Raw genomic sequence first — 56,355 nt, forward strand, 5'->3', positions numbered from 1 at the left:
ATTGTCACGTAAATGCTTAGTTTGGCAGTCTAGTAACCATCAAATTCCCAGCGTTTCAACCCACGCCAGTGCAGAAATATGGCATTCGTTTACTTTTTCTGCGTCAAATTGCAGTAGTTCGGCTAGCTGTAAAATGCGCTCGCTATTGGCGTCTTCGCAGGCTTCGGTTAGTTGTAGGAATGGGCCGTAGATGCCTTCGCGCGTCAGTAGTGCTTCATTTACCGCTTCAGGCAGTTGGATTTTTTCTAGCACTTTGTCCATTGGCATTTTTAAAATGGCGTCTAAAAGTGAGAATACGCCGACAATAAACAGGTTGTCGCGGTCGTGTTTTTCAAAATAGGTTTCGCCGAGTAGTTCGGTGAGTCTGCCACGCGTGATTGAGGTTTTCATCAGTGCGGGCGGGGTGGAGTTTTCGCCTGCGGTTACCATAAGCAGTGTCAACCAGCGATACAGTTGTTTTCTGCCGAGTATGGTGAGCGCGTGATTGATGGATTGAATTTCGAATGACAGCCCAAATCCCACCGAGTTAATGTAGCGTAAGAGCTTAAACGATAAAGCCGTGTCTTTTTTAAATCCAGCTTCAATCACGTCAATTTCAGCATCTTGGCTTACAGTGTTGAGTATATTCAATACGCTATCGAATGAGGCGTTAATGACTTTTGCGGTAAATGTTTCTGGGCGGGCAAAATGAAAGCCTTGAAAAATTCGAAAACCGATGTGTTTGCAGTCGTCAAATTGCTGATCGGTTTCTACTTTTTCTGCAATCATCTTGACGGATGGGGTGTGCAATTGATAGAAGGCTTTTTGTAGTTCTGCGGTGGTTAGGCTTTGAATGTCGATTTTAATGTAATCTGCACAATCTAATAAAGGCGAGGGTTCTGTGCTTAATTGCGGGTTATCCAATGCGATTTTGTAGCCTTGCTCACGCAAGCTTTGGCAGCGTGCAACAATCTCTGCCGTTGGATTTATCGTTCTAAGCACCTCAAGCACGGTGCGCTGTGGTGGCATGAGTTCAATGAACTCACTTTTAAGCATGGCTTCGTTGACATTTATAAAGGCTAATTTTTCGCCCAGTAGCCATTGAATATCTACTCCGCCAATGGTGTTCATCAATACGCTGGAATAGGCTTTGAATTCGTCTTCAAACACGGCACTTTGCGCATCGGCACTGTGCCTGAAAAATAGCTCGTAGCCGATGATTTGCTGTTTTTCATCCATAATTGGCTGACGCCCGATATATGCTTGATCTTCCATATTCTCAACTCTCAAATTGTGCTTTTAGATAGTTCAAATAAATTAACAAAAAGTTACTTATTCCTTGGCAAATTTTACTGTGTGCACTGTAAATTCACTTTGATGAATAAAGCGTATTTATAGGCTTTATTCGGGCTTTTCACTTTGAGTGAAATATCTATTTGATGCTATGCTGGCTGACTTTTAATTGGCATGATTTAGCAAAATGGCGAATTCTGAAATAATTAAAACGCAGTTGCACCCGCGGAACAAAAACCGCGGCCGTTATGATTTTGAGCTGCTTATTCAAGCCAACCCTGCGCTTGCGCCATTTGTGCAATTGAATGCTTATCAAACGGCTTCGATTGATTTCGCGAACCCACAGGCGGTAAAGGCGCTTAATCAGGCCTTGTTAAAGCAGTTTTACGCGATTTCTGAGTGGGACATTCCTGCGCAGTATCTTTGCCCGCCGATTCCAGGTCGGGCGGATTATGTGCATTATTTGGCGGATTTGTTGGCTGGGTCTAATGACGGTGTTATTCCAGTAGGCGAGGCTGTGCGTGTGTTGGATATTGGTGTTGGCGCCAATTTAATTTATCCGCTGATTGGCAACCATGAATATGCATGGCGGTTTGTGGGAGCGGATATAGATGTCAATGCACTTAAGAATGCGCAATGTATTTTGCAGGCTAATTCAGGCAAGGCGCAGCAGATTGAGCTGCGCCAACAGAACTCTGTAAGTAATATTTTTAAAGGTGTTGTGCAGGTAGATGATTTATTTGACTTAACCCTGTGCAACCCACCATTTCATGTTTCTTTAGCCGAAGCGCAAGCGGGTACGCAACGTAAATGGCAGGGTTTAGGCAAGTCAGTTGCAAAATCAGCCGTATTGAATTTTGGTGGGCAAGCGGCGGAGTTGTATTGTGCAGGCGGCGAAGAAGCGTTTGTGTGCCGCATGGTGGTGGAGAGTCAGCAGTTTGCAGCGCAATGTCTGTGGTTTACCAGTTTAATTTCTAAAGTGGCGAGTTTGCCTGCTGTGTATCGTGCCCTTAAAAATGTGCGTGCACTGGAGGTGCAAACCATAGAAATGGCGCAAGGGCAAAAGAAAAGTCGCATGGTGGCCTGGACGTTTCAGACGGCTAACCAGCGACTGGCTTGGCGCAGTAGCCGCTGGTAAGTTTAGTTTGACTTAACTTATTGCTAATCTTTATCAAAAATGCTTGCTGAAATGAATAGAGTTTTCAATTTTCACAGTCGTCATTCCCGCGCAGGCGGGAATGACGTTATTTTAAGTTTGGCTATAGATTGCCTTATCAAAAGTTAGGCAAATTGTACTTATTTCATGGTTGGCATGACAAATTCAGAACCGGTACTTTTATTGCTGGCTGGCCAGCGCGAGGTGGTGGTTTTTAGGCGCGTATAAAAGCGGATGCCTTCTGTGCCGTAAATGTGGTGGTCGCCAAACAGCGAGCGTTTCCAGCCACCAAAGCTGTGAAACGCTATCGGCACAGGAATGGCGACATTCACGCCCACCATGCCAGCTTGCACGCGGCTGGTAAATTCACGAGCGGCTTCACCATCGCGCGTGAAAATGGCCGTGCCGTTGCCAAATTCATGGTCGTTCACTAACTGCAGCGCTTCCTCAAAGGTTGCAGCGCGTACTACGCTTAACACTGGGCCAAAAATTTCTTCTTGGTAAATACGCATGTTTTTAGTCACATGGTCAAACAAACAGGGCGCTAAAAAGAAGCCGTTTTCAAAGCCTTTTTGAACGTAGTTGCGACCATCAATCACTAACTTAGCCCCTTCAGCCACACCTAAATCCACATACTCTTTTACTTTGGCATAGTGTTGCGGTGTTACCAATGGCCCCATGTCAGCTTTTTCATTTAAGCCTTGGTCGATAGTGATGGTTTTAACTTTTTCAACTAATTTTTCTATTAATTTATCCGCGATATTGCCTACAGTGACGGCAACGGAAATCGCCATGCAGCGCTCGCCTGCAGAACCATAGCCAGCGCCAATAAGCGCATCTGCCACTTGGTCTAAATCTGCATCGGGCATGACCACCAAGTGATTTTTTGCGCCGCCCAAGGCCTGAACTCGTTTGCCGTTTTTGGTGCCAGTGCTGTAAATGTATTCAGCAATTGGGGTAGAGCCGACAAAACTGATGGCTTGAATACGCTTGTCAGTTAGCATCACGTCAACCGCTTCTTTATCGCCATTCACTAAGTTGAATACGCCTGCAGGTAAGCCAGCTTCGGCTAACAAATCGGCAAGCATTAAACTAGCACTCGGCGTTTTTTCAGAGGGTTTTAGCACAAAGGTGTTGCCTGTGACTAAGGCCATTGGAATCATCCACAGCGGTACCATAATTGGAAAGTTAAACGGGGTAATGCCAGCCACCACGCCTAAAGGTTGATGCATGCTGTAGGTGTCAATGCCAGTGCCGACTTGTTCGTTAAAATCGCCCTTGAGCAAATGGGGCGCGCCACAGGCGAACTCCACCACTTCAATACCTCGGGTGACTTCACCGCGGGCGTCGCTAATGGTTTTACCGTGTTCAAGCGAAATGGCTTTGGCTAGATCGTTAGCATGCTCATCAAGCAAGGCTTTAAATTTAAACATCACACGCGCACGACGTAAAGCAGGGGTGGCTGCCCAAGCAGGAAAAGCTGCTTGGGCAGCGCTAATGGCGGCTTCTGTTTCTGTAACATTGGCGTTACTTAATTTGGCTTGTACTTCACCTGTGGCGGGGTTGAATACGTCGCTGAGCCTGCCGCTAGCGCCTGCAATATGTTGGCCGTTAATGTAGTGACCGATGATTTTACTGCTCATTTTTTAGCTCCAATGCAATTAAATTATTATTTGCCCTCTCCTCCAGCCCTCTCCCGTAAACGGGCGAGGGGTGCCGAACTCGCCTTCACATAAACGTTTTTCGGGAGTTGAACTTCCTCGCCCACCTGTGGAAGAGGGTTGGGGAGAGGGCCGTTTTGACATTTAAATAACTTCTGTCATCTTGGTGATATTGCCGCCCAATCCTGCTCATTTTTAAGATAATTATTTGCATTCAAGCCCGCTTCACCTTGAGATGCAACAAATTTAATCGCGTCGCTTAAGGTGCTGAATATACGTTCAATTTCATGTTTTTCGATAGTCAGTGGCGGTGAAATCGCAATAATGTCGCCGGTGTAGCGCACGTGTAAGCCTAATTCGTAACATTTTAAATAAACCGCAAAGGCAAAAGCTCCAAGTCGATTGGGAATAGTTTCAAACTCGATGCCTGCAACTAAGCCGATATTGCGGATGTCTTTCACCATGGGCAGGCCTTTTAGGCCATGCGCACAGGACTCAAAATGACTGCTTAGACCTGCTGCGCGGTCTTCTAGTTTTTCTTGGGCGAAAATATCCAGTGTGGCAATGGCGGCTGCACAGGCAATAGGAATGGCGCTGTAGGTGTAACCATGTGGTAATTCAATGGCACCTGCGGCAGAGTTTTCCATAAAGGCATCGTAGAGCTCGCGTTTAACGGAAACGGCACCCATTGGCACCACGCCGTTGGTCAGGCCTTTGGCGCAAGTTAAAATGTCGGGGATAACCTCAAAATAATCGGATCCCCAACGAGTACCGAGGCGCCCAAAACCTGTAATCACTTCATCAAAAATCAGTAAAATACCGTGTTTGGTGCAGATTTCACGCAAGCGTTTTAAATAACCTGCAGGTGGCACAATCACGCCTGCAGAGCCTTGCATGGGTTCAACAATCAAGGCCGCGATGGTGGAGGGGTCGTGTAGTGTGAGGATGCGTTGTTCAAATTCATTGGCTAGGGCAATGCCGCCATCTGCAGGCATTCCCTTGGTAAAGGCATTGTTGGCAATGTCGAGCGGATGGCGAATGTGGTCAACCCCTGTTAACCCGTTGCCAAAAGCTTTGCGATTACTGGCAATGCCGCCCACGGCAATGCCACCAAAATTCACACCGTGGTAGCCACGCTCGCGGCCAATGAGTTTATTACGTAAGGGGTTGCCCGTCACACGATGATAAGCCAGCGCGATTTTTAAGGCAGTATCGGCTGATTCTGAACCGGAATTGGTAAAGAAGATGCGGTCTAGCCCAGTGGGCATATAAGCGGCCAAACGCTCTGCCGTTTCAAATGCTAATGGATGGCTAGATTGAAAGGCGGGGGCGTAGTCTAGTGTGAGTAATTGATTACCGACAGCCGTAGCGATTTCATTGCGCCCATGCCCTGCAGGCACGCACCACAAGCCTGCGGTGCCATCTAATATCTTTCTGTCATCAAGCGAGGTAAAGTAATTGCCTTTTGCCGCCTTAAACAGTCTGGGCATGGACTTAAACTGGCGGTTCGCGGTAAAGGGCATCCAGTAATGCGATAAATTTGGCAATTGAATGGTGTTGTTTGCTGACATTAATGGATTCCTGAAATAAATGTTCTCATGCATCTTCAAGTGTTTAGAAAAGTATGTCAACACTGGTTTTTAAAATAGATAATTTACTGATTTTATTGGTTTTAATTATTTAATTGTTATTGTATATTTAACACTTTAAACACTTGGAAGCAGGCAAATGGAGATTGACGTAGGTTTAAAACTAAAAATTGTGCGTTTGCGCCATCAATTATCACAACGTGCTTTAGCCAAACGGGCGGGTGTTGCGAATGCGACGATTTCGCTGATTGAATCGGGCAATACCAGCCCCTCTGTCAGTGCGCTAAAGCGCATATTGGCGGGTATTCCCATGACTCTGGCCGAATTCTTTTCAGACGAATTGCCCAACATGAAAAGTGAAGTGTTTTATCGTGCGCAGGATTTAACCGAGATTAGTGGTGGTGTTGGTATTTCTTATCGGCAAATTGGCTCGGCCAAATCGGGCCATGTGCTGCAGATTCTCTATGAAACTTATGCAGTTGGGGCAGATACTGGCTTGGTGATGTTGCAACATGAAGGTGAAGAGGGCGGTGTGATTCTCTCAGGCCGATTGGAAGTGACAGTAGCAGAATCAACAAGGGTGCTAGGTGTGGGCGATGCGTATTATTTTAATAGTAATGAGCCGCATCGATTTCGCAACGCGGGCACACAAGTTTGTACTTTGGTGAGTTCTTGCAGTCCGCCGACGTTTTAAACTTAGACTAAACAATTTAATCGTTTTAGTTTAGTTAAATCTGTGGCTGATTTAAATCAATAAATCCGCTAATTGATAGGGCTTGATAGAGTTTTGTTGGTGTTTTTGTTTTTTATTCTTTTGGCAATGCGCTAGAATGGCTTCAATATGCGAGTTGATAAATAAATGGGTATTAGTCGATGGAATTGAAGTTTAGCGTTCCAAATGTTGAGCAAATTAAACCTGTATTTGCCAAAGCAGGCTATATTGCCTTCGTCTATTTTGTCGTGGCCTATTTAGGCGTTTTCTTAGCGCCTTATATTGATGCCACTTCGTATTTTGAACTTCCCGCAATTGCTTTAGCCGCAGTAATTACTATTCGTTACAGTTGGACTGGGGTTTTAGGTATCGTACTAGGTTCGCTCATATTTCATCTGCTGAAAATGCCATGGCTTTTGGCGCTGACCTTGGCGATCGGCGCAGGTGTATCGGCACTTATATTTTATTATTTTATAAAAGTAAGCAATTCTTCTGTTTCTATAATCAATCAAGTTTCAGACGTTGCAGTTTTTGCCTTTGTAGCAACGCCGCTTGCCAGTGCGGCTCATGCTGTCATCTCCATTTTAAGTATTCAAGCGTTCGGCTTTGTCACTTGGGATAACGTTGCGCAAAGCATTATGTCTTGGTGGTTTAATGAATTGGTGCTGGCTTATATAACTGTGCCGCTTTTGCTTTCATTATTCTCCTATCAAAAATATTACTTTAGTCAGCAAGATAAAAATGAATCTGCCGTCGTCTTTTTTACGATGTGTGTGGTTTCTTGGCTTACCATTCAAAACGGCCAAATGCTGGGTTCGTCAGAGATTATTATTTTTGTTTTATTGGGCTTTGTTCTGTTAGCCGCACTTCGATTTAAAACAATCGCCACCCATTCGGCGATTTTTGTAGCGGCTATTATTGCGTTTTTTTCGGTAGTTTATAAATTTGACCAAATCAATACGGCTTTTTACGCACAAGCGATATTCACACTAAAAGTTGGCTTGGTGCCAATGGCCTTGGGGGGGCTATTTGTAGCCTCGGCATTTTCTGAGCGGCATCATGCCGAAGCGGAACTCAATAAATTAGCGAATCATGACCCTTTAACCGCCTTGCCAAATCGTACTTATTTTCAGGACTTTTTAACCCACAGTTTGGCGCAGGCGCAACGGCAAAAGCAGCAAGTTTATTTATTGTTTATTGATTTAGACCGCTTTAAGAAAATTAATGATTCGGAAGGCCACGAGATTGGCGACGCAGTGCTCAAAATTATCGCGCTTCGATTAAATGATATTTTGCGCGCCGATGATTTTGTCGCCAGACTAGGTGGCGATGAATTTGCCGTGGTGTATACTCACCCGCCGGTTAACAACGCTGCAAGTAACTTAGCGCGAAAAATTATCGGCATCGTTTCCGAGCCATTTGAGCTGGATGGCCGGCGTTACAGCGTTGGCGCTAGTATTGGCATTAGCGTTTATCCGAACGATGCTACCGATTCGAATGCATTGCTCAGGCAAGCCGATTTGGCCATGTATCAAGCCAAGAGCAAGCGCAGTGGTTTTGAGTATTTTAGCGAAGACATGAACGAACTTGCGCATGAGCAATTGCAGATTGAAAACGGCTTAAGGCAAGCGTTAGAAAAAGGCGAACTGTTGCTAATGTATCAGCCAAAAGTGGATTTACGCACCAATCAGGTAGTGGGTTTAGAGGCGCTCGTTCGCTGGTTAACCAATAAGGGCGTGTTAACTGGCCCCGATAAATTTATCCCGATAGCAGAAGAAACTGGCTTGATTGTGCCAATTGGGCGATTTGTAATTCGAGAAGCATGCGAGCAATGGGTTCGCTGGAATGACGCTGGTTTAAATCCGCCTGCGGTTGCTGTGAACATTTCACCGCGCCAATTTAGCGATTTATCCTTAATTGGCGATATTCTCGAAATTATCAAAATGACCGGCATGAATCCCTCCATGCTGAACATTGAAATTACCGAAAGTGCAACCATGGAAGACCCCGAAATGACCATGGAAATTCTCGCGGAAATGCGCGCACTTCACCTGCACTTATACATTGATGACTTTGGCACTGGGCACTCTAATTTGGGCCAATTAAGGCGCTTGCCGATTGATGCGGTAAAGATTGATAAAAGCTTTATTAACGACGTTCTAACCAATAATGATGATGCAGAAATTGTGACGGCGATTATAAATCTGGCACATGCATTAAAACTGCGAGTGGTCAGTGAAGGCATTGAAACAAAAGAACAATTAGCCTTTTTAAGAGAACTGGGTTGTGATGAAATTCAAGGTTATTTAATCAGCAAACCCATCTCGCATAGCCAAGTAGAATCTTTCTTTAATCGAACGATTAATCTTTAAAGATATCTATTATAAATAGCATACCCTGCAAGCCTTATGGATATTGGCCTGAAGTGCACACTTTTTCACTCTATTTCAATCAGTGGCAGGGCAAACCCTTCTTTGACTTCTTCCATCACGATGTAACTTCTGGATTCCTGCGCGCCTGGTAGGGTTAGCAGAATATCACCGAGTAGCGAGCGGTAGTCGGTCATCTGCGCGATGCGGGCTTTGATTAGGTAATCAAAATCACCTGAAACTAAATGGCATTCCAGCACGCTTGGTAATTTAAGAATCTCTTGCTTAAACTTGCTGAAAATTGCGCCCGATTTGGTGGAAAGTTTTAATTCGACAAATACCAGTAAGCTAAGACCAAGCGTGTGTGGGTTGAGCCTTGCGTGGTAGCCTAAAATCACACCTTCTTTTTCTAAGGTTTTGACGCGCTCGCCGCAAGGGGTTACAGATAAGCCTACGCGCTCTGCCAGTTCGGTAATTGGTATACGGGCATTTTCTTGCAACACGGCAAGTATTTTATGGTCAATACGATCAAGTTCACGAACAGCATGGGTGCGGATACGCATGATTTTGCCTTTAAAATTAAATTTACACTATAGTAAAACTTATTTTTAGTTAATTGTTATTTCTATTTAATAAAAATTAGATTAATTATCTAAATTTTATTAAATATTAAGTTATATTATGTTGATAATAGTAAATAAACTACAGCTATTCTTTATTTGTTGGTTTTGGAGAATTATCATGCGTGTACTTATTTTAGGTTCGGGTGTCGTGGGCGTAACAAGTGCCTATTACTTGGCCAAGAATGGCTTCGATGTCACGGTAATCGATCGACAGCCCGCCGTAGGTTTGGAAACCAGCTTTGCCAACGCTGGGCAAATTTCACCTGGCTATTCAGCGCCATGGGCGGCACCAGGTGTGCCAATGAAGGCGCTTAAGTGGATATTTCAGCGTCATTCACCGCTCGCGCTAAAACCAGATTGGACCCTTTGGCAAATTGAATGGACGCTAAAGCTACTTGGGAATTGCAATGCGCAAAGCTACGCCCGCAACAAAGAGCGCATGGTGCGTTTGGCCGAATATAGCCGTGATTGCCTAGGCCAACTGCGTACCGATACAGGCATCAGCTATGAAGGCCGCACACGTGGCACCTTGCAAGTGTTCCGTACACAAAAGCAGCTAGATGCCGAAGCGAAAGACATCGCCGTGTTGAGTCGCATGGGCGTACCGTTTGAGCATCTTGACCCTGAGGGCTGTGCGCTTGCAGAGCCAGCGCTAGCTTTGGTAAAAGACCAATTATTAGGCGGCTTGCGTTTACCCAATGATGAAACGGGCGATTGCCAATTATTTACTACTAATTTGGCATTGGAAGCAAAAAAACTTGGTGTGATGTTTCTGCATGAGGTGACGATAGAGCGCTTAGTCACCGCTAATGGCCAGTTGAACGGCGTGGAAATCAGCTCGGTAGATGGCTTGGAAACAATACAGGCAGACCAATATGTGGTGGCGCTTGGTAGTTATTCTCGCCAACTGATGCTAGGCTTGAGCCTGGATATTCCCGTCTATCCAGTAAAAGGATATTCACTGACGGTGCCTGTGGTAAACGCTGATGCTGCGCCTATTTCAACGGTGATGGACGAAACTTATAAAGTGGCCATTACCCGATTTGATAATCGAATTCGCGTGGGCGGCATGGCAGAGTTGGCTGGTTTTGACTTAAGTCTAAATCCGCGCCGCCGTGAGACCTTAGAAATGGTGCTTAACAGCTTGTTCCCGAACGCGGGCGATGTGTCGCAATCTCTGTTCTGGGCAGGGTTACGTCCTATGACGCCCGATGGCACGCCGATTATCGGTAAGGCTTCTGCCCTGTATAACAACGTGTGGCTCAATACCGGCCATGGCACGCTTGGCTGGACCATGGCGTGTGGTTCTGGGCAATTGTTAGCAGATTTAATCGCCAACCACCAGCCTGCAATTCAAAGCGATGATTTTGCACTTGGTCGATACGCTGGAAGCCGCTACAATAAAGGCGTACAAAAACCTGCCCTCACTAAGCCTAATGTAATCAAAACATAAGATTATCAAAATTTAAGCCATGTCTCGCCCAACAACCGCCCATATCCGCTTGGATGCATTCCGACACAATTACCGTGTCGCCAAACAATTGCACGGTGGCAAAGCGTTGGCAGTGATTAAAGCCAATGCGTATGGCCATGGCGCCTTGCATTGTGCTAAGGCCATAGAAGGCGAGGCGGATGGCTTTGCCGTAGCTTGTTTAGAAGAGGCTTTGCAGTTACGTAAAGCGGACATCCTCGAGCCTATTTTGTTGCTGGAAGGTTTTTTTGAGGCGATAGAATTGCCCGATATTGTGGCGCATGATTTGTGGATAGTAATACACGCGCAGTGGCAAATTGATATCCTACTGAAGGCAAACCTATCAAAACCGCTGCATATTTGGTTAAAAATGGACAGCGGCATGCATCGCGTGGGTTTGTCGCCCGATGAATATGCAAAAGCTTACGCGCGCCTGAAAGACCATAAAGATGTAGCTACTATCGTGCTGATGTCACATTTTGCGAACGCTGATAATTTAGATTCCCAGCATACTTTGCAGCAAAGTGAAGTTTTTCATACGACGATTTATGCTTTAAATCTGCCAGTGCATGCGCAGTTGAGCTTAGCCAATTCTGCGGCAATTCTTGGCTGGCAAAAGACGCAAGTTCTGCGTGAAAGGCAACATCAATGGTCGCGGCCTGGCATTATGTTGTACGGCGCTAACCCAATTATTCAGGCATCGCAAGCATTAGTTTTAAAACCAGTCATGCAATTGACGTCGAAAATTATCGCGATTCAGAATATTGATATAGGCCAATCCATTGGCTATGGTAGTTTGTTTACTGCAGCGCGACATACCAAGGTGGGAGTAGTCGCTTGCGGCTATGCAGACGGCTATCCGCGGGCTGCAAGTACCGATACGCCAGTTGCGGTTGAAGGTACACTAACGCGAATACTCGGGCGTGTGTCGATGGACATGTTGTTTGTCGATTTAACGGACGTTCCAAACGCAACTATCGGCAGTCAGGTTGAGTTGTGGGGGAATCAGGTACCCGCAAATGCAGTGGCAAAAGCCGCTGCCACCATTTCCTATGAGTTATTTTGCAATGTTAAACGCGTTCATTTTCAATACTACGATGCATCGAATATCTAGTGGGCAATATATAATTCAACTATTAACTTCAATAGTATTTTCAAAACATTAATTATTTAAAAAAGGTTTTCATATGCACGTAATTCAAACTCCCAATGCACCGGCTGCGATTGGCCCTTATTCACAAGCCATGGTGGTGGGTGATTTGTTATTTACTTCTGGTCAAATTCCGCTACGTGCAGATGGCACGTTAAATGATGGCGATATTACTACACAGACCACTCAAGTGCTGGCTAACCTGAAAGCGGTGATTGAAGCCGCAGGTGCAAGCTTAGACAAAGTGGTTAAAACTACGGTTTTTTTGAAAAATCTGGATGACTTTGTCGCCATGAATAAAGTGTATGGGGAAACGTTTGGTAGCCATACGCCAGCGCGCTCGACCGTGCAAGTGGCGAAATTACCACGCGATGTTTTGGTGGAAATTGAAGCGATTGTTTCCTTAATTAAATAAACCCAAAGCAACTGTTTTAAGGTGATGCATACATGGACAAAAAAACAAAGGGCTTGATATTTACTATAGTCACTGCCGTAATTTTTGGCTTGCCAGGGTTATTCTTACTAGGTATGGCCTTAATTATTATATTGTCCGCTGATGCAGCAGCAGAACTTCATGGCGACTACGCCGCCACCATCGTCTTTTTTATTTTTGGCTTGATTCTCATTAGTCTTCCCATTTTTGTTGGTTATTTTACGCTGCGCGCACCACCGAAAGCGTTTGCTGAAAGTGCGCCTCAGCCTGACCATGAGTCTTAATTATTGTGTTATGGCATCAAGACATTGATTAAACACTTGCAATAGCTTGTCAATATCCTCATGACGGGTTGCTGGGCAAATTAACATCATGTTATGAAACGGCGTGAGCAAAACGCCGCGATTTAACAAATAAAGATGAATTGCGCTTTCAAGAGTCTCGTTTTGAGCGTCACGCGCTTGCTGCGCATTTTTTGGGCTTTGCGCGCAAAACTGCAATTCCAGCCTAGCACCTAAGCGTGTAATGTTCCAAGGTAAGTTTTTTGACTGGATTGATTCGGTCAATTGCTTTTCTAGCAATGCCGCCAGACTAAGCATGTGGGTGTAAGCCTCTGGTGTGGCAACTTCGGTTAAGGTGGCATATATGGCTGCTAGCGTCATCATACTGCCCGATAGCGTGGTGCCAATGCCAGAATGCCCAGCTGGCGCTTGGTCTTTTGCCTTTTTCAATCGCGCTGCCATGTCAGTACTAAATCCGTAAGCGGCAGCAGGCAGGCCGCCAGCAATAGGTTTACCAACCACTAAAAAGTCGGGGGTAATGTTGTTTGCTTTTGCCCAGCCACCACGCCCAGTCGAGATGGTATGAGTTTCATCCAAAATGAGCAAACTACCATATTTTTTAGTGAGCGCGCGCAAGCCTTCAATAAACCCTGTGTTAGCCAATACCATGCCACAATTGGTCAAAGCGGGTTCGGTTAACAAACAGGCAACGTCGCCTTTAGCCAGCTCGCGTTCAACGGCTGCAATGTCATTGAATGGCACCGCCACGGTATACAAAGCTAAATCCGTCACTTGACCAAGTAAACTGTCGCGATTGACGGTTTTACGTTCTGTTGTGTCTACCATTGTGTCATCACCTAACACTATGTCAACCATGGTGTCGTCAATAGTCCCGTGATAACAGCCATCAAACACCAATAATTTCTTCCGACCAGTAACGGCACGCGCCCAGCGCAAAACAAAGCGATTGGCATCGGTGGCGGTAGTTGCCAGTTGCCAGCAAGCTAAGCCAAAATGCTCGGCCAAAGTTTCACCAACATTTGGTGCTAGTGTGGAAGGCAACATGACGGTAAAGCCCCGGCTAGCTTGTGCAGCAATGGCTTGTGCAATAGGCGCAGGACTGTGGCCAAACATCGCACCTGTATCACCCAAGCAAAAATCGGCGTATTGAATACCATCCGCGCAGATGAACTGGGCGCCTTGCGCATGCTCCACAAAGAGCGGCACAGGTGTACCCCAGTCATTCATCCAATGCATGGGTACGCCATACAAAAAATGTGGACTGGTTTTGCCTGAAAGCGCGACCGAGCTTGGATGTAACTTGAGATAAAAGTCACATTCGCTTGCCAGCATGGACACCGCATTGTTTAATAGATTAGCATGAGACATAACTTATACTTTACACCTGATATTGTGGACAAGGTAGTTTTACCAAGCGTGTAGCCAAGTGGTTTTAACAAATTTTATAAATTGGTACTGGTGTTTATACTGAAAATTAGTTTAACATTGAATAAATTTGAACTATAGACTGTGATATTCCAATAAAGCTGATACTTTTGATGTTAGCCCCGTTAGTTAATTGCAGCCTATCTATTTAGAAGTTATGCAATTTAGAAATTGAGAAAACAATGTCCGCCGCAACAGAGTTAAAACTTACGCAAAATTCCTATTATGCCGCCAGTGCAAATGAACTGCCTACCTATTCAAAATTAGAATCAAATATTGAAGCTGATGTTTGTGTGGTTGGTGGCGGTTTTGCCGGACTTTCTGCCGCAATTGAATTAATTGATCGTGGTTATTCGGTAGTGGTTTTAGAGGCAAAACACATAGGCTGGGGCGCGAGTGGTCGCAATGGCGGACAAATTATTGCTGGCCTGGCATGTGAGCAAGAGGTGATTGAAAAAGCCATCGGTTTTGATGCCGCCAAAAAAGTTTGGGATATGTCGATTGAAGCGCTGGATTTAGTGCGCGAACGTGTAAAACGTTTTGATATTAAATGCGATTTGACCGATGGTTTTCTTGGTGTTTCGGTGAACGCCAAAAAAGGCGCTTATTTGCGTCAATGGTATGAAGGTATGACCAAGCATTACCAATATGACAATGATGCGCAGTGGATAGAACCAAAAGATATTCGTCATTGGATAGACAGCCCACGTTATTTCAACGGTTATTTTGATAAACGCTCTGGGCATTTGCACCCCTTAAATTATTGTCTTGGCTTGGCAAAGGGCGCCAGCCGGATTGGTGCGCGCATTTATCAGCGATCGCCTGTGATTGCCATGCAGCATGGCAAGTCTATCGACAGTGAAACCGTTTATTTACAAACTGAAACAGGCAGCGTGAAAGCCAAATATGTAGTGCTGGCTGGGAATATGTATCTACCCGAAGTAGCGCCAAAGTTGGCGCCAACGTTGGCGAAGCGCATTATGCCCGTGGGAACATATATTATTGCCACTGAACCGATTTCGCCAAGCTTGGCTGCCAAGCTCATTCCGAGTAATGCGGCAGTTTGTGATACTAATTTTGTGCTGGATTACTTCAGGTTCTCGGCAAGTTCGACATTAGCAGAGCCGCGCATGATTTATGGTGGCCGTGTAAGCTACAGCGCTTTGACCCCGCCAAATCTTACCGCGAATATGCAAGCGCGTATGGTGGAGACTTTTCCACAACTTAAAAACACCAAGGTTGAATACACTTGGGGCGGTTTTGTAGATATCACCATGAATCGCGCACCCGATTTTGGTCGTATTGCGCCTAATATTTTTTACTTGCAAGGCTTTTCAGGACACGGCGTCGCGCTTACTGGCTTGGCTGGCAAATTAGTTGCGGAGGCCATTGCGGGTCAGGCGGAACGTTTAGATTTACTGGCGCAAATCAAGCATCATGATTTTCCTGGTGGAAAATTATTGCGTACACCAGCTTTGGTGCTCGGCATGTTGTGGTATCAATTGCGCGATAAGTTAGGTTGAATATATTGCAACCTAACTTACTGTAACATAACGTGCCGTAACCGTAATGTACAGCAACTATTGTACCGATTTTCTACCCAGCCACCAAAGCCATACGTAGCCTAGCAAACCCGCTAATAGCGAGGCGGACAGAACGCCAGTTTTAGCCATCAGCAAATATTCAGGCTGATTAGCAAATCCCAATTCAGCAATAAAAATTGACATCGTAAAACCAATGCTTCCCAGCACAGAAACAGCTGCGATTTGACTAAATCGTGTGTCCGTTGGCAGTTGACCGATGCCAAAACGTAACGCCAACCAACAAGCGCCTGTGATGCCAATAAACTTACCAAATAACAGCCCAAAGGTTACGCCCAGCATCACGGGGTGTGTCAATATCTCACTAAACCCAGCTAACTGAATTGGGATGCCCGCATTAAATAAGGCAAAGATTGGAATCACGATAAAAGCCACAGGTAAATGCCAAATATTTTCCAAACGCTGTAGCGGTGTTTGTACCCCTTTAACGTTTTCTTCCAACTGCTGAACCACGGAATACAGTTTTTCGTTTGTCATTAAACTGTCATCCTGCTTGCGGCTACTTACAAAATGTTCAATTTGCGCTTTCATTCTGGCAACAAACAAGGCAGGGTCGTATTTTGATCTGGCTGGTACGGTAAATGCGCCCAGTACACCCGCTAGTGTGGCATGTACTCCAGATTGCAGAAGCGCATACCAGAGTAAAATCGCCACTAAAAAATAGGGCATTATTTTACGAATGCCCGCAAAATTAAAGGTAAGTAGCAGTGCTAGTAGGGCTATAGCGGTGCCTAACCAACTCAGTAATAATTCCTGAGTATAAAATATTGCAATCACCAACACAGCGCCTAAATCATCTGCAATTGCGAGTGCGACCAGAAAGGTAATAAGCGACTTAGGAACACGCTTCGCCAATAAAACCAGCGCGCCTACAGCAAAAGCAATGTCAGTTGCCATGGGGATTCCCCAGCCGCGTGCGGCATCGCCACTATGGTTAAAAGCTAGATAAATAAGCGCGGGTACTACCATGCCGCCAATTGCCGCAATAATGGGTAACGCTGCCTGTCGAATATCCGATAGCTCACCTACCATGATTTCACGTTTTAGCTCTAAACCCACGACAAAGAAAAACAGTGCCATCAAGCCGTCGTTCACCCAGTGATGCAAACTCATCTGGATGCGCCAATCACCGATGGCAATGTCTACAGGCGTGTGAATAAAATGTTGGTAGGCTTCTGCTAAAAAGCCATTGGCAAATAAGAGCGCGACAACTGCAGTGCCCATCAATAATAAACCGCTAGTTGTTTGTCGATGAATAAATGCTTCAAATGGCGTCAACACCAAGTTAAATGTCCGCTCCCACGGCGCATAGATAAGGCCTTTTTCTGTGTTCTTTTCAGATGAATAGTCGATTGACATTGCAAATCCTTGGTTTATTGACTTAATGCTGTTTGAATAACTGCTGCTAACTTATTGCCATATTGCTTAATGCGCTCGGTGGCCGCGTAGGCATAACCAATAATCAGACCTCTTTCGGATTTTTCGCCCAAGCAGTAATGCGAAAGTGGGTAGACCCGTAAGCCTTGTTCAGACGCCATTTCAGCGATACGAACATCATCGCACGTTGGGTCGAATTCCACTACCAAATGCAAGCCAGAATCGACCGTTGAAAGGCGAGCGCCAACATTTGCTATTGGAGCAAGTGCTGCCTGTAATAAACGTCTACGCTCGCCATATATCTGCCGTAACCTTCGGATATGGCTGGCAAAATAGCCTTCTTCTATAAAATCCGCCAGTGCTGCTTGAATCACTACTTGTCCAGGTCGTTGCAGTTCGTACAGGCCACGCTTGAAACTTTCGACTAAATTAGGGGGAACCACCAGATAGCCGAGGCGAATGCCAGGGTACATGACCTTTGAAAAAGTGCCTAAATAGAGCACACGGTCGTTTTGATCCATACCTTGTAAGGACGAGATTGGTCGTCCTTCAAAACGAAACTCGCTGTCATAATCATCTTCAATAATCCATGCACTTACATTTTGCGCATAATCCAGTAATAAGCGACGGCGTCCGTAACTCATGACCATACCTTTTGGATATTGGTGAGAGGGCGTGGTGTAGATTAAGCGCGGCGGTATTCGGTAATCAGCAGTACTGGGTGCCATCCCTTCTTTGTCTACATTGACTGGGTGTAGTGCAAGCCCATTTACTTCAAGTACCCGTTGTGCGGCCCAATAGCCTGGATTTTCTAGCCATGCGCAATCGCCATGGTCTGTGAGCAGACGTGCACATAAATCAATGGACTGTTGTGTACCAGAAGTAATAAGTACTTGATCAAAACTGAGGTTGACCGCACGCGAAACCCGCAAGTAATCTGCAATCGCTTTGCGTAAAGGTAAATAGCCGCCATCGTGGCTGGAATCCAGCAGTGCGGGGTCTGGGGTTCGCCACTGTCGATTAAGTAAGCGACGCCATAATACGTAGGGAAAACTGGCGTAATCGTCTTCACCAGGGGTGAATGGCTGCACTTCATTGTTTGCTCGCGCGTTGTTGCCCCAGGCGTTATTGACTCGGATATTGTTAATTGTGGCAGTGTTATTGGTTGATGTAATTTGATTTTGGCTTGCTGAACCGCATGCCAATAACCCGCGTCTAGAAAGTTCGGCGTAGTTTTCAGTGATTACGACTGCATTATCTTTATCTGTTATATTTTTAGAGAGGTTCTTTGGAAAACCATCATGCAGATTGTAAGTGACATACGTACCACTTCCCGTTTGAGAAGCCACGTAGCCTTCATCGAGCAACTGCTCAAATGCTGCCAAAACAGTGTTACGTGAAACGGCTAAATCCTCTGCTAATCTTCTGGTCGAGGGCAGGCGCTCGCCTGCAGGAAGCACTTGAGTGGTAATGGCGCGGCGAATCACTTCGTAAATGCGTCGGTGATTCGGCATGCGAACCGGAAAATTGGCGTGGTTAAGTTGTGTCAGTAACCATTCGGATAATACGAGTTGTTTCATAGCATAGAAGATTCTTAGCCTACCTATCGTTAGCACTAGCTAAAAATTTAATTGGCTAATTAAATTTTAGGTTAAATTTCTACTAAAACTAGAAAAATTTAAAGTGGTTCTATTAAAATAATCTAAATGGCTCTTGAAGTATTACCAATTAAAGGAATAGTATACTTAGCAATGAGGCAATGCAATAATTTGTAACCTTATAAAAAATCAGCCAATGATGACAAAAAAACGTAAACCGGTAGTTTTAATTCCTGCAGATGTTAAACAGTTAGGTGAGCATCCCTATCACATGGCGGGTCATAAATATCTGTTGGCAGTTGCCGAGGCTGCAGGTGCGATACCTTTAATTGTGCCGGCCATTAGTGATTTATTCGATTTAGATGCACTTTTAGCGATTGCCGATGGTATTTTGCTAACGGGTGCAGTTTCGAATGTACATCCTTCCCATTTTGGACAAGAAATACTGAATCCAACCTTACCTTTAGACCCTGCGCGTGATGCCCTCACCTTAAAACTAGTACAAGCTTGTATTCAAGCCGAAGTGCCACTCTTAGCCATCTGCCGTGGTTTTCAGGAAATCAATGTTGCATTTGGTGGTAGCTTGCATCAGGCCGTACATGAAGTAGAAGGTTTGCAAGATCATCGTGAGTTTAAAGGCGCTTCTGTAGATATTCAATATGGACCGTCGCATTCCATTGATATCGTGGCGGGTGGCCAATTAGCCAAAATTGTCGGTGCTAAGCAAATGCAGGTGAATTCGATTCATGGGCAAGGCATCGCTAGACTAGGGGCTGACTTGGTGGTAGAAGCCTTTGCGCCGGATGGTTTAATTGAAGCGATAAGTGTTGTTCATGCTAAAACCTTCGCGCTCGGTGTACAGTGGCATCCCGAGTGGAAAGTTATGGACAATCCACAATATTTAGCAATATTTGTGGCGTTTGGTGATGCTTGTCGATTCAGAATGCGCAGGCATGAACCGCCAGATTAACACTTAGAAGATGGAAAGTTTCAATGAAAACAAATCAATAAGTTGTTAATAAAAGCTTCACAGGAGAATAAAAATGACAGCATCGAATAATAATCACGCAAGCAACCATCAACTCAATAAGAACCATGTGGACATGGATAAGTGGTTGACGGAAAACAATATTACCGAAATTGAATGTTTGGTTCCCGACTTGACGGGCGTTGCGCGTGGCAAGATTTTGCCGCGAGAAAAATTTTCAACCGATCGTGCCATGCGTTTGCCAGAAGCGGTGTTTGGTATGACGGTAACAGGCGAATCGCCGGAAGGCAATGAGGGCTACGATCGTGTGTTTGGCTTTACCGATAAAGACATGGTGCTTATTCCAGATCCAACCACCCTCAGACTGGTGCCTTGGGCAGTAGACCCCACAGCACAAGTCATTATGGATTGCGTCGACCATTCTGGTAAACCCATTGATTTTGCGCCTAGAAATGTGCTTCGACGCGTCACGAATTTATACAAAGATTTGGGTTGGACGCCGATTGTAGCGCCAGAGCTGGAATTTTATTTGCTAGAGCGTAATCCAGACCCTGATATTGCCTTAAGCCCACCTGTTGGCCGCAGTGGCCGCAAAGAAACCAGTCGCCAGTTGTACAGCATTGACGCCGTGAATGAATTTGACCCGCTGTTTGAAGATATTTACGATTATTCGGAGCTGATGGGTTTGGAATTAGATACGCTGATTCATGAATTCGGTGCTGGGCAAATGGAAATCAACTTTTTGCACGACGAGCCGATGATTTTGGCGGATAAATCCTTTTTCTTTAAGCGCTTGCTACGTGAAGCTGCGATGCGTCATGGTATGTATGCCACCTTTATGGCTAAGCCGATGCAGCATGAGCCAGGTTCAGCCATGCATATTCACCAAAGTGTGATTGATACGCATACTAAACAGAATATTTTTAGTAATGCCGATGGCACCGCCTCACAAATATTTTTTCAATATATTGCGGGTCTGCAAAAATATCTGCCTGCCGCCATGGTTTTACTTGCACCTTATGTGAACTCCTATCGCCGTATTGTGCGTAATGGGGCTGCGCCAATTAACATTGAATGGGGCTACGATAATCGCACCGTTGGCATTCGCGTGCCGATTTCAGAGCCAGCGGGCCGTCGCCTAGAGAATCGTGTGGTAGGTGCAGATGCTAACCCGTATCTGGCGATGGCGGTGACCTTGGCCTGCGGTTACTTAGGCATTAAAGAAAAACTGAAACCGACAGAAGTGACGACTGGCAGTGCTTATGCTTCGGATTACCAACTGCCGCGCGGTTTGTCTGAAGCGATTCGCGAACTAGAAGAATCGCAAGCGTTGCATGAAGTGCTGGGCAAAGATTTTGTCGATGTTTATTTGGCGGTGAAAGATGCCGAGCATGATGAGTTTATGCGCGTTATTAGTCCGTGGGAGCGCGAGCATCTTTTAATGCATGTTTAGAGATGTTGAGCTTAACGCGTATCTGAAGCAAATATGAAGATGTAACACTTAAACTATTTTGAATTGAGAGCAACATGATTATCGATACTCATGATATTCAAGCAATAGATTCGGCGCATTATTTACATCCGTTTACTGACCATAAAGCCTTGGCAGCAAAAGGCGCGCGCGTCATTATTAAATCCGAAGGTATTTATATCTGGGATTCTAAAGGCGAAAAAATCCTAGATGCGATGTCAGGTTTATGGTGTGTGAACGTGGGTTATGGGCGTAAAGAGCTGGTTGATGCGGCGGCCAAGCAAATGCAAGAACTGCCTTATTACAATAGTTTTTTTCAAACCACCAATGTGCCTGCGGTAAAACTTGCCGAAAAAATTATTAAGCTGGCAGGCGATAATTACAGCCATGTGTTTTTTAGCAGTTCAGGCTCTGAATCCAATGATACTAATGTACGTATGGTTCGCCATTATTGGGCTACGCTAGGTCAGCCTGAACGTACGTTTATTATCAGTCGAAATAATGCCTACCATGGTTCAACGCTGGTTGGTTCATCCTTAGGTGGCATGGGCGGCATGCACGCACAGGGCGGCATGATTCCAGGCATCGAACATATAGAGCAGCCCTATCACTATGGCATTGCGCCAAATCAGGATAGAGATGCGTTTGGCATAGAAGCCGCAGGCTGGCTGGAAAAAAAGATTTTAGAGCTTGGCTCCGATAAAGTCGCGGCATTTATCGGCGAGCCTGTGCAAGGCGCAGGCGGCGTGATTATTCCGCCTAAAACCTATTGGCCTGAAATTCAGCGCATCTGCGATAAATATGGCATCTTGCTGATTTGTGACGAAGTAATTTGTGGTTTTGGTCGTCTTGGTAAATGGTTTGGCTCACAGTTATTAGCCTGTAAACCGGATTTAATGACCTTTGCCAAGGGCGTGACTTCAGGTTACATTCCGCTTGGTGGCGTAGTGGTGGGTAAGCGCGTGGCTAAAGTGTTGATAGAGCAGGGTGGCGAATTTAATCACGGCTACACTTATTCTGGCCACCCAACGGCCTGTGCCGTGGCTTTAGCGAATATTGATATTATCGAGCGAGAAGGTTTGGTCGATAAGGTATTCAATGAAACTGGGCCGTATTTAGCGCAAAAATATCTTGAGTTAGCCAAACATCCATTGGTGGGCGGCGCGGAAACCTTGGGTTTAGTTGCCGGATTTGTGTTGATGAAAGATAAAGTGAACCACGTGCATTTTGATGAAGACTTAGGCGTAGGCATGATTTGCCGTGGTCATTGCTTTGCGAATGGCCTTATTATGAGAGCGGTGGGTGATCGCATGATTATCGCACCGCCACTTGTGATTTCAAAAACACAAATTGATGAGATGGTGCATTTGATTCTACAGTGCTTGGATGCCACTTTGGCCGATTTAAAAAAGCTGGGTGCACTTTAAGATTACCAAGTGCAATATAAAATCAATTCTGAAATTAATAGTGGTTGTGGATGCATACATATTGTAAGATTACTTTCATCCAATCAATTCGGACCATAGTTTTAAACCGTAGATTTAAACCAATGGATGTACAGCACAAAATTGCGAAAAATTTTTACTAAAGCTTTTCAGTCACTTACTAATTTAGGGGGTTAATGTATATGAATTTATCTTATAAAAAATATTTGTTTGGACTTGTTGTTGTTAGTGCAGTGCTTGCTGCCGTATCCTGTAGCAAATCAGATCAGGAGGTGACGGATCCAGCCAAAGCAACGACGGAAGCAAAAGCGCCCGAAGAGAAAGTGCTGAATATTTATAACTGGTCAGATTATATCGCCCCTGACACGATTGCTAATTTTGAGAAGGAAACTGGCATCAAAGTACAGTACGATGTGTTTGACAGCAATGAAATTCTGCATGCAAAACTCATTGCCAAAAACACGGGCTATGACATCGTAGTGCCAACCTCTAACTGGGCCAAGCAACAGCTAGATGGTGGTTTATTCCAAAAATTAGACAAGGGCAAATTAACCAACTGGAAAAATCTAGACGAAGGTATTTTGAAACAGATGGCGGCATTTGACCCAGGTAATCAATATTTGGTTGACTGGATGTGGAGTTACAACACAGTGGGTATTAATGTGGATAAGGTAAAAGCCGCTCTTGGTGATACGCCCTTGCCAGAAAATGCTTGGGATTTAGTGTTTAACCCAACTTACACCAGTAAATTAAAATCCTGTGGTATTACTTTCTTAGATACTCCAACCGATGTATTTCAGGCAGCCTTGCACTATTTAGGTCGACCAGTGTATACCGGAACGCCTGAAGACTACCAGGCCGCGTTCGATTTGTTGATGAAAGTACGCCCTGATATTAAGAAATTCAATTCAGGCGGACAAATTGATGACCTAGCGAGCGGAAATACCTGTGTAGCATATGGTTGGGCGGGTGACTTTAACTTAGCGCGCAAACGTTCGATTGAAAATAAGACCGAGCAAAATATTGAAGCTTTGGTACCTAAAACTGGCGGCATTTTATTCATGGATGTCATGGCAATTCCTGCCGATGCTAAACATCCAGATAACGCGCATACCTTCATCAATTACATTATGCGACCAGAGGTAACGGCAGCCATAACTAATGAAGTGACTTATGCAAACCCAAACAAAGCCGCAACCGAGTTTGTTGATCCTGAAATAAAAAACAACAAATCGATTTATTTGTCCGATGAGGATATTGCTAAATTAGTACCTCCCGGTGTTGAAGACGCGCAAACCAAACGTAATATGACGCGTCTCTATACCAAATTTAAGTCAGGCGTTTAATTCCTCTGGCTTGGAATTAAAACTCGCCTTGCTTCAACTTGCAAGGCGAGTTGGTACAAAAGCGGTAATGTATAAATACATTTTTTGTAGGGGAATTTGATGGCCACCACAGCTAAAGAAAATAGTAAGCCAGCACAGGACGTGTTGCTGCGTGTTGAAGGGCTGACCAAAATTTATGATGGCACCGTAAAGGCCGTGGATGACGTTTCACTAACCGTTACAAAAGGTGAAATATTTGCGCTGCTGGGTGGCTCAGGTTGCGGTAAATCAACCTTGCTACGCATGCTAGCAGGCTTTGAAATTCCGACTAAAGGTAAAATTTTCTTGGCAAATCAAGATATTACCAATCTTCCACCTTATCAGCGCCCCATTAACATGATGTTTCAGTCTTATGCATTGTTTCCGCATTTAAGTGTTTGGGAGAACGTCGCTTTCGGCTTAAAGCGTGATGGCATGCCCAAAGACGAAATCGCTGCACGCGTAGAGGCAATGCTAAGTCTTGCTCAGTTAAACAAGTATGCAAAACGTAAACCTCACCAGTTGTCCGGTGGTCAGCAACAACGTGTTGCCTTAGTGCGTAGTTTGGCAAAACGCCCGCAACTTTTACTGTTAGATGAGCCGCTAGGCGCGCTCGATAAAAAGCTCCGTGAAACTACACAGTTAGAACTGGTTAATATTATTGAGGAAGTCGGCGTGACTTGTGTTTTAGTGACACACGATCAAGAAGAGGCGATGACCATGGCCTCACGCATTGCTGTAATGAGTGAAGGTTACTTCTTGCAGGTAGGTGCCCCAGATGCTGTTTATGAAATGCCAAACAGCCGCCAAGTGGCTGATTTTATTGGTAATGTAAATATCTTTGATGGTGTAATTGAAGAAGATGAAGCCGACCATGTGACGGTGCGATGTGCTGAATGCGTGCATTATGTTGGTCATGGTGTGAGCGGACATTCGGGTATGGCCGTGGGCGTGGCTTTGCGGCCTGAAAAAATTATACTTTCTAAAGAAAAGCCAAAAGGTGACTATAACTGGTGTGCGGGCGAAGTGATTGAGATTGTTTACTTTGGTGCACATACGACTTATCACCTCAAGCTTGATAGCGGTAAAGTTATTAAGGCGCAGGAACTGAATAACACGCGTGATTTGAGTTTTGGCCTCACTTGGGGCGACCGTGCCTACGCTCAGTGGAACGATTTAGCAATGGTTGTCTTAACGCAATAAGGGGATAAACATGGCTAAAAACCAAGGCTTGTTAAATAAACTTTTGGACGGTCGAAACGCCGTCATTGGGGTGCCTTATTTCTGGTTTTTGTTGCTTGCCGCCATTCCGCTGCTTATTGTGCTCAAAATCAGCTTGTCGGAAATGGAAGGCACGCAAGTTTCAAATATGATTGACTGGCGTGAAGGCTGGCCAAAGCTGACGCTTAATTTTTCTAGTTATCAGTTTATTCTTACTGATTCTTTGTACATCAAAACTTATTTATCGTCCATTAAATACGCCTTAATTACAACGCTATTATGTTTAGTGATTGGCTATCCGTTTGCCTATTTTATGGCGCGCTCACCCAAGCATTTACAGCCAATGCTGCTGATGCTCATCATGCTACCCTTCTGGACTTCATTTTTACTTCGTATTTATGCCTGGAAAACCCTATTGGTCAGCAATGGTGTGATTAACAATATACTCATGAGTTTGCATATTATTGATGCACCGTTGGCGATGATGAATAACTCGTTTTCCTTGTTATTGGGTATGGTGTATTCCTATTTGCCGTTTATGATTTTGCCACTATATGCCAATTTGTCGAAACTAGATTTACGTTATTTAGAGGCTGCCGCTGATTTAGGCACCAGTCCTTTTAAAGCCTTTTGGCTGATTACGGTGCCGCTTTCTAAAGCAGGCATTATTGCAGGCTCCATGCTGGTGTTTATTCCAGCGGTGGGTGAATACGTGATACCAGAATTGCTTGGTGGTTCTAGCACGCTCATGATTGGCCGCGTGCTGTGGGATGAATTCTTTAGCAATTACGATTGGCCAATGGCTTCCGCAGTAGCGGTAGTGATGATATTGCTCATACTATTGCCGATGGCGGTTTACAATAAATCGCAGGCCGAACTCTCGGAGGGTAAATCATGAGTCAGGCCAGTAATAATAAGCTCTTTGCCAAGGGTTGGATGATTGCGGTTTATACGTTTTTGTATTTACCGATTATTACCTTGGTGGTGTTTTCATTTAATGATTCTAAATTAGTCACCGTTTGGTCGCATGCAAGTTTCCGCTGGTACGAAGCATTGGTCAAAGATACTGCACTAATCGAAGCGGTATTGTTGTCGCTTAAAATCGCCTTTTTGTCCGCCTTAATGTCGGTATTTTTTGGTACATTTACCGCTTTTGCATTGAATCGCTACAAGCGTTTTAAAGGTCGTACCTTGCTTTCGTCGATGTCTAGCATGCCCTTGGTGATGCCCGATGTGATTGTCGGTCTATCGTTATTATTGATGATTGTTTCGGTACAACATTGGCTAGGCTATCCACAGAAAGGCTTGTTGACAATTTTATTGGGTCATGCTCTGTTGGGTACCGCCTATGCGGCAGTTGTTGTAACCTCGCGTTTGCGTGAAATGGACAGTAAATTGGATGAAGCGGCCATGGATTTAGGTTGCAAGCCTTGGCAAGTGTTTACGTTGGTCACATTCCCATTACTGACACCAGCTTTGGTATCAGCGTTCCTACTCACGTTTACCTTATCCTTTGACGACGTCGTGCTATCGTCATTCTTGTCTGGTCCCGGCTATTCCACCATGCCGATGGTTATTTTCTCACGTGCAAGGCTAGGCTTAAATCCAACCATTAATGCAGTGGCAACGGTCACGATTATCGTAGTGACGATAGCGGTGATTGCTTCCAGTTTTTACACTTCTTATCAAGAGCGCAAGCGCAGGCGCGAAGAAGCTCAAGCCTATAGTGATACTAATAAATAAGACTGAATAATAGGAGCGGTTCTTTGTATTTCTTCGCGGTCAATAACCGTTCCTACAATTAAACCTAATTGAAGTGCGTAACCAATTAAAAGCCAATACAATGACCTTAGCACTCAAACATACCGCTCTATTAAAAAATAATCTCACTTTGCTTGCTGGCCAATGGGTGGCTGCAGATTCAGGTGAAACGTTTGACGTGACGAATCCAGCAAACAACGCATTGATAGCTAGTGTGCCCAAGATGGGGCGTGCAGAAACTGAGCGTGCCATTGTGGTGGCCGAATTGGCTCAAAAGTCATGGCGCACCCATACTGCAGCTGCCCGCGCAGCTATTCTAAAACGCTGGTTTGATCTGATTATTCATCATCGAGAAGACTTAGCACAGCTATTAACAGCCGAGCAGGGTAAGCCTTTGGCAGAAGCGCGCGGCGAAGTAAATTACGGCGCTAGTTTTGTCGAATGGTTTGCAGAAGAGGCTAAACGTGTTTACGGTGAGACGATTCCAGCGCCGTTGGGCGATCGACGTTTATTGGTGCTTAAGCAACCAATTGGCGTGACGGCCGCCATTACGCCTTGGAATTTCCCAATCGCGATGATTACCCGTAAAGCTGGGCCCGCGCTTGCGGCAGGCTGTAGCATGATTATTAAACCAGCCGAGCAAACGCCATTGTGTGCGATTGCCTTGGCCGTGTTGGCAGAAGAAGCGGGTGTGCCAAGCGGTGTATTGCAAGTCATTACAGGCGATGCACGTCAAATCGGAGCGGCACTGTGTGAAAGTCCTGTTGTTGCTAAACTTTCATTCACAGGATCAACAGAAGTGGGCCGAATCCTAATGCGCCAATGCGCAAATACGATTAAGAAACTCTCGTTAGAGCTTGGTGGAAATGCGCCGTTTATTGTATTTAACGATGCCGATTTAGATGCCGCAGTAGAGGGTGCCATAATTAGCAAATACCGCAATGCGGGGCAAACCTGTGTGTGTTCAAATCGCTTATTTATACAAGATAACGTGTTTGATGAATTTGCCAAAAAACTCGCAGCTAAAGTAGTGCAACTCAAAGTTGGTGCAGGTACCGAAGAGGGCGTCACACAGGGGCCATTAATAGACGATGACGCGATTGTAAAGGTAGAGAGTCATATAGCAGATGCCCTCGCTAAAGGCGCTACACTGTTGCAAGGGGGTAAGCGTCATGTCTTAGGAGGTACGTTTTTTGAACCTACAGTATTAGCCGATGTAAGTGCTGATAGCTTAATTTTTAGTGAAGAAACCTTTGGTCCCGTTGCACCACTATTTCGTTTTAAAACGGATGATGAAGTGATTGAATTAGCTAACCGCACAGAATTTGGCCTAGCTTCTTACTTTTACAGTCGTGATATTGGCCGCATTTGGCGGGTGGCAGAAGCTCTTGAATACGGCATGGTTGGTGTGAACACAGGCATGATTTCAAATGAAGTTGCACCTTTTGGCGGTGTAAAGCAGTCAGGCTTGGGTCGCGAAGGTTCGCATCACGGCATCGACGAATATTTAGAACTGAAATACGTGTGCATGGCGGGGCTATAAAATGACAGAGATTAAAATTGATTGGCACCAGCGTGCAAAAGATTTAAGAATCGATGGGCGTGCTGTTATTGATGGCCAGCGAGTAGATGCTTTGGATGGCAGTACTTTTGAATGCTTTTCACCAATCGATGGGCGTAAATTAGCCGATGTGGCAAGCAGTCAGGCAGCCGACATTGAACGTGCCGTAGTGGCGGCACGCACCGCCTTTAACGATAGACGTTGGGCTGGTTTTTCCCCACGTGAACGTAAGCAGACCATGATACGATTTGCCGATTTGATTTTGGCGCATAAAGCTGAACTGGCCTTGTTGGAAACGTTGGATATGGGCAAGCCTATTACGGCGAGTTTGAATGTGGATGTTAACTCCGCCGCCAATAGTTTACGTTGGTTTGGTGAAGCCATTGATAAGGTTTATGACGAAGTTGCGCCTACAGCAGACGATACCTTGGCTTTGATTACGCGTGAGCCAATAGGCGTGGTTGGGGCAATCGTGCCATGGAACTATCCGATTTTAATGGCTTGTTGGAAAATTGCGCCGGCCTTAGCCACGGGTAATAGTATTGTATTAAAACCCTCAGAAAAATCACCACTGACGGCACTCAGGTTAGGTGATTTGGCGATTGAAGCAGGCATTCCAGCAGGTGTGCTAAATGTAGTGCCAGGTTTTGGTGCGGAAGCAGGTACGCCACTTGCCATGCATCTTGATGTGGATTGTATCGCCTTTACTGGTTCGACAGGTGTGGGTAAAAAAATCCAAATCATGGCTGGTCAAAGTAATTTAAAGCGTGCTTGGTGTGAACTTGGGGGTAAATCACCGAACATCGTGTTTGCTGACTGTAAAGATTTAGACAAAGCCGCTGCAGCCAGCGTGGGCTCTATTTTTTATAATCAAGGAGAAAGCTGCAATGCGCCTTCTCGGTTATTGGTCGAACGTACGATTAAAGACGAATTCGTAAAAAAAATATTAGCATATTTGCCTGAATATCAACCAGGCGACCCGCTGGATGCGAATACCACCATGGGGGCGATTGTGGATTGCGGGCAAATGGAAAATGTACTGAAATATATTGCAAGTGGTAAAGCACAAGGTGCCAAGTTGCGGGCAGGCGGCGAACGAGTGTTGAGCGAAACCGGTGGCTTTTATATCAATCCAACAGTGTTTGATGAGGTGAGCAATGAAATGACCATCGCCAGCGAGGAGATTTTTGGTCCAGTGCTGTCTATCATCGCTTTTGATACCGAAGAAGAAGCAATCCGCATTGCGAATGGCACGAATTATGGCTTGGCTGCCGCCGTATGGACGCAAGACCTGAGTCGTGCTCACCTTGTAGCAAAAGCGTTGCGGGCGGGTACGGTGCATATTAATAGTTATGATGAAGATGACATCACCGTGCCGTTTGGCGGCTATAAACAAAGCGGCAATGGCCGCGATAAATCTTTGCATGCGCTAGAAAAATATACAGAACTAAAAACTACTTGGATTAAATTGAAGTAAGCCAAAGTTTGATACTAAAGTTAGATAAATAAGCAATTACACCTTTAAACTGCAAACCCCTAATAGGACAGCCTATGATTAGCAATAAACAGTTACATGATCGCCGTTTAGAAGCCACGCCACGCGGCATTGGTGTGATGGCAAATTTCTTTATTGCTCGCGCGTTCAATTCTGAAGTTTGGGATGTCGAGGGTAGGCGATACATTGATTTTGCAGGGGGCATCGCCGTGCTCAATACAGGGCATCGGCATCCCAAGGTGGTGGCAGCAATCGAAGCGCAGTTGCAACATTTTACCCACACTTGTTATCAGGTGCTCCCTTATGAAAATTACGTTACCTTGGCTGAACGTATTAACAAACTTACCCCAGGAAATTATGCAAAAAAAACCTGCTTTTTCTCGAGCGGGGCTGAGGCGGTTGAAAATGCGATAAAAATTGCCCGTGCGTCAACAGGCCGGCCAGGCATCATCGCTTTTTCAGGGGCGTTTCATGGTCGCACGATAATGGGCTGTGCACTCACCGGTAAGGTTGCGCCCTATAAAATTGGCTTTGGGCCTTTTCCTGCAGAGATTTACCATGCGCCATTTCCAGTCGATTTACATGGTGTCAGTGTGGAAGATTCTATAAAAGCTATTCATACGCTATTTAAATCAGACATTGATCCAAAGCGAGTTGCGGCGATAATTTTGGAACCGGTGCAAGGTGAGGGCGGTTTTTATGTCACGCCTCTAGCGCTAATGCGAGAGCTACGCACGCTATGTGATGAACACGGCATTTTGCTGATTTTTGATGAAATTCAAACGGGGTTTGGCCGCACAGGCAAATTATTCGCAGCAGAACATTACGATGTATTGCCAGATATTATCACCATGGCAAAGAGTATGGCGGGCGGAACGACTTTGTCTGCAGTGAGTGGTAAGGCCGAGGTGATGGATGGTCCTGCACCAGGCGGGCTAGGCGGCACTTACGCGGGCAATCCGCTTGCCATAGCCGCGGCGCATGCGGTGATCGATATTATGGAAGAAGAGAAGTTAGTGGCCCGTGCTAATGTGTTAGGTGAAAAGCTCACGAAACGCTTAAAAGTTGCGCAAACCAAAACGCCTAGTTTAAAAGAAGTACGAGGTTTGGGTTCGATGATAGCAGCAGAATTTTTTGACCCAGTAACGAATGAGCCTTCGATGGAAATCACCAAACGTGTACAGCAGGCCGCATTGGCAGAAGGCTTGATTCTATTGACTTGTGGCGTATATACCAATGCGCTAAGATTTTTGTATCCACTGACCATACAGGATGCTGTTTTTGATGAGGCACTGGATATTCTGGACCGTGCTTTAGCAAAAGCCACAATATAAAATTTATAAAAACGTACTCGCATGTCACGGCAAAGGCTGTTTTGCTGGCTATAATAACTTTAAACTAGCGCAGTCTGAACTTTTATAATCGCTTAAATTTTTATCCATTATTTAATCTTTAGCAATCCTAGGTGCATCTATGCAAATTCAAAATATTCAAACCACACCATTTAACGATCAAAAACCAGGTACTTCAGGTTTGCGAAAAAAAGTGAAGGTTTTTCAGCAAGCTGGATACTTAGAAAATTTTGTTCAAAGTATTTTTGATACGCTGGAAATACCTAGTGGCGCAACGCTCGCTTTGGGCGGTGATGGACGCTATTTTAATCGTCAAGCAATTCAAACCATCATTCGCATCGCTGCTGCCAATGGTTTTGCGCGCGTACTTGTTGGTCAAGCGGGTATTTTATCTACCCCAGCTTCGTCCCACGTGATTCGTAAATATAAAACATTCGGTGGCATTGTCTTGTCTGCAAGCCATAACCAAGGCGGCATTAATGGCGATTTTGGTATTAAATACAACATCAGTAACGGTGGCCCAGCGCCTGAAAAAATTACTGATTCAATCTTTGAATTAAGCAAAAAAATCACGGAATATAAGATTTCAGACCTACCGGAAATTGATGTGGACACCATCGGTGAAACTACTTTTGATGGTGGCAAGTTCACGGTGAAAGTCATTGATGCAGTGCAAGATTATGCGGACTTAATGCAGGAGCTATTTGATTTTTCTGCCATTAAGAAATTGCTAGTAAGTGGTTTTAGAATGCAGTTCGATGCGATGCATGCCGTAACAGGTCCTTATGCAAAAGAGATATTCGGCAAACGATTAGGTGCACCAGCTTCTAGTTTGATGAACTGCACACCCTCTGAAGATTTTGCAGGTGGTCATCCAGATCCTAATTTAACCTATGCGGAAGATTTAGTGAAAATCATGTTCGCGGGTGAAAGCTCTCCAGACTTTGGTGCCGCGTCCGATGGTGATGGCGACCGCAACATGATTTTAGGAAAAAATTTCTTTGTTACGCCGTCTGATAGCTTGGCAGTCTTAGCAGCGAATGCAACGCTAGTGCCCGCATACAAAAAAGGTATTGCTGGCGTAGCACGTTCTATGCCGACCAGTGGTGCAGTAGACCGAGTAGCTACTAAGTTGAATATTCCAGCTTATGAAACGCCGACAGGGTGGAAATTCTTTGGCAATTTGATGGATGCAGGAAAGGTAACCTTATGTGGTGAAGAAAGCTTTGGTACCAGTTCAAGCCATGTGCGTGAAAAAGATGGTTTATGGGCGGTGTTGTTTTGGTTGAATATTCTTGCCGTTAAACAAACCAGTGTAGAGCAGATTCTCATGGCGCATTGGGCAGAATTTGGCCGCAATGTGTATTCACGCCATGATTACGAAGCCATCCCCACCGAAGCTGCCAATAGCGTCATAGCGCATATTAAAAGTCAATTTTCAAGTTTGCCAAACCAAACCTTTGGTGCGTATCAAGTAAAAACTTGCGATGACTTTAGTTATCATGATCCGATTGACGGCTCTGTCAGTAAAAATCAAGGCATACGCATTTTGTTTGATGATGGTTCGCGTATCGTGTTTAGACTCTCAGGCACCGGTACTGAGGGCGCGACAATTCGCATTTATTTGGAGGCGTTTGACCCTGATACTAAGAACCATCATCTTGATGCGCAAGTGGCATTAGCTGAAATGATAAAAATAGCCTTGCAGATTTCACAGTTGGTGGAAAAAACAGGCCGCCTTGCGCCTACGGTGATTACCTAGTTCTGTTCAATCTTCGACTTGCTTGATGGTCATTTCACCTTGATACAAGCGCACATCCATTCGCCCTAGAAAAGACATGCCAAGCAACACTTCTCCATCCAAACCGGGTGCAATCATTGCTGAAACATTATTTGCGGTCACTCCGCCAATTTTGACGGATTGTAATCGTACCAAGTAGCCCACCGTGTCGCCATTTGCTGTATTGGTACGTATGGCATCAATGCTCTTTAGCTGAAGTTTATCTGCTACGCTTTGTGAGATTGCAACACCCGTAGCACCAGTATCCACCAGTACTTCAACCTTTTGCCCATTGATGAGAGCCTCGGTGCGGTAATGGCCATCCAAGCCACGCTTTAGCACAACGGTGCTGGCTTCCCCTAAGTTTTTAATTTTATTCGGATTTTGAATGCCATCGGCTAAGTAATAAATTAGGCCAGCCAGCGCAATCCAAATAAAGATGAAAGTATGTTTGGTCATTCGAAAACGTATTTTTGAAACTGTGCTTATTGAGCTTCCTCTATCCAAGCGAGCTGAATCGCTTCTAAAATCTTTTCCCCACAATGCTCTGGCGCATCATCAAAGCCATCTAAAGCCAATACCCAAGTCATTAAATCGGTAAAGCGAATAGTGGTGGGGTCGATGTCTGGATATTTGTCGTAAAGCGATTCAGCAATGGTGAGTGTGTCAGTCCATTTCATGGGAAAATCCTTGCGAAGTAAATGAGTTTTATTATAACGCCGCAAATGAGGTGCGAAAAAGAGTTATTGCACCTAAAATACAATTTCTTTAAACGTTTACAACTGGAATAAGGGCAAGAGTTTTCAATTAAAGCCACAGTAGCTAACTCATTCTATTTGCATCAAAATGCACTTTAAAAGCTTCCGATTCCATAAGATTGGTTAATTTTAAATCTGTTTCAATCAATAGTTTTGGATTAATGACGCTATTCTTTTTATCAATAATGTATAGAAACGCAGGTTGATGCATCCTTCAAGGGCGTGATTGAACATACGACAAAATTGATTATAGCTTGGCTATCTGACGAGAGTGACTGCATGGTAAAATATCAAAATGTTTATCAATTAAAAATTCAATTATTTGGAAAGCGAAACAATGTCTGCGCCTTTTAACTACAGCAAAACCTTAAACTTAGTCGATCCAGCTTTAGATGCAATGATTAACAGTGAAGTGGTACGTCAGCACGAGCATATTGAGCTAATTGCCTCTGAAAACTATACCAGTCCAGCCGTGATGCAAGCACAAGGCTCGCAGTTGACCAATAAGTATGCAGAAGGCTACCCAGGCAAACGTTTTTACGGTGGCTGTGAGTTTGTGGACCAAGTGGAACAATTGGCGATTGACCGCTTAAAAGCCTTATATGGTGCGGAATATGCAAATGTGCAGCCGCATTCTGGCTCGCAAGCCAATCAGGCGGTGTATTTCTCAATTCTAAAACCAGGTGATACCGTCATGGGTATGAATCTCGGTCACGGTGGTCACTTAACGCATGGTTCGCCAGCTAATTTATCAGGCAAATTATTTAACATCGTGCCTTATGGCCTGAACGACAAAGAAGAAATTGATTACGATGAGATGGAGCGCATTGCTATTGAGTGTAAGCCAAAATTATTAATTGGTGGTGCATCTGCATATGCGTTGCGCTTTGATTGGGCACGTATGGCAGAAATCGCTAAAAAAGTAGGTGCGTATTTCATGGTAGATATGGCGCATTACTCAGGTTTGATTGCTGCAGGTGTTTATCCAAATCCAGTGCCGCATGCAGATTTTGTCACTTCAACCACGCATAAAACGTTACGTGGTCCACGTGGCGGTATTATTTTGGCAAAAGCTGAGTTTGAAAAATCATTGAATTCCAGTGTGTTCCCAAGTTTACAAGGTGGGCCGTTAATGCACGTGATTGCAGCCAAAGCAACCGCATTTTTAGAAGCCGCCCAGCCCGATTTCAAAACCTATCAATCACAAGTAATTAAAAATGCACAAGCGATAGCAGAGGTTTTAACGGCTCGTGGTTTGCGAATTATTTCTGGTCGTACCGAGTCTCATATGTTCTTGGTGGATTTACGTCCAAAAGGTTTAACGGGTAAAGCGGCTGATGCGGCTCTAGGTTTGGCACACATTACTGTAAATAAGAACTCAATTCCAAATGACCCAGAAAGCCCCTTTGTGACTTCTGGTATTCGTATCGGTGCGCCAGCGATTACAACGCGCGGCTTTAAAGAAGATGAAGCGCGACAAGTGGCGAACTTGATTGCTGATGTGTTGGATAATCCAACGGACGAGACGGTGATTGCGGCGACCAAAGCTAAGGTACATGCTTTGACTGCACGTTTTCCTGTTTATCAAAACTAGGTAATCGTTAATCAATGAAATGCCCTTTTTGCGGTGATGCAGATACACAGGTAATTGATTCGCGCGTCAATGACGAAGGTGATTCTATTCGCCGTCGCCGCAAATGTGGTGCTTGCGATAAGCGTTTTACGACTTATGAAACGGCTGAGTTACACCTGCCGCAAGTGGTTAAAACCAATGGCACGCGTGAAGAGTTTAACTGCGAAAAGTTGCGCTTGTCTTTTTCACGCGCTTTACACAAGCGTCCCGTGCCTACGGAATACGTGGACCGTGCTTTAGACAGAATCACGCAAAAGTTATTGAGTTTAGGTGAGCGAGAAATTCCCGCGCGCGATTTGGGTGAGAGCGTCATGCACGAACTTAAGTTAATGGATAAAGTTGCCTACATAAGATTTGCCTCGGTGTACCGAAGCTTTTCTGACGTGGATGATTTTAACGACGCGATTCGTGATTTGTAAACAGGCTAGTAATTTGCGTTTTAAGTAACGTCTCAACCAATCGTTAAGGAACTAAATATGAAGTTGATTAACTGGGCATCCATCGCATTCGCAATATTTACCTTGGTGCTCACCGTTGTGTTTTTTGCCTGGTGGATGATGAAAGATAGTCTAGTGTTTGGCAGTGATAAATTTGACCAAGTGAAGTGGATGCAGCACGCAACAACGATTGAAACTGACTGTAAACGCGGCGATATGGCGTATGACTTGCAACAGCATGTGTTATCAAAAGGCACCAGCAAAGAAGCCGTTGGTGTATTGCTAGGCCGACCAAGCTACGAAGATGGCAATGCCATGGAATATGATTTAGGTAAATGTATGCATGTTTATCATGGCTTGTTGTTGTTTTTTGATGAAAATAACCGTTTGATTAATAGTCGCATTTCATCGCATTAAATTCATCATGGCTATGAAATGACTTCGTTTACGGTAGCCGACCACACCTACATGACCCTCGCTTTGCGCCTAGCAGAGCAGGGTTTATACAGCACTCAGCCTAACCCTCGTGTTGGCTGTGTCATCGTTAAAAATAATCAAATCATCGGGCAGGGAGCACACCTTAAAGCTGGCGAGCCACATGCCGAAGTATTTGCCTTGCGCGAAGCGGGTGCGAGTGCCAAAGAGGCAGATGCTTATGTCACGTTAGAGCCTTGCAATCACCAGGGTCGGACACCGCCTTGTGTTGATGCCCTGATTATTGCTGGTATCAAGCGTGTTGTTGTCGCGATGCAAGACCCCAACCCCTTAGTAGCAGGCAAGGGTATTCAGCGGCTACAGGCACATGGCATTGAAGTGAAACTGGGTTTGATGGAGGCCGAGGCTAATGCGTTAAATCCAGGGTTCATTTCACGCATGACACGTGGTTTACCTTATGTGCGTAGTAAGGTTGCGGCGAGTTTAGATGGAAGTACTGCGCTGAATAATGGCCAGAGTCAATGGATTACTAGCGATGCCGCTAGGCAGGATGTACAACACTGGCGCGCGCAATCGTGTGCAATTTTAACCGGCATCGGTTCGGTGCTGGCGGATAATCCAAGTATGAATGTGCGACTTCCTGATTTACTGAGGCAGCCATTGCGTGTTGTGGTCGATAGTAAATTGCAGATCCCACTTGATGCAAAAATATTGCAGGGTGGTAATACGCTTATTGCCTATGCGAATGGCCTCCAGCATCGTTCAAATGGCTTACAGGCAGCAGGTGCTAGTTTGCTGCAGGTGGCAGGCGATGAGGGTAAGGTCTGCCTGAAATCGTTGTTGAGTCACCTTGCTAGCCTTGGGATTAACGAGGTGATGGTTGAAGCGGGGGGGCGTCTCAATGGTGCGTTACTCGCACAAAATTTGATCGACGAACTGTTGATTTATTACGCACCTAAATTAATGGGTAGCCAGTCAAAAGGGATGTTTGCCTTACCCACGTTAATAGACATGCGCCAAGCCATTGATCTGCAATTATTGGATATCAGACAAATTGGAAAAGATATTCGCCTGCGCGCAAAGCCAATTCAGACTGCCGATTAAACTTTTAACGCCTATGCTCATCGATACGCATTGCCATTTGGATGCAGCAGAATTTGATGCTGATAGAAATAGTATTGCCGAAAAGGCTTTGCAGCAAGGCGTGCAACTTATCGTTGTACCCGCTGTGGCGCGTTTAAATTTTGATCCTGTACTCGCGCTATGCCGCCAACACAAACATTGCGCCTATGCGCTTGGCATTCACCCTATGTACGTTGATAAAGCCAGTATCGTCGATATTGACGTACTTAAAACCTATGTGCTCGAACATAGCCCCGTTGCGATAGGTGAAATTGGGTTGGATTACTTTGTCACTAAAGATAATTTTGAACGTCAAACTTTCTTTTTTACCGAGCAGCTAAAATTAGCGAAACAACATGACTTGCCTGTGATATTACATGTTCGCAACGCGATTGATGATGTATTAAAGCATTTGCGTAGATTTGAAGTGAGAGGCGGCATTGCCCATGCGTTTAATGGAAGCTTTCAACAAGCTGAGCAATTCATTGCACTGGGGTTTAAATTGGGTTTTGGTGGGGCAATGACCTATAGTCGCGCATTAAAGATTCGCGCTTTGGCGATGCAATTGCCGTTAGAGTCTATCGTTTTAGAGACAGATTCGCCCGATATTCCACCTGAATGGGTGGGCGCCAAGGGGCGAAATACCCCGCTAGAACTCAATAGAATCGCACAGGTTTTGGCACATTTAAAGCAAGTAAATGTGTCGCAAGTACTTGATATTACAAGTACCAATGCGCTAAAAGTTTTGCCAAAATTGGTCGACTTATGCACACCACCTAAAGTATTACTTTAACTTGAGTAAAAATCCCTTATCAATCAAGGGTGATTATTTAACTTGTTGATTTTAAACAAAAAAATAATAGGTTAAATTTTAAGCGAATTGAAAAAAGCCTTATAAATTGGTATGTTACATTTTCAAGTCACAGTTATTCACAAAGTTATCCACAGATATTGTGGAGAGTATTTTCATGTTTCAGGGAACTTTTTAAAAGTCAATAATTTAAAAAATAATTTATGATCATTAACAACGAAAAATTCCGCACAATCTGGCCAAATGATGCTAAGAATTTAAACGCAATTACCGTATCAATTATTGACCAAACAAAATTGCCACATGCGTTTGAAATTGTAGAAATCAGCAATCTACAAAACATGGTAAATGCCATTAAAACCATGCAAGTGCGCGGCGCGCCATTAATTGGTGCGGCGGCTGCTTATGGTATGGCATTGGCAATGCAAAAAAATACTAATGAAGCGCATATTCAACAGTCAGCCAATGCCTTAATACAAAGCCGCCCAACTGCGGTAAATTTGCGCTGGGCGGTTGAGCGCATGACGAAGTTGCTATTATTAACCGCAGCAGAAAGCCGACTAGAAGCCTCTTGGTTAGAGGCTTCGCATATTTGTAATGAAGATGTACTGCTCAACCAGGCTATTGGTCAGCATGGTTTAACTTTAATTAAATCTTTACACGCTAAAACGCCACGCCAACTCAATATACTCACGCATTGCAACGCAGGCTGGCTAGCTACTGTTGATTTCGGCACCGCACTAGCGCCAATCTATGCGGCACACGAGGCTGGCCTTGATGTGCATGTGTGGGTAGATGAAACACGCCCGCGCAACCAAGGCGCCAGTTTAACGGCATGGGAGTTAGCTCAACACGGTGTGCCACACACAGTCATTTGCGATAATGCAGGCGGCCATTTAATGCAGCAAGGCCAAGTGGATATGGTCATTGTCGGCGCTGACCGTGTTACCAGTACTGGCGATGTCTGCAATAAAATTGGCACCTATTTAAAAGCGCTTGCGGCGTTTGATAATCAAGTGTCATTTTATGCCGCAGTGCCTTCACCCACCATTGATTGGACGATTCACGATGGCGTTCAAGAGATTGAAATTGAAGAGCGTGATGGTCGTGAACTGACTTGGATGTCAGGCGTGTTGGCAAATGGCGAGCTAGCAGAGGTGAATATTTTGCCACCTAATACGCAAGTGGCAAACCCAGCGTTTGATGTGACACCAGCTAGATTAGTCACAGGTATTATCACCGAACATGGCGTATTTACGCCCAATGCGCTTAAAGAACGTAAATAAACATGCCCTGCGACCCGCATGGATATTGGCTTTCGCATTCGACTTAGTGCTTTAGCACTTAGCGAGAATGGTGATGCCAAGAACTGGTACAGAGCATGCAATTTGAAAGGTGTTGATGAGTAATTTATCTGAACAACTGTTAATAACCAGTCAAAAACTCGTCGCACTTGGCTTAAACAAAGGCACGGCAGGCAATGTCAGTGTGCGTTCTGCACAAGGTTTTTTAATCACACCAAGTGGCTTGCCAGTTGATGAAATGACACCAGCAAGCATGGTGCAAATGCGTTTTGACGGCAGCTTTGAAGCGGATAAAACGCAGCCAAATGTTAAACCCAGCAGCGAATGGCGTTTTCATTGCGACATCCTTAAAAATCGCCCTGAAATTAACGCTGTCATTCACACCCACAGCATGTTCGCCACCACACTGGCTTGCTTGCATAAAGATATTCCACCGTTTCACTACATGATAGCCGTCACAGGGGCGGATACCATTCGTTGCGCGCCTTACGCGCTGTTTGGCTCGCAAGCCTTGTCAGATAATGCGCTAACTGCATTAATCGACCGTAAAGCCTGTCTGCTAGCCAACCACGGCATGATAGCGATAGGGCGCGATTTAGAAGATGCACGAGCAGTGACGGTGGAAGTAGAAAACCTGTGCGAGCAATACTGGCGGGCATTGCAGCTTGGTGAACCGCATGTTTTATCTGAGACTGAAATGCGTGACGTGTTTCGGCAGTTTAAGGGTTATGGCAAGTGGGCGATTTAGTAACGTTTGAGGTAAAAGGCCCGCGGCAGCGCGTCCTGCTTAACCGATGGGTTAGATTTTTGCATATAGCAGACCCGCAATACCAAGCTGAAAAATAACTAGAGCTGTAATAAAAGCAGTTTTATTTGGCTGGTTTGGAAACAATATAAATTTTTTGTGCAAGGCTAAATAGACAAAGCCATACAAAGCGTCGCCAGCTAACAAGATTATGAAATATAAAAAAAGCCACCGCCAGCATATAGTGCAAATAGAAGCAATACGATTTGATAGGGAATGCTTGAAAGAAGAATATTTTTTCGCATTTCTTTCGTATTCAGGCTTTGATTTTCTGCGTTCATAAATTTAAATCTAACGTTTGAATTAAGGGGCGCCGTTAGGCGTCCCGCTTGAATGATGGGTTAGGCGCAAACGTGAATAGACCGCAAACGCAAAACCCAAACCGAAACCTAAAATAAGTGAAGAGTCAAATTGCCACACAGCAACTACAAAGCAAACAAACGCAACAGCAGCTAACCAATTAGCTAATGGTACAAAGTTTGAGGTTTGAAAGCAAAACGAAATGCTAAGTGCTGTGGCAATAATGGGTGCTATAGCCAAAAAAATGAAGAATGTTCGATTTTCATGGGTTGGTGCAAACATAAATTCAAGTTGACCAATGGCACGCTCAGGTGGTGACAGAATTAACAACCAACTAGCCCACAAATAAATAGCCAGAATTGCGTACTGGATTGCTGCAAAGTGACGAAGTCTCAAGATTTTAACGCCTAACCGTTATTATGCGGACGCATGCGTCCGCATAATAATATTGTGAATGTTGAATTTTTCATATTCTTTTTCTTTATAAATTATTAACTTAGCTATTTATCTGTCCGTATGATAATTAATAGCAAGTACGGACGCAAATAATTCCACTTAATGTGAAACATCTTCTACATGCAAGCCCGTATTCTGCCGCACGTACAGCTCTTCCCACAAGTCCTCAGCGCGTTTATCGCGCTTAAATAGAGAGAATAAAATCACCATTAAAAAACCGAGTGGAATCGAAATAATCCCTGGGTTTTTAAGTCTGAATAGCGGTTTTTCTAGGCCAATCATGCTGGTTGTTTGGCTACCAAACTTAGCGATGTCATCTTGGGCTTTGCTAATCGATTTTTCGAGTTCTTTGATTTGTTTGTTAATGCCTGCAACGGCTTCTTGGCTGCGGATGCGCATGAGTAGCTCTTTTAAATCAGCTATTTTCTGCGGTGCAGAAATCACGGATTCAACCGCAGGTTTTGCGGGTTCTGCTTTTTGGCAAGTTGTAAAAAACTCGCAAATCAAGCCTTCACTTATTTTAGCTTCAAACTCAGCCTTATTCGGTGCGCCTTCCAGCACTATTTTGGCATCTGCCACCATTTTTAGCGGGTAGGTCATATTGGGTGAAACCAGCACCAATAGAATCGCGCTTCCTGCGCCTATCAGCATGCCCATTACCACGCCTGTGGTGTTGCATTTTTTCCAGTAAAGCGTAAGAAAAATCGCAGGCAAATTGCTGCTAGCGGCTACGGCAAATGCCATGCCGACTAAGTGCGCCACGTTTTGGCCTTTGGCTAAAATGCCAATAAAAATGGCGACAATACCTACCGCAATACTGGCGATTTTCGCTGCTTTCATTTGCTGTTGCTGCGTTGCCTTGCCTTCTTTAATCACGTTTACATATAAGTCGTGCGCAATGGCGCTGGCGGAGGCTAACACCAAGCCTGCGACCACCGCAACAATGGTGGCAAAGGCCACAGCAGCCACAAATGCCAGCATAAAGTTACCGAGTAGCGAATGCTCGCCACCGCCCAAATATTGGGCTAAGAGTGGCGCGGCCATATTGCCGCCTTTATCAATGCTGCCAATCGTTTCTGGGCCAACGTGAATGGCTGCACCAAAACCTAAAAATAAGGTCAGCACATAAAAGCCACCGATAATCGCCATTGCCCACACCACGCTTTTACGCGCCTCTTGCGCATTGGGTACGGTAAAAAAGCGCATTAAAATGTGCGGTAAGCCTGCTGTACCAAACACCAGTGCCATGCCTAGGCTAATTTGGTCAATCGGGTCTTTTAAAAATAAACCGGGTTCTAAAAAGCGCTGGCCGAGTTCCTCTGGCGTCATCGTGCTAGCTGTAGCTCCGAGTAATTTAGCCACTTGCGCCTGAACCTTGCTATCATCCACCACCGCTTGCAAAAAAGCAGGTAGGCTAAAGCCATAAGGCATCCAAACCAAAGTGACCAGCACTAATGAGGCGATGACGAGCAAAACCGCTTTTACAATTTGCACATAAGTAGTGGCGACCATGCCGCCAAACACCACGTAAGCCAGCATAAGTGTGCCAACGGCTATTACGCTCACTTCGTAGTCAATACCAATCAGCGTTTTAACCAACACGCCGCCGCCGACCATTTGCGCGGTGAGGTAAAAGATAGAAACGGTAATGGTAGAAAGCGCGGCAATCATGCGCGCTTTTTTAGGGTTGTTGCGAAACGCTAAAATGTCGCCAAGTGTATATTTACCAATGTTGCGGCAGGGTTCTGCAATCACCAAAAGTACGGCAATATAGCCCATGAGAAAACCGACCGAATACATAAAGCCATCATAGCCATACAGTGAGATTAAGCCTGCAATGCCAAGGAAAGACGCGGCTGACAAGTAGTCGCCCGCAATCGCCCAGCCATTTTGTAAGCCTGAGATGGAATTGCCAGCTGCGTAAAAATCGGCAGTAGACTTCACGCGTTTGCTTGCCCACCAAGTGATGTACATGGTGGCCGCAATAATGCTACTAAATACAATAAAGGTAAGCCAACGATATTCGTCTGCCACTGCGCCAGCGGATGCCGTGGAAGCGAATACTGGCGCGCCTTGCAGGCAGGCTAAAATAACGATAAAGCCAGCAATTTGTTTAGCTTTAAAGTTCATAATACGCCTTTAATATTATGCGCATCTTCCACCAAAGCCTTGGCGCGCACGTCAAATTCGGTATTAGCGCGTTTGGCATAAATAATGGCAATCATCCAAGCGATTGCAAATTGTGAAAGAGCAAAAATTAAGCCCAAATTAATCACGCCCCAAATTTTTATTTTCAAAATAGGTTGAAAATACGCGGTGCTGATAGGTAGCAGAAAATAAAAAATCAATGCAAACAACATCATGCACCATAAAAATTTATTTTTATCGCCATGTAAGGCTTTAAAGCGTGCATCGTCTGATATGGCCGACCAGTGAATTTTAGGTTTTGGCAAGTGCTTTCTCCACGATTTAAGCAGAATAAATCTGCGTTTGAAGGTTTATTTTACTGGTGATTGTAATGCCTTTACGGTAAAATTTATTCCCGTCTGCAACAAATAATAAGTGCCTTTCATGACCAAATATGTATTCGTAACCGGCGGTGTAGTTTCTTCTCTTGGTAAAGGCATTGCTGCCGCTAGCCTTGGTGCTATCCTCGAATCGCGTGGTATTAAAGTGACCATGCTCAAGCTTGACCCGTATATTAACGTTGACCCAGGTACGATGTCACCTTTTCAGCACGGTGAAGTGTTTGTGACCGATGATGGTGCAGAAACTGACCTTGATTTAGGCCATTACGAGCGCTTTATCAGCCAACGCATGGCGAAACGCAACAACTTCACCACAGGTCAAATTTACGAAACGGTCATCAAAAAAGAACGTCGTGGTGAATATTTAGGCAAAACTGTACAGGTCATCCCACACATTACAGATGAAATTAAAGCCCACGTTAAACGTGGTGCTGAAGGTGCAGATGTTGCGATTGTTGAAGTCGGTGGCACGGTTGGTGATATTGAGTCTTTGCCTTTTCTTGAAGCTATACGTCAAATGGGCTTTGAAGAGGGTAAAACCAATGCCTGTTACATCCATTTAACTTTATTGCCTTGGATTCCAACCGCAGGCGAACTCAAAACTAAACCAACGCAACACTCTGTAAAAGAATTGCGCGAAATTGGTATTCAGCCAGATATTTTGCTTTGCCGTGCAGACCGTAATATTCCTGACGATGAACGTAAGAAGATTGCTTTGTTCACCAACGTGCCTTCTGAAGCTGTGATTAGTGCGATTGATGCAGATTCTATTTATAAAATCCCAGGTTTATTGCACGACCAAATGTTGGATGAAATTGTCTGCCATAAACTCAATATTCTGGCAAAAGCGGCGGATTTATCCAGCTGGGAAAAAATCGCTTATGCTTTGGCCAACCCAAAACATCAGGTCAATATTGCCTTTGTGGGTAAATATGTCGATTTAGCTGATTCTTATAAATCACTTACTGAGGCTTTAATTCACGCTGGCATTCATACCGAATCTAAAGTAAAGGTTATCTACATTGATTCAGAAGATATCGAAGTAAATGGCACCGAAGTTTTAAAAGGTGTGGATGCAATTCTGGTGCCAGGCGGTTTTGGAAAACGTGGTACCGAAGGTAAAGTGGCGGCGATTCAATATGCACGTGAACATAAAATACCTTATCTTGGAATTTGCTTAGGTATGCAGCTCGCAGTCATTGAGTTTGCTCGAAACGTCGCTGGCTTGCTTGGTGCAAATAGTACCGAGTTTAACCCAGATGCCCCTCACAAACTCATTGGTTTAATTGACGAGTGGCAAGATGCTACGGGTAAATTAGAAAAACGTGATGAAAATTCAGACTTAGGTGGCACCATGCGTTTAGGTGCGCAGGTCTGTCCTATCGTGCCAAACACTTTGGCGGCAAGCATTTATGGTGCGCAAGTAAATGAGCGCCATCGCCATCGTTACGAAGTTAACAATCATTATGTCGAGCAATTAAAAGCGGCGGGACTGGTGATTTCAGCTAGAACACCCACGGAAGATTTGTGCGAAATGATTGAGCTGCCAAAAAGCGTGCATCCTTGGTTTGTCGCCTGTCAGTTCCATCCGGAATTTACCTCTAATCCACGTTCTGGACATCCACTATTCACGGCTTATGTGAATGCTGCGCTTGCACACAAAGGTGTTAAGTAGACGATTAAACGCTAAAAGTTATCAAGATTTTATAGAGGAAAAGTATGCAGTTATGTGGATTTGAAGTGGGTCTTGATAAACCTTTATTTTTGATTGCTGGGCCATGTGTGATTGAATCACAACAAATGGCGATTGATACGGCTGGCCAACTTAAAGAAATAGCGGCGGCACTGAATATTCCTTTCATTTATAAATCTTCTTATGACAAAGCCAACCGTAGCTCAAATAAAACGTTTCGTGGTTTTGGTATTTCCGAGGGATTAAAGATTTTAGATGAAGTGCGCCGCCAAATCGGTGTGCCAATTTTGACGGATGTGCATACCGAAGAACAAGTGCCAGAAGTGGCAAGCGTAGTAGATGTATTGCAAACTCCCGCATTTTTATGTCGTCAGACAGATTTTATTACCGCTTGCGCAAAATCTGGTAAGCCAGTGAATATCAAAAAAGGCCAGTTCATGGCACCGGGTGATATGAAAAACGTGGTGCAAAAGGCTTATGAAGCGAATGGCAATCAAGACACCATAATGGTGTGTGAGCGTGGGGTTTCGTTTGGCTACAATACGCTGGTTTCGGATATGCGTGGTTTGGCGATTATGCGCGAGACCAATTGCCCCGTAGTGTTTGATGCAACGCATTCGGTGCAACAGCCAGGTGGTCAGGGCGATAAAAGTGGCGGTCAACGTGAGCATGTGCCAGTCTTGGCCCGTGCGGCGGTTGCAAGTGGTATTGCCGGTATCTTTATGGAAACGCACCCTGATCCTTCAAAAGCCTTATCAGATGGCCCCAACGCTTGGCCATTGCATAAAATGAAAGATTTATTAGCGGTATTGGTTGATTTGGATCGATTAGTGAAAAAGGCTGGTTTTATAGAATCAACCTTGTAAGCACTATCAATAAATTTGTGTAAGTAAAACTAAAACTAAGTAAATTTGAGGAGCTAGTCATGAGCGCAATTGTAGATATTATCGCCCGCGAAATTTTAGATTCACGTGGTAACCCAACCGTTGAAGTGGATGTATTGCTTGAAAGTGGCGTAATTGGCCGTGCCGCCGTACCTTCTGGCGCATCTACTGGTGCAAAAGAAGCAATGGAACTACGTGATGGCGATAAAGATCGCTACTTGGGCAAGGGTGTATTGCAAGCGGTTGATAATGTGAATACAGAAATCACCGAAGCCATTATTGGCCTAGATGCAGAAGAGCAAAGTTTTATCGATAAAACTCTGATTGAGTTAGACGGTACAGAAAATAAAGACCGCTTAGGTGCCAATGCGATTTTGGGCGTTTCAATGGCCTGCGCTCGGGCTGCGGCTGAAGAGTCCGGTTTACCGTTGTATCGTTATTTGGGTGGTTCTGGCGCAATGCAATTGCCAACACCCATGATGAATATTATTAACGGCGGTGCGCACGCAGATAATAGCGTGGATATGCAAGAATTCATGATTATTCCAGCTGGGTTGCCTTCATTTCGCGAAGCGATACGTTGCGGCGCGGAAGTGTTTCATCAATTGAAAAAAACCTTACATAAAAAAGGTTTAGCAACAACCGTGGGCGATGAAGGCGGTTTTGCACCAAATCTTCCTTCTAATGAAGCCGCTATCCAATTGATTCTGGAGGCGATTTCGGCTGCAGGTTATGAGCCAGGTAAAGATGTGTATTTGGGCTTGGACTGTGCAAGTACCGAATTCTACAAAGATGGTAAATACCATTTAGAATCAGAAGGTTTGTCACTGACTTCAGCGCAATTCACGGATTATTTAGCTAAATGGGTAGACAAATATCCAATCATCAGCATTGAAGACGGCATGGGTGAATTTGACTGGGAGGGTTGGGATATTCTAACGAAACGTTTAGGCAAAACCACGCAATTGGTGGGTGACGATTTGTTTGTAACTAACAGTAAAATCTTGCGTGAGGGCATTCAACGTGGCGTGGCAAACTCAGTGCTTATCAAAGTAAACCAAATCGGTACTTTAACTGAGACCTTCCAAACCATTGAAATGGCAAAACGTGCAGGGTATACCGCGGTGGTTTCTCATCGTTCGGGCGAAACTGAAGACACGACGATTGCTGATATTTCCGTGGCTACGAATGCGCTACAAATTAAAACAGGTTCATTGTGCCGTTCTGAGCGTATTGCTAAATACAATCAATTGTTACGTATTGAAGAAGAGTTAGGCGATGCCTCAAGTTATGCAGGTTTAGGTGCATTTTATCAACTGTTTAAATAGCTTTAGTCTTTTTAATTGAAAGCACTGACGCTAATTTTCGTTATCCTCATTGCCTTGCTGCAGTATCCGCTGTGGTTAGGCAAGGGCAGTTGGTTACGTGTTTGGGATTTAAGTCGTCAGCTTGCAACACAGCAAGAAAAAAACACTATATTAAAAGCGCGAAACGCTACTTTGGATGCTGAAGTGCGTGATTTAAAGAGTGGACGTGCCGCCATTGAAGAGCGCGCCAGAAGTGAATTGGGGATGATAAAAAAAGATGAAGTTTTTTATCAGGTGCTGGAAAGTTCAGGAGTAAAACCAGCCGAGAATTCACCCTTGCCACATTCAGAAAAATCAGTAAAAAGTAGCGATTAACCCGTATAGAGAATTCTGGCTGGCTACCCGTTGCCAAATGCCCATTATCCGATACATGGGCCCAAGAACATTCTTATTTAATAAACTCAGGCCTATTTAACTAGTTCGGTCTTCTCTAATGTGTTAAAGGATATGGTGGCTGTTGTATTTCTACCTTGACTGTATTAATAGACAAGGCCTCAGCTTCAGCACTCTCTTGCCGAATTTCTGCCAGTGCATCATAGCCACCTGCCGGTGCTGGCGAGCTTCTAACCACTTTTCCAACGATTTCACCGTTATCGTTAAGCACATCATTCCCCGCTTGTGGTGGGGTGGATGTATTGAGATGTGCAAGGTAGGTGCGGCGTTTGACTTTGCCCAAATAATGGGTTCTGGCAACAATTTCCTGGCCCGTATAGCAACCTTTTTTAAAGTTGATTGCTTCCAGTAAATCAAGATTAACCATTTGTGGCACAAACGCTTCTTGTGTTTGCAGATAAATATCAGGGATGCCCGCTTGAATCTCTAGCCATTCCCAGCATGGTTTACCTACTGGTTTGCAATTTATTTTAAGCACTTGCCAAATTTCTTTTGCACTTGCTGTATTGCTTATAATTTCAAAACGAGGTAGGTTGCCGGGTAAGCGGACTAAAGTGCCATGTGCTGAGTTGCTTGTACTGTAGGCCTGCAACGGAACGTCCGGAAAGAAAGGCGAAAGTAAATCAGCAACGCTACTGCCACTAAGGCCAATTCTTACTAAGCTGTCAGAAACATCGTTAATGTTAACTTTAGCACGCATGACATACATTTTTAGGCGTTTAGCGATTGGTTCAACCAGCTTTTGATTGAGTTGTAAATGTAGTTTTTGATTATGTGAAAAGGCGAAGAATAATGCCAAAAGGCGACCTTTAGCACTGCAATAGCCCGTATAGTGTGCATTTAGGCCATTTAAAAGCTTCACATCATTCGTTACTTGGCCTTGCAAGAAACTAATCGCCTCCTCGCCACTGATTTCCAATAAGCCGAGATGTGATAAATCACAAATGCTGTTTTCATTTTGTGTAAAAAGCAATTCTTTTTGCGTATTACCAAAAGAGGTAATCGTCTCATTATTAAAAACGGCACCTTGTATGAATTGATATTCTTGCCAGTCGTTGTTTGCCATGTGGTACTCTTTATGAATTGATTTGGTTAAGTCTGTTTCGCTTATTATATCTTGAACTAATATCATGAAGCCGATTACATTAATCTTGCAACCCTCAATAAAACTTACGGTAATACTTGTCATTGCCGGGGTGTTCTTTGGTGCCTTACTGTTACTGGTGTCGATGCCATTTTTGGTCGTTATTCTTTTTCTGCTAGTTGTTTTACTCGCTACCATTTATTTTGTAATGCGGGATGGATTGCTTTCATTACCTTGGGCATGGAAGAAAGTGGAATTAAATAAAGCGGGCGAATGGCGATTTACGCAAAATAATGGACTGAGCCTGACTTATAACATTGCGAATGATAGTTTTGTAAGTGAATATTTAACTGTATTGCATCTCTTGCCAGCGCATTATCGCTGGTTTAAGTTTTGGCAACACCGCTATGTTTTGCTGTTACAAGATAACACTGAGGCTGATTTTTTTCGAAAACTGCGCGTAAGTTTACTATGGGGAAAACTGACTGTAGACGTTCAATCTAAAGTTATTGAAGAAGGGGAGTGATTGCTTAATTGATGGCTAGATTGAGTTTGCTTTTTACCTGAAAAACGTTTTTTTAATTTTTTGAGTGGATGTTGTGGTACATAAGCAAACAACAGTATAAGTCCAGCCAGTGTTCCTAATAGCCAATCAATTGAGATGGGCGTCCATTCTCTACGTGCAGGTTTTTGTTTTCTCATGGCCGATAAAAGTGCCTGTAGGTTATCACCACGCACGTAAGTAGCGCCAATTTCTTTAGCCATGGCCATCATGCTTGTTTCAGAAAGTTTGGCTATGTAGCGGTCATTTACACTTTCAGCAACGTCACGCTTGCGTTTAAGCAACCCTGCCGCTGCAATTGGCGCAGCCCCTGGGGCTAATTGCATGCTTTCGTGTGACCAATAACCGATGAGCTGATTTTTTTCGGTGAATTTTGGAATGGCGGCACCTTGCATGCTACCAATGCCAACCAGTAACCAGCCGTCTGCATTTTGTAATGTGCTTAAATCGCGTGTATTAAAGGCGTGCAGCTTTGGCGCCTCCTCACCATCGCTAAAATAGACGACTTGAGCTGGTTCAGGAAAGTTACTCACGACGCGAGCAGAAGACAGCATACTTTCACGCACACGGCTATCTGCCGTCCAGGCGCTACGCCAGTCAATGTGATCTAGTGTATCTTGTATAGAAGAGAAATTTTCGCAAACATCAATCGGAAGATAGAGCGTAACCACGTTGACGCCAGAAAACATGCCTAAACCGACTTTGGTGCCACAAGGCAGGGACGAAATTGTTTCACGCAATATTTGCTTCGTGTAAGCAATGCGACTAACGGGTTTTCCATTAATTTTCATATCTACAGTGTTCATGCTTTGGGTAATATCAATCACCATAAAGTAGCTGTAGATATTATGTTTTACTGGTACGGTAGGTCTAAACAACGCAATGGCGAGCAATATAAAACATACCAATAATAGGTATAAATCTTTGTGATGGATAAATTTTCGAATTAATTTGTTCAAGTAAATGAATGGTCAATTAGTTAATGTGATTATCGTGTGCGATTGCGGATTCATTGCCGCTGTAGCGTAGTTTAAAGTCTTTTTTATACAATTTTAGTGTAGTTTTAATTTGTTGGATAGGATGTCGATTGATGTAAGCGGCTAACAATAGCAGGGCGGCCAGCGAGGCAAGTATCCAACTGAGATCAAAGGGCGCAACATCGCGCCTAGCAGGTTTTTGCGCCTTCATCGCATCGATTACGCTATGGAAATTGTTACCCAGTACATAGGTCCCGCCAACTTCTTTGGCTAAGGACTTTAGGTATTCACTGCTGAGTTTTGAAATGAAACGGTCATTTTCACCGGCAACGTTATCGTCGCGAACACCAAGTGTGGATTCTGAAATCTGAGCGATACCTGGTTGCAATGCAAAGCTTTCATTTGACCAATAGCCAATGACCTGATTTTTTTCACTTAATTTAGGAATAGCTACACCTTTTTCAGAGCCTACACCAACAAATATCCAGCCGTCAGCTCCTTGAAAGCTTGTGAGGTCTTTGGTGTTGAAGGTGTGTAATTTCGGCGCTTCCTCGCCATCAGTAATCATGATTACCTGCGCTGGTTCGGGAAAGCTGCGGATGATTCTTGCGATACCGTAAAGGCTTTCTCGCACACGACTATTGCCAGACCACGCCGTGCGCCAGTCCAGATGGTCTATGGTGTCCTGAATCGCTGCAAAATTATTACAGACCTCAATTGGCGTATACAGCGCGGCTACACTGTTACCTGCAAAAAGCCCGATGCTTACCTTTGTACCGCAAGGCAAAGATGAAATGGTCTCGTGCAATATCTTTTGCGTATGAGCGATCCGCGTAGCAGGTTTACCATCGATTTCCATATCCACAGCATTCATACTTTGCGAAATATCTGCAATTAAAAAATAGGTATAAATGTTGTGTTTAATTGGGATGGACGGCTGAAATAGAGCTGCTATCAGACACAGTAATGCGCCGCCCAGCAAGACAGTATCACGATTTTTTTTGAAATAAATGAACCAGGATTTCATTTAACTACCTTATGTTTAGATTGATTTTTTAAATTTAAGGTAAGCCATTTGGAATATTCCCCATAATCAGACCAGGCGAATCGGATTCGCCAGTGCCTGGTGTTGGATTTTCTGGCAATAAGGAGATTACGCGATCTAAATTACGGCGTGTGCCCCAGTTGCTATTGTCCTGTTTGAGTGCTTGTTTGTAAGAGCTATGCGCTTGGTTAAGTAAGTATTCGACCTCATCGCGTACTTTAGAGTCGTTGCCACCACCAACTTGCAATGCTTTTAAGAAAAACATATTGCCAATATTGTGCTGTACCGCTGCGCGTTGGCTGGGCGTGCCTTTTTGTGTTAATTGCGAGTAGAGTAAAGTCGATTCTTTAAAACGCTCGTTTTTAGCGAGCCAATACGCAGTTGAATAGCGTGCTTCAAAGCTTTGTCTATCTGTTTGCGGATTTTTCCCACTGGTAACTGCTTGATTAAAAGCGCTTATCTGACGAATACGATTGAGGTCATAGGCTATGCCAATAGCCGATGCAATGGCGATGACGACTAATATTAAGCTCACTTTATTTACACTTAATTTGGGTAAGTGAAATGTCATTTTTTTGCACTCCAAGTTCGAACTTCTAAATATTTGACGCTGAGTAAAAGCCCAATCATCAGCACCGCAATGAGGTAGCAGAGTTGAGTAAAATCATGCCCTGGTATTTTTTCAAAATACTTGATCGGTTTTTTTTCTTTTTGGTTAATGTCCGCCATCGCAGCGGCGAGCGATTTTGGGTCTTCAGCCTCGTAAGCGCTAAAAGGTGTTCTTAAGGTTTTGAAGTAATAGTAAAGTTCAACTTCTGTTGGCAGTGCTTCTTCGTAGTGCGATTCATATTTTGGGTCAAAAATGGTTACGCCACCGGGTTGGCGCAAAACCACCCAATAAAGTGAAATGTTATAGCGTTGTAGCCAATCACGTAATTTCTGCTGAATCTCCCAACTGACGCGGCCAGCGCCATCTGAAATCAGAATGATGGCACGTGAACCTGAATCGGGTACTTTTTCAAATAAACCAACGGCACTGGTTAATCCGCCACCGATATTAGTTTGAAACAGTGAGTTTCCAGCAGTTGCTTTGATGGCCGCTAAAATAGCTTCACGGCTTTCGGTAAGAGGTAAGACGTACATGGCAGAATTACTGAATGTAATCACACCAATCATGTCGTTTTTACGCGCATTCACAAAGTCTGTCATTAATCTGGCAGCTGCGACTGATTTTGTTTCGCCAACACGACCTTCGGCGGTCCCGCCAGAGAATGGATCGTCCATACTGGCGCTTCTATCGATTACCATGCCAATTTGTGCGCCTACACCAATACGTTCGACTTTTTGTTCAAGGCTATGTGGACCAGCTAAGCCAAGAATGATGCATAGTAAAGCGATAGCAGCTAAGACTTTAAGCAAAAAGCCAATAAAATTCGATAGAGGGTCGCTTGGTAACATGTCTACCCAGGAGTAGCTTCGTGTATGCGAGCGCTCAAGCAAGATTGGCAATAAAGCCAATGGCAGCAGCCATAATATTAATGGATGAACAAACGCCATTATTTACTCGTTTCTGGAGTCAGTCCACGTTCACAATCACGCAGGCGTCGGCAGAATTTTTGTAGCCAGGCTTTTGAATTCTCGCCTAAGTTGGTGGCGGCGGCGGATTCAAAAAAGACTTGCCGTGACAAGCCAAAGAACTGTTCTATTTCAGGTTTAACAACAGAAAAAGCAGGTTTGGCAGTTATCAATACGTCAATATTATTGCCGAACAGACTTGTGCCAGCGGTCTTGTTTAATGCTTCATGAAGGCGACTAACCGCTTGTTCTAAACCTTCTGCCGTGTCGGGAGTTTTCCGAATTGCACGATAGGCTTTTGCAAAGGGTGCGCCCATTCTGGGTAGCCAGGCACGCATGCCGAAGATGTAGAGCAAGCTTAGTAAAGATAGGCCCAGTAGCACGCATAATATTTTGATTTGTTGTTTTTCTTTCCCAGAATCCAATTTTAATGGCGGAATGAACGGACTCATTTCTTCTTTCAGTTTTACCGCACCAAACACAGAAAGCGGCGAAATGCGAAAGCTGTAAGAGGGGATACGATACTGCACGACATCTTTATTATTAGTATTTCTAAGCTTAACAATTTCTGCTCGAAGCGCGGCTGGTTTTGCTAATTTTCCGGTAGTAAAAACTTGGTAACTCAAATTGATGACATGGGTCACGCTGTCGCTATTTTGTTTTTCTTCAGTACTAATATTGATGAGTTCGATGCCAGAAATCTGGCCTTTATAGCGATGCTCATAACCCACTATCGGCAGTGATTCTTTAACTAACTGATAAGGTTTTTTAATGGTTAGGGTAATGGTTCTATCCAGAATATCGCCCACAACAAAGCCTGCATCGCGTGTTGGATTGCTTTCTTGAATCGACACGTATTTTGGGTTGACGTCTGGTAAAACGATGTCAGCGAAGGCGAGTTGGGCAAAAATAAAATTGCCAATTATCAACAATACACACTTGTAAAAGTTTGCTTTTAAAAAACTGGGTTTTAAATATAAAGTTTGCATAAATAGACTCATGTTTTAAGCGGCCACGTATTGGTGGAAATAATCGGATAATAGGTCAGCATCAAAGTTGTTTTCTACAAAAAACGGCTGCATGTCGAAGCGTAAAAATAGATTTTCAATCGCAACACGCCTGTCTTCAAAGCTTTTCAGAATACGGTCGCGGTATTCTTTGCGCAGAAAAAGCGTGCGCTTTGCGCCAGATTCTGGGTCAGTAACATTGGCAATGCCAAACTCGGGTAAATCTTTGTATTCAGAACTATTCCAAAGCACAATGGGAACAATATGATGGCGCTGCATCAATACCAAGGTTTCTTCTAAATCAGCCATAGGCATATGAAAATCGGAAACCATAAAAATTAGCGAGCGTTCACGTGGTAAAAGTCGGACGCTTTCTATAATGCCTCGGCTGCCAACTTCCTGCGGAACGTAGGTTCTTAAATTTTCCGCCATTTCAACTGTTGTGTGCGGCCTGGCAGAAAGCGTGCAAAGCCAATCTTCGCGCACCACATCATCAAAGCCAATAAAGCCGATTAAATCACGATTACGCGTAGCCGATTGTGCTGCCGATTGTGCAATGTCGGCCGCGATGGAGATTTTTGTTTTGCCGTTGCCGTATTGCATAGAGCCCGACAAGTCACATAGTACAAACACAGGGGTTACGCTTTTTTGGTTGAAAATGCGCACATGAATTTGTTCTAAGGGGTCACGTATGGTCTGGCGGATATCAATGCGGCGTGGGTCCGGGTATGACAACAGCGTGGTGTGCCCACGAAATTCCATGCCCATGCCGCGCTGGTTGCTTTTATGCCTACCTGGACGTCGCGAACGCGAACGCCATGCGATATGGTAGCTAAACTCTTTTATAGGCTCGGGAGTCATTGAAATAATCGGTAATAAATAATGATTGTTTTGTTGTAGTTGTGTAGTTTTAGTCGAGTAGTTAAGGTGTAGCGATGGCATTGATGATGCCGCTTAACATATCGCGCGCGATTTCAGTGCGGCGCATTTCATATACTGGGCTAAACACTAAACGATGCGCAACCGTAGAGTGGAATACCGCATGGATGTCTTCTGGCAAGACAGCACTACGCTCATTTAGCCACGCATTCACACGGGCAGCACGTAACACCATAGCCATACCACGCGGGCTGGCACCCGATAACACTAAGCGGTTCATATCAACGCCCGATACTTTTACTCCGAAATCGGTTGGCGTTTTAGTGGCACGCCACAAATTAAGCACGTAGCTACGTAATGTGGGGCTGGCGGTAATACTGTTTTGCAATAAGCTGGCGAAACTGTTCAATTGATCAAACTGCAATAAGTTTTCAGGAACATTAGCCACCAGTGCGTCTGCATCATGAAAGCGAGTATCAAATACTAGAGATTCCATGATATGTTCATCCGATGGCACCACGATTGGAATTTCCATCATAAAGCGATCACGTGCGGCAGAGGGAATATCAAACGTTTCTTCTTTTTCTACCTGGTTGCGGTCTGCAAAAACCAACATGTGCGGGAAGTAATGTTCTTTATTAAATGCGGTTAAAGAGCGCTCAGCCATTACGCGTAATAAAAGTGAATGTACTTGTGGGCGAGCACGGTTAATTTCGTTGAAGAAGAAAACGGACAAATTCTCCCCCGACATTAAAATCGGCCCAGGGCTTACGTGCGGCTTACCATCTTCACCCAAATAGGTGTGGTAGACCAAATCGTTCGGCATTAAGTCAATCGTACCTTCAATACGCTGATAGCCACCACCAATACCGCGCGTGAAAGCACGTAACAAGGTAGTTTTACCGACCCCCACATCCCCCTCAAGCAACACATGACCGCGCGCGAAAATGGAAGTGGTAATCAAGCGCACTGGCGTTTGTTGACCAACAATAACCTTGTTAACTTCAGACTCTAAGGTAAGTGCATGATTGCGCCAATCGGCAAGTTGTGTATCGCTCATTTAATGTGCCCTAAGTAAGTGATTAGTAGTAATTGATTTGTTAAAAGTTTGTAACAGAATGTT

Annotated in this window: 51 protein-coding genes; 31 read left to right on the forward strand and 20 right to left on the reverse strand. The window is 44.5% G+C overall.

The features are described from left to right. Positions 1 to 39 precede the first annotated feature (39 nt). Positions 40 to 1,254, reverse strand: coding sequence for an EAL domain-containing protein (locus tag HOO90_RS04300; protein ID WP_292839818.1), 1,215 nt, complete (start codon positions 1,252 to 1,254; stop codon positions 40 to 42). A gap of 205 nt (positions 1,255 to 1,459) precedes the next feature. Between HOO90_RS04300 and rlmF the strand changes: the two genes are divergently transcribed. Next, positions 1,460 to 2,410: a 23S rRNA (adenine(1618)-N(6))-methyltransferase RlmF gene (gene rlmF / locus HOO90_RS04305; protein WP_292839821.1), complete on the forward strand. Its 951-nt coding sequence runs from the start codon at positions 1,460 to 1,462 to the stop codon at positions 2,408 to 2,410. Between the two features lie 158 nt (positions 2,411 to 2,568). Here the strand turns inward: rlmF and HOO90_RS04310 are convergent, their stop codons facing one another. Next, positions 2,569 to 4,071: a CoA-acylating methylmalonate-semialdehyde dehydrogenase gene (locus tag HOO90_RS04310; protein WP_292839826.1), complete on the reverse strand. Its 1,503-nt coding sequence runs from the start codon at positions 4,069 to 4,071 to the stop codon at positions 2,569 to 2,571. A 176-nt stretch (positions 4,072 to 4,247) separates the two neighbouring features. Beyond that, positions 4,248 to 5,660, reverse strand: coding sequence for an aspartate aminotransferase family protein (locus HOO90_RS04315; protein WP_292839829.1), 1,413 nt, complete (start codon positions 5,658 to 5,660; stop codon positions 4,248 to 4,250). Between the two features lie 163 nt (positions 5,661 to 5,823). On the opposite strand from HOO90_RS04315, the gene HOO90_RS04320 reads away from it, so the two are divergent. Together HOO90_RS04320 and HOO90_RS04325 are read left to right on the forward strand one after the other, a co-directional pair. Next, positions 5,824 to 6,372 (forward strand): cupin domain-containing protein, encoded by a 549-nt coding sequence (locus HOO90_RS04320; protein ID WP_366928741.1) that lies wholly within the window; start codon positions 5,824 to 5,826, stop codon positions 6,370 to 6,372. Between the two features lie 179 nt (positions 6,373 to 6,551). Continuing rightward, on the forward strand, positions 6,552 to 8,762 hold the full coding sequence (locus tag HOO90_RS04325) for an EAL domain-containing protein (RefSeq protein WP_292839835.1): 2,211 nt from the start codon (positions 6,552 to 6,554) through the stop codon (positions 8,760 to 8,762). A 65-nt stretch (positions 8,763 to 8,827) separates the two neighbouring features. Here HOO90_RS04325 and HOO90_RS04330 read toward each other — a convergent pair whose 3' ends face one another. Then, positions 8,828 to 9,322 carry a winged helix-turn-helix transcriptional regulator gene (locus HOO90_RS04330; protein ID WP_292839838.1) on the reverse strand — a complete coding sequence of 165 codons (495 nt, stop codon included), beginning with the start codon at positions 9,320 to 9,322 and terminating at the stop codon, positions 8,828 to 8,830. 178 nt (positions 9,323 to 9,500) lie between these two features. On the opposite strand from HOO90_RS04330, the gene HOO90_RS04335 reads away from it, so the two are divergent. The 4 genes from HOO90_RS04335 (at position 9,501) to HOO90_RS04350 (ending at position 12,720) form a co-directional block, all read left to right on the forward strand. After that, positions 9,501 to 10,835, forward strand: a complete 1,335-nt coding sequence (locus HOO90_RS04335) for a D-amino acid dehydrogenase (protein ID WP_292839841.1) — start codon at positions 9,501 to 9,503, stop codon at positions 10,833 to 10,835. Positions 10,836 to 10,854: 19 nt separating this feature from the next. After that, positions 10,855 to 11,967, forward strand: coding sequence for an alanine racemase (gene alr / locus HOO90_RS04340; protein WP_292839843.1), 1,113 nt, complete (start codon positions 10,855 to 10,857; stop codon positions 11,965 to 11,967). 73 nt (positions 11,968 to 12,040) lie between these two features. Continuing rightward, the gene (locus tag HOO90_RS04345) at positions 12,041 to 12,418 is read left to right on the forward strand and encodes a RidA family protein (RefSeq protein WP_292839846.1); all 378 of its coding nucleotides are present in this window, start codon (positions 12,041 to 12,043) and stop codon (positions 12,416 to 12,418) included. A gap of 32 nt (positions 12,419 to 12,450) precedes the next feature. Continuing rightward, positions 12,451 to 12,720, forward strand: coding sequence for a hypothetical protein (locus HOO90_RS04350; RefSeq protein ID WP_292839849.1), 270 nt, complete (start codon positions 12,451 to 12,453; stop codon positions 12,718 to 12,720). Here the strand turns inward: HOO90_RS04350 and HOO90_RS04355 are convergent, their stop codons facing one another. Then, on the reverse strand, positions 12,721 to 14,106 hold the full coding sequence (locus tag HOO90_RS04355; RefSeq protein WP_292839852.1) for an aspartate aminotransferase family protein: 1,386 nt from the start codon (positions 14,104 to 14,106) through the stop codon (positions 12,721 to 12,723). Positions 14,107 to 14,345: 239 nt separating this feature from the next. On the opposite strand from HOO90_RS04355, the gene HOO90_RS04360 reads away from it, so the two are divergent. After that, positions 14,346 to 15,686 (forward strand): FAD-binding oxidoreductase, encoded by a 1,341-nt coding sequence (locus tag HOO90_RS04360; RefSeq protein ID WP_292839855.1) that lies wholly within the window; start codon positions 14,346 to 14,348, stop codon positions 15,684 to 15,686. Between the two features lie 57 nt (positions 15,687 to 15,743). Here the strand turns inward: HOO90_RS04360 and nhaA are convergent, their stop codons facing one another. Together nhaA and HOO90_RS04370 are read right to left on the reverse strand one after the other, a co-directional pair. Continuing rightward, positions 15,744 to 17,123 (reverse strand): Na+/H+ antiporter NhaA, encoded by a 1,380-nt coding sequence (gene nhaA, locus HOO90_RS04365; protein ID WP_292839857.1) that lies wholly within the window; start codon positions 17,121 to 17,123, stop codon positions 15,744 to 15,746. A 14-nt stretch (positions 17,124 to 17,137) separates the two neighbouring features. Then, entirely contained in the window at positions 17,138 to 18,721 is a 1,584-nt protein-coding gene (locus HOO90_RS04370) for a PLP-dependent aminotransferase family protein (protein ID WP_292839859.1), read from the reverse strand. A 214-nt stretch (positions 18,722 to 18,935) separates the two neighbouring features. On the opposite strand from HOO90_RS04370, the gene HOO90_RS04375 reads away from it, so the two are divergent. The 11 genes from HOO90_RS04375 (at position 18,936) to HOO90_RS04425 (ending at position 33,159) form a co-directional block, all read left to right on the forward strand. Beyond that, positions 18,936 to 19,709 carry a gamma-glutamyl-gamma-aminobutyrate hydrolase family protein gene (locus HOO90_RS04375; protein ID WP_292839861.1) on the forward strand — a complete coding sequence of 258 codons (774 nt, stop codon included), beginning with the start codon at positions 18,936 to 18,938 and terminating at the stop codon, positions 19,707 to 19,709. A 73-nt stretch (positions 19,710 to 19,782) separates the two neighbouring features. Continuing rightward, a complete protein-coding gene (locus tag HOO90_RS04380) occupies positions 19,783 to 21,180 on the forward strand; it encodes a glutamine synthetase family protein (RefSeq protein WP_292839864.1) in 1,398 nt (465 codons plus the stop codon). Between the two features lie 74 nt (positions 21,181 to 21,254). Continuing rightward, the gene (locus HOO90_RS04385; protein ID WP_292839867.1) at positions 21,255 to 22,625 is read left to right on the forward strand and encodes an aspartate aminotransferase family protein; all 1,371 of its coding nucleotides are present in this window, start codon (positions 21,255 to 21,257) and stop codon (positions 22,623 to 22,625) included. Positions 22,626 to 22,825: 200 nt separating this feature from the next. Next, on the forward strand, positions 22,826 to 23,989 hold the full coding sequence (locus HOO90_RS04390) for a polyamine ABC transporter substrate-binding protein (protein WP_292839870.1): 1,164 nt from the start codon (positions 22,826 to 22,828) through the stop codon (positions 23,987 to 23,989). Between the two features lie 99 nt (positions 23,990 to 24,088). Beyond that, on the forward strand, positions 24,089 to 25,210 hold the full coding sequence (gene potA / locus HOO90_RS04395) for a polyamine ABC transporter ATP-binding protein (RefSeq protein ID WP_292839873.1): 1,122 nt from the start codon (positions 24,089 to 24,091) through the stop codon (positions 25,208 to 25,210). A gap of 10 nt (positions 25,211 to 25,220) precedes the next feature. Then, on the forward strand, positions 25,221 to 26,126 hold the full coding sequence (locus tag HOO90_RS04400) for an ABC transporter permease (protein WP_292839876.1): 906 nt from the start codon (positions 25,221 to 25,223) through the stop codon (positions 26,124 to 26,126). Next, a complete protein-coding gene (locus HOO90_RS04405) occupies positions 26,123 to 26,971 on the forward strand; it encodes an ABC transporter permease (RefSeq protein ID WP_292839879.1) in 849 nt (282 codons plus the stop codon). Before HOO90_RS04400 ends, HOO90_RS04405 begins: the two co-directional genes overlap by 4 nt. Positions 26,972 to 27,071: 100 nt before the next feature. Then, positions 27,072 to 28,532 carry an NAD-dependent succinate-semialdehyde dehydrogenase gene (locus HOO90_RS04410; protein WP_292839959.1) on the forward strand — a complete coding sequence of 487 codons (1,461 nt, stop codon included), beginning with the start codon at positions 27,072 to 27,074 and terminating at the stop codon, positions 28,530 to 28,532. Position 28,533: 1 nt separating this feature from the next. Continuing rightward, entirely contained in the window at positions 28,534 to 30,027 is a 1,494-nt protein-coding gene (locus HOO90_RS04415) for an aldehyde dehydrogenase (RefSeq protein ID WP_292839882.1), read from the forward strand. Between the two features lie 74 nt (positions 30,028 to 30,101). Beyond that, entirely contained in the window at positions 30,102 to 31,379 is a 1,278-nt protein-coding gene (gene gabT, locus HOO90_RS04420) for a 4-aminobutyrate--2-oxoglutarate transaminase (protein WP_292839885.1), read from the forward strand. Positions 31,380 to 31,518: 139 nt separating this feature from the next. Then, the gene (locus HOO90_RS04425) at positions 31,519 to 33,159 is read left to right on the forward strand and encodes an alpha-D-glucose phosphate-specific phosphoglucomutase (protein ID WP_292839888.1); all 1,641 of its coding nucleotides are present in this window, start codon (positions 31,519 to 31,521) and stop codon (positions 33,157 to 33,159) included. 6 nt (positions 33,160 to 33,165) lie between these two features. Here HOO90_RS04425 and HOO90_RS04430 read toward each other — a convergent pair whose 3' ends face one another. Continuing rightward, positions 33,166 to 33,636 carry a retropepsin-like aspartic protease gene (locus HOO90_RS04430; RefSeq protein WP_292839891.1) on the reverse strand — a complete coding sequence of 157 codons (471 nt, stop codon included), beginning with the start codon at positions 33,634 to 33,636 and terminating at the stop codon, positions 33,166 to 33,168. A gap of 26 nt (positions 33,637 to 33,662) precedes the next feature. Further along, positions 33,663 to 33,857, reverse strand: a complete 195-nt coding sequence (iscX, locus tag HOO90_RS04435) for a Fe-S cluster assembly protein IscX (RefSeq protein ID WP_292839894.1) — start codon at positions 33,855 to 33,857, stop codon at positions 33,663 to 33,665. A gap of 415 nt (positions 33,858 to 34,272) precedes the next feature. On the opposite strand from iscX, the gene glyA reads away from it, so the two are divergent. From glyA to HOO90_RS04470, 7 genes are all read left to right on the forward strand, one after another. After that, the gene (glyA, locus tag HOO90_RS04440) at positions 34,273 to 35,529 is read left to right on the forward strand and encodes a serine hydroxymethyltransferase (RefSeq protein ID WP_292839897.1); all 1,257 of its coding nucleotides are present in this window, start codon (positions 34,273 to 34,275) and stop codon (positions 35,527 to 35,529) included. A 14-nt stretch (positions 35,530 to 35,543) separates the two neighbouring features. Beyond that, a complete protein-coding gene (nrdR, locus tag HOO90_RS04445) occupies positions 35,544 to 35,987 on the forward strand; it encodes a transcriptional regulator NrdR (RefSeq protein ID WP_292839900.1) in 444 nt (147 codons plus the stop codon). A 57-nt stretch (positions 35,988 to 36,044) separates the two neighbouring features. Then, the gene (locus HOO90_RS04450) at positions 36,045 to 36,422 is read left to right on the forward strand and encodes a hypothetical protein (RefSeq protein ID WP_292839903.1); all 378 of its coding nucleotides are present in this window, start codon (positions 36,045 to 36,047) and stop codon (positions 36,420 to 36,422) included. Between the two features lie 18 nt (positions 36,423 to 36,440). Then, positions 36,441 to 37,544 (forward strand): bifunctional diaminohydroxyphosphoribosylaminopyrimidine deaminase/5-amino-6-(5-phosphoribosylamino)uracil reductase RibD, encoded by a 1,104-nt coding sequence (gene ribD / locus HOO90_RS04455; protein WP_292839906.1) that lies wholly within the window; start codon positions 36,441 to 36,443, stop codon positions 37,542 to 37,544. A 13-nt stretch (positions 37,545 to 37,557) separates the two neighbouring features. After that, positions 37,558 to 38,355: a TatD family hydrolase gene (locus HOO90_RS04460; protein ID WP_292839962.1), complete on the forward strand. Its 798-nt coding sequence runs from the start codon at positions 37,558 to 37,560 to the stop codon at positions 38,353 to 38,355. A 221-nt stretch (positions 38,356 to 38,576) separates the two neighbouring features. Then, complete coding sequence (gene mtnA, locus HOO90_RS04465; protein WP_292839909.1) at positions 38,577 to 39,659, forward strand: S-methyl-5-thioribose-1-phosphate isomerase; 1,083 nt, start codon at positions 38,577 to 38,579, stop codon at positions 39,657 to 39,659. Between the two features lie 115 nt (positions 39,660 to 39,774). Continuing rightward, positions 39,775 to 40,425 (forward strand): class II aldolase/adducin family protein, encoded by a 651-nt coding sequence (locus HOO90_RS04470; RefSeq protein ID WP_292839912.1) that lies wholly within the window; start codon positions 39,775 to 39,777, stop codon positions 40,423 to 40,425. Between the two features lie 360 nt (positions 40,426 to 40,785). On the opposite strand, the gene HOO90_RS04475 is transcribed toward HOO90_RS04470, so the two are convergent. The 3 genes from HOO90_RS04475 to HOO90_RS04485 all read right to left on the reverse strand — a co-directional run bounded on the left by HOO90_RS04475 (position 40,786) and on the right by HOO90_RS04485 (position 43,691). Continuing rightward, positions 40,786 to 41,178, reverse strand: a complete 393-nt coding sequence (locus HOO90_RS04475) for a hypothetical protein (RefSeq protein ID WP_292839915.1) — start codon at positions 41,176 to 41,178, stop codon at positions 40,786 to 40,788. Between the two features lie 159 nt (positions 41,179 to 41,337). Then, a complete protein-coding gene (locus HOO90_RS04480) occupies positions 41,338 to 43,368 on the reverse strand; it encodes a cation acetate symporter (RefSeq protein ID WP_292839918.1) in 2,031 nt (676 codons plus the stop codon). Continuing rightward, positions 43,365 to 43,691: a DUF485 domain-containing protein gene (locus tag HOO90_RS04485; protein WP_292839921.1), complete on the reverse strand. Its 327-nt coding sequence runs from the start codon at positions 43,689 to 43,691 to the stop codon at positions 43,365 to 43,367. Before HOO90_RS04485 ends, HOO90_RS04480 begins: the two co-directional genes overlap by 4 nt. A gap of 118 nt (positions 43,692 to 43,809) precedes the next feature. Here HOO90_RS04485 and HOO90_RS04490 point away from each other — a divergent pair, with 118 nt between their 5' ends. Genes HOO90_RS04490 through ftsB form a run of 4 tightly spaced genes read left to right on the forward strand, consistent with a single transcriptional unit; the run spans position 43,810 to position 48,025 of the window. Beyond that, positions 43,810 to 45,441 (forward strand): CTP synthase, encoded by a 1,632-nt coding sequence (locus HOO90_RS04490; RefSeq protein WP_292839924.1) that lies wholly within the window; start codon positions 43,810 to 43,812, stop codon positions 45,439 to 45,441. A gap of 44 nt (positions 45,442 to 45,485) precedes the next feature. Further along, entirely contained in the window at positions 45,486 to 46,325 is an 840-nt protein-coding gene (gene kdsA / locus HOO90_RS04495; protein WP_292839927.1) for a 3-deoxy-8-phosphooctulonate synthase, read from the forward strand. Between the two features lie 59 nt (positions 46,326 to 46,384). Then, positions 46,385 to 47,671, forward strand: coding sequence for a phosphopyruvate hydratase (gene eno / locus HOO90_RS04500; RefSeq protein WP_292839930.1), 1,287 nt, complete (start codon positions 46,385 to 46,387; stop codon positions 47,669 to 47,671). 15 nt (positions 47,672 to 47,686) lie between these two features. Continuing rightward, complete coding sequence (gene ftsB, locus HOO90_RS04505; RefSeq protein ID WP_292839933.1) at positions 47,687 to 48,025, forward strand: cell division protein FtsB; 339 nt, start codon at positions 47,687 to 47,689, stop codon at positions 48,023 to 48,025. A gap of 115 nt (positions 48,026 to 48,140) precedes the next feature. Here the strand turns inward: ftsB and HOO90_RS04510 are convergent, their stop codons facing one another. Next, positions 48,141 to 49,169 (reverse strand): folate-binding protein, encoded by a 1,029-nt coding sequence (locus tag HOO90_RS04510; protein ID WP_292839936.1) that lies wholly within the window; start codon positions 49,167 to 49,169, stop codon positions 48,141 to 48,143. 64 nt (positions 49,170 to 49,233) lie between these two features. On the opposite strand from HOO90_RS04510, the gene HOO90_RS04515 reads away from it, so the two are divergent. Next, the gene (locus HOO90_RS04515) at positions 49,234 to 49,713 is read left to right on the forward strand and encodes a protein YgfX (RefSeq protein WP_292839939.1); all 480 of its coding nucleotides are present in this window, start codon (positions 49,234 to 49,236) and stop codon (positions 49,711 to 49,713) included. Here the strand turns inward: HOO90_RS04515 and HOO90_RS04520 are convergent. The 7 genes from HOO90_RS04520 to HOO90_RS04550 form a co-directional block, all read right to left on the reverse strand. Continuing rightward, the gene (locus HOO90_RS04520) at positions 49,683 to 50,642 is read right to left on the reverse strand and encodes a VWA domain-containing protein (protein ID WP_292839942.1); all 960 of its coding nucleotides are present in this window, start codon (positions 50,640 to 50,642) and stop codon (positions 49,683 to 49,685) included. The genes HOO90_RS04515 and HOO90_RS04520 overlap by 31 nt on opposite strands. A gap of 82 nt (positions 50,643 to 50,724) precedes the next feature. Next, the gene (locus tag HOO90_RS04525; protein ID WP_292839945.1) at positions 50,725 to 51,753 is read right to left on the reverse strand and encodes a VWA domain-containing protein; all 1,029 of its coding nucleotides are present in this window, start codon (positions 51,751 to 51,753) and stop codon (positions 50,725 to 50,727) included. A gap of 34 nt (positions 51,754 to 51,787) precedes the next feature. Then, the gene (locus tag HOO90_RS04530) at positions 51,788 to 52,342 is read right to left on the reverse strand and encodes a hypothetical protein (RefSeq protein WP_292839948.1); all 555 of its coding nucleotides are present in this window, start codon (positions 52,340 to 52,342) and stop codon (positions 51,788 to 51,790) included. Continuing rightward, a complete protein-coding gene (locus tag HOO90_RS04535; RefSeq protein WP_292839950.1) occupies positions 52,339 to 53,328 on the reverse strand; it encodes a vWA domain-containing protein in 990 nt (329 codons plus the stop codon). The genes HOO90_RS04530 and HOO90_RS04535 overlap by 4 nt, the downstream gene beginning before the upstream one ends. Continuing rightward, the gene (locus tag HOO90_RS04540) at positions 53,328 to 54,347 is read right to left on the reverse strand and encodes a hypothetical protein (protein WP_292839953.1); all 1,020 of its coding nucleotides are present in this window, start codon (positions 54,345 to 54,347) and stop codon (positions 53,328 to 53,330) included. Before HOO90_RS04540 ends, HOO90_RS04535 begins: the two co-directional genes overlap by 1 nt. A 3-nt stretch (positions 54,348 to 54,350) precedes the next feature. Further along, on the reverse strand, positions 54,351 to 55,214 hold the full coding sequence (locus HOO90_RS04545; RefSeq protein WP_292839965.1) for a DUF58 domain-containing protein: 864 nt from the start codon (positions 55,212 to 55,214) through the stop codon (positions 54,351 to 54,353). Between the two features lie 61 nt (positions 55,215 to 55,275). Continuing rightward, the gene (locus HOO90_RS04550; RefSeq protein WP_292839956.1) at positions 55,276 to 56,292 is read right to left on the reverse strand and encodes a MoxR family ATPase; all 1,017 of its coding nucleotides are present in this window, start codon (positions 56,290 to 56,292) and stop codon (positions 55,276 to 55,278) included. Between the last annotated feature and the right edge of the window lie 63 nt (positions 56,293 to 56,355).

It is taken from the genome of Methylotenera sp. (assembly GCF_013141425.1).
Classification (GTDB): domain Bacteria; phylum Pseudomonadota; class Gammaproteobacteria; order Burkholderiales; family Methylophilaceae; genus Methylotenera.

Coding starts and splice junctions, on each gene's coding strand:
- HOO90_RS04405 (WP_292839879.1), top strand. CDS start 26,123: ATGAGTCAGGCCAGTAATAATAAGCTCTTTGCCAAGGGTTGGATGATT.
- HOO90_RS04400 (WP_292839876.1), top strand. CDS start 25,221: ATGGCTAAAAACCAAGGCTTGTTAAATAAACTTTTGGACGGTCGAAAC.
- HOO90_RS04360 (WP_292839855.1), top strand. CDS start 14,346: ATGTCCGCCGCAACAGAGTTAAAACTTACGCAAAATTCCTATTATGCC.
- HOO90_RS04515 (WP_292839939.1), top strand. CDS start 49,234: ATGAAGCCGATTACATTAATCTTGCAACCCTCAATAAAACTTACGGTA.
- HOO90_RS04350 (WP_292839849.1), top strand. CDS start 12,451: ATGGACAAAAAAACAAAGGGCTTGATATTTACTATAGTCACTGCCGTA.
- HOO90_RS04545 (WP_292839965.1), bottom strand. CDS start 55,214: ATGACTCCCGAGCCTATAAAAGAGTTTAGCTACCATATCGCATGGCGT.
- HOO90_RS04430 (WP_292839891.1), bottom strand. CDS start 33,636: ATGACCAAACATACTTTCATCTTTATTTGGATTGCGCTGGCTGGCCTA.
- HOO90_RS04490 (WP_292839924.1), top strand. CDS start 43,810: ATGACCAAATATGTATTCGTAACCGGCGGTGTAGTTTCTTCTCTTGGT.
- kdsA (WP_292839927.1), top strand. CDS start 45,486: ATGCAGTTATGTGGATTTGAAGTGGGTCTTGATAAACCTTTATTTTTG.
- HOO90_RS04315 (WP_292839829.1), bottom strand. CDS start 5,660: ATGTCAGCAAACAACACCATTCAATTGCCAAATTTATCGCATTACTGG.
- HOO90_RS04425 (WP_292839888.1), top strand. CDS start 31,519: ATGCAAATTCAAAATATTCAAACCACACCATTTAACGATCAAAAACCA.
- HOO90_RS04550 (WP_292839956.1), bottom strand. CDS start 56,292: ATGAGCGATACACAACTTGCCGATTGGCGCAATCATGCACTTACCTTA.
- alr (WP_292839843.1), top strand. CDS start 10,855: ATGTCTCGCCCAACAACCGCCCATATCCGCTTGGATGCATTCCGACAC.
- HOO90_RS04345 (WP_292839846.1), top strand. CDS start 12,041: ATGCACGTAATTCAAACTCCCAATGCACCGGCTGCGATTGGCCCTTAT.
- iscX (WP_292839894.1), bottom strand. CDS start 33,857: ATGAAATGGACTGACACACTCACCATTGCTGAATCGCTTTACGACAAA.
- HOO90_RS04510 (WP_292839936.1), bottom strand. CDS start 49,169: ATGGCAAACAACGACTGGCAAGAATATCAATTCATACAAGGTGCCGTT.
- HOO90_RS04310 (WP_292839826.1), bottom strand. CDS start 4,071: ATGAGCAGTAAAATCATCGGTCACTACATTAACGGCCAACATATTGCA.
- HOO90_RS04540 (WP_292839953.1), bottom strand. CDS start 54,347: ATGAGTCTATTTATGCAAACTTTATATTTAAAACCCAGTTTTTTAAAA.
- eno (WP_292839930.1), top strand. CDS start 46,385: ATGAGCGCAATTGTAGATATTATCGCCCGCGAAATTTTAGATTCACGT.
- HOO90_RS04330 (WP_292839838.1), bottom strand. CDS start 9,322: ATGCGTATCCGCACCCATGCTGTTCGTGAACTTGATCGTATTGACCAT.
- HOO90_RS04300 (WP_292839818.1), bottom strand. CDS start 1,254: ATGGAAGATCAAGCATATATCGGGCGTCAGCCAATTATGGATGAAAAA.
- HOO90_RS04390 (WP_292839870.1), top strand. CDS start 22,826: ATGAATTTATCTTATAAAAAATATTTGTTTGGACTTGTTGTTGTTAGT.
- gabT (WP_292839885.1), top strand. CDS start 30,102: ATGATTAGCAATAAACAGTTACATGATCGCCGTTTAGAAGCCACGCCA.
- HOO90_RS04450 (WP_292839903.1), top strand. CDS start 36,045: ATGAAGTTGATTAACTGGGCATCCATCGCATTCGCAATATTTACCTTG.
- glyA (WP_292839897.1), top strand. CDS start 34,273: ATGTCTGCGCCTTTTAACTACAGCAAAACCTTAAACTTAGTCGATCCA.
- HOO90_RS04335 (WP_292839841.1), top strand. CDS start 9,501: ATGCGTGTACTTATTTTAGGTTCGGGTGTCGTGGGCGTAACAAGTGCC.
- nhaA (WP_292839857.1), bottom strand. CDS start 17,123: ATGTCAATCGACTATTCATCTGAAAAGAACACAGAAAAAGGCCTTATC.
- ribD (WP_292839906.1), top strand. CDS start 36,441: ATGACTTCGTTTACGGTAGCCGACCACACCTACATGACCCTCGCTTTG.
- HOO90_RS04410 (WP_292839959.1), top strand. CDS start 27,072: ATGACCTTAGCACTCAAACATACCGCTCTATTAAAAAATAATCTCACT.
- HOO90_RS04370 (WP_292839859.1), bottom strand. CDS start 18,721: ATGAAACAACTCGTATTATCCGAATGGTTACTGACACAACTTAACCAC.
- HOO90_RS04355 (WP_292839852.1), bottom strand. CDS start 14,106: ATGTCTCATGCTAATCTATTAAACAATGCGGTGTCCATGCTGGCAAGC.
- rlmF (WP_292839821.1), top strand. CDS start 1,460: ATGGCGAATTCTGAAATAATTAAAACGCAGTTGCACCCGCGGAACAAA.
- HOO90_RS04415 (WP_292839882.1), top strand. CDS start 28,534: ATGACAGAGATTAAAATTGATTGGCACCAGCGTGCAAAAGATTTAAGA.
- HOO90_RS04525 (WP_292839945.1), bottom strand. CDS start 51,753: ATGAAATCCTGGTTCATTTATTTCAAAAAAAATCGTGATACTGTCTTG.
- mtnA (WP_292839909.1), top strand. CDS start 38,577: ATGATCATTAACAACGAAAAATTCCGCACAATCTGGCCAAATGATGCT.
- HOO90_RS04480 (WP_292839918.1), bottom strand. CDS start 43,368: ATGAACTTTAAAGCTAAACAAATTGCTGGCTTTATCGTTATTTTAGCC.
- HOO90_RS04470 (WP_292839912.1), top strand. CDS start 39,775: ATGAGTAATTTATCTGAACAACTGTTAATAACCAGTCAAAAACTCGTC.
- HOO90_RS04530 (WP_292839948.1), bottom strand. CDS start 52,342: ATGACATTTCACTTACCCAAATTAAGTGTAAATAAAGTGAGCTTAATA.
- potA (WP_292839873.1), top strand. CDS start 24,089: ATGGCCACCACAGCTAAAGAAAATAGTAAGCCAGCACAGGACGTGTTG.
- HOO90_RS04325 (WP_292839835.1), top strand. CDS start 6,552: ATGGAATTGAAGTTTAGCGTTCCAAATGTTGAGCAAATTAAACCTGTA.
- HOO90_RS04535 (WP_292839950.1), bottom strand. CDS start 53,328: ATGGCGTTTGTTCATCCATTAATATTATGGCTGCTGCCATTGGCTTTA.
- HOO90_RS04380 (WP_292839864.1), top strand. CDS start 19,783: ATGACAGCATCGAATAATAATCACGCAAGCAACCATCAACTCAATAAG.
- nrdR (WP_292839900.1), top strand. CDS start 35,544: ATGAAATGCCCTTTTTGCGGTGATGCAGATACACAGGTAATTGATTCG.
- HOO90_RS04460 (WP_292839962.1), top strand. CDS start 37,558: ATGCTCATCGATACGCATTGCCATTTGGATGCAGCAGAATTTGATGCT.
- HOO90_RS04375 (WP_292839861.1), top strand. CDS start 18,936: ATGATGACAAAAAAACGTAAACCGGTAGTTTTAATTCCTGCAGATGTT.
- HOO90_RS04385 (WP_292839867.1), top strand. CDS start 21,255: ATGATTATCGATACTCATGATATTCAAGCAATAGATTCGGCGCATTAT.